Consider the following 49,151-nt stretch of genomic DNA (forward strand, 5'->3'; position numbering starts at 1 on the left):
AGAGAAGCGGCTACGTTTCATGTCCTGGTCCTCTCGATGGGCCAGAACGAACTTCAAACCGGATTAGATCAGAGGGGCAAGGTCAGCATCGACACATTGCCAAATCATGTCGATAGAACCGCAATCTATCGACATATTGTGATTGCAGCAAGGCGATCGCGCAAACGGAGGTTATTGATAGGGGCGGGCTTCCTCTCAAGGGGCGTTTACAGCCCGCTTGCCTTGGTGAGGTTGATCCGAAACCGGTCGCGCCGGCGCTGATAGCGACGGGTCATCTCGGCGGAGGCATGGCCAAGCTGTTTTTGCACATATCGCTCGTCGACCTCGGCCGAGGAAGCGAGGCCGGCGCGCAGCGAATGCCCAGAGAATTTGGTCCCGCGCTCGCCTTCCGACAGATCGCCACGAACGCCGGCAGCCAGCGCGGTGCGCTTGACCAGCCGCGCCACTTCCTGGGAGTTGAGCCGCTCGGCGCCCATGGCCTTGCCTTGGCCAGTGACACGGCGGAACAGCGGTCCGTGCGCGATACGAGCGTGTTTCAACCAGGTCTGCAGGTTGACCACCGGGCAGGTGGCGTCGGAGGAGCCGCGGCCGATCTCGACCTCGCGCCAGCCGGTTTTTCCCCGCAGCGTCACCAGCATGCCTTTGTCAAAACTCTCGATCCAACCCGAAGAATCTTCGGTCTGATCGCGGCCAAGATCGAGGCCGACGATTTCCGAGCGACGCAGGCCACCAGCGAAGCCAAGCAGCAACATGGCGCGATCACGCAGGCCGCGCAGGGTGCCGCGGTCGAGGGTTTCCAGCATGGCGATTAAATCCTCGGGCAGAATGGCTTCCTTCTGTAGGGGAGGGGAGGCGTGGGTGTTGCGGATACCGGCCAGCACGGTGGCGATGTGGCGGTCTTTCCTGTCCAGTGGTTGGCCACGCTGAGCATAATTCCAAGACAGCGAAGAAAGGCGGCGCTCGATCGTCGCCACCGATTTTTTGTCCCGACCAGATCCCGAGGCTTGCGCGGTGATGTAAAGGCCTACGGTCTGAGGATCGGGCGGCAACACCTCGATGTTCTGGCGGCGCGCCCAGGCGCAAAAATGCTTCCAGTCGGCGGCGTAGGCGCGCCGGGTGTTGGCGGAGCTAGCCGCCTCAAGGTAGTCGCGGGCGCGATCGGCGAGTTTTCCCAGATGCGCCGGCAGGCCAAACGTTGGCTCCGAACCGGACGCCGGCAGCGGGGCAGGGGACTTTTCGCTATCCTCGGGATCGTCCGCGGTCTGGCTCATAGCGAGCACGACATCGACAATATAAGGCAGGTCGTCGGCCGACGTCTGCGCCGCGAGTTGATCGACATTGACCCCCGTGCTGCGGGACGATGCGGAGCCCTGCTGAGGGTGATTTCTTGGTTTCTGCTCGACGTTTTGAGCCATACCGCATATAAAGAGGAAAACGAACGATAATGCAACATTATCGTTCGTTATAACACGCTGACAGGCTGTGCGTTTTGGTGCGAAATTGATGGCGAAAAGCGCACAGCCGCTTTACCCTCCAAATCATGATTCGCCTTGATCCCTCGGCCGCCAACTCTTCTGCGCCGCCCTCCGTTCCGGCCTGGGCGATCACAAGCGCCGGCGCGCCGAGCGACGGCGACGCCGCCTTCCGGGCCGGCGCCGCCTTGGGTGTCCTCGACACGCTTGCCCGGGCGCAGCCTGCTTGGACCGGCGTCTGGCGCCAGCGGCTGGCGCTGAAATGCGCCGCCGCCAGCATGCGGCTCGCCGGCCGCGCCGAGGACGAGGCCGCCTTGCGCGACGCGTGGCACCTGCGCCCGGCCGACGCCGATCCCGGTCCCGCCGGCGCCATCTTCGGCGCCTGGCGGCAGCTGGCCGGGCAGCCGCCCGCCGCCACCCCCGACCGGCTCGAAAAGATACTCGACCAGCTGGGTCTCCATTGGGACGTCGAGGCGCTGGCCTCGCTTTGTGAACACATCGACGATCTCGCGCGCTCGGGGCGGCCGGCGCCGTTCGCAGCCGCGGCGATCGCCGCTCACGTCGTCGCCGTGCGCCCTGACTGCGAGCTTTTGGCCTGGTGGCTCGCCGACCTGTCACTGGCGCAAAGCCTGAGCTGGTCGCGATCGCTGCCGCTGTTGATGGCTCAGGCCCTTGGTCCGGCTTTTCGCGATGAGGCCGGCGGCAAGCGCATTCGGCCGGGCGAAAAAGGGTTTGAGCGGGCGGTGTGCCTGGCGCTGCTTCGATCGGCGGCCGACGCGTGCCGGTTGGCCGCCGAGCTGTCGCGTCGCGCGGAGCGGCTCATCGCCGTCGCGCCGACGCTCAGGGCAAAGGGGGCGGGCGATGTGATCCAAAGACTGCTCGACGACGACGCTGTCTCCGGATCGCTAACGACGAAAAGCCTATCGCGCTTTGCGGCGCGACGCCTGTTCGAGCGGCTGCAACAGCTGGATGCCGTGCGCGAGCTTTCCGGCCGCCCCAGCTTCCGGCTTTTTGGACTGTAGGGATGAGCGAAGCGTCTGCCCGCCGCAAGCCGAACGAACAGGCTGTGTTGCTCGACACGGAATTAGACCACCTGCCGCCGGAGCTGCGCTGGCGCGAATGGATGGGCCGGGTCGAAGCGGTAATCTTTGCGGCAAATGAACCGGTGACACGTAATGTCCTCGCGCGGGTGGTGGGAAGAAACTGCAATCTCGAGCTGATCATCGACGACATTCGCGCCGAACTCGCCGGTCGCCCTTACGAGCTGGTCGCGGTCGCCGGCGGCTGGCAGCACCGGACCAAAAAGGTTTTTGGCGACGCCATCCATGCAGCCTTCGGCACGGCAGCGGGCGAGTGGGCAAAAGAACTGTCGCAGGCGGAGGCGCTGGTCTTGATGTGCATTGCCTATTTCCAGCCGATCACCCGTGGCGAGCTGTCAGACTTCTTCGGCAAGGAAGTGTCGCGTGACCTGATCGGCGTGTTGCGCGCGCAAGATCTGATCGCCTCGGGGCCGCGCAGCCCGCAGCCGGGCGCGCCCTATACCTATGTGACGACCAAAAATTTTCTGTCGCAGTTCGGACTCGACACGTTGCGCCAGCTGCCAGATTTCGAGGCGCTCGAAGACGCCGGGCTGGTGTCGAAGGAAAAGCTGCTGGCCGGCGATATACCGGCCGGTCTTGGCCGGGGGGAGGGCGACGGCGAAGAGGGCGAGCCAACGAGAGGCGTCATTGAGGATGAGGTACTGAACTGATTGAAACGGGTTGCTTACGGCAGCTAGCAACTCAGGACCAGGACGACTGGTCATGCGGCAGCCGGTGATCGGGATCGTGAACCGCGACGTGATCGCCTTCGACAAGATTGGCCGGAAAGATCACCAGATTGGTGCCGCCGGCATGACGAAGCGAGGGAAACAGGATGCCGCGAAACCCGGTCGTAATGACCAGGTCCGCAAGCTTCCACGAAGGCGGAACCTTCTTGTCGATGCGAGCGATCTGGCGCCAGGCACAATCCCAGTCCTTCCAGGCACTATCCCAAACATTCGGGTCGAATCCCTGCGAAAGGTCGGCCACCTCGGCAAGTGTGATCTTGTAGGCGGCAAGCGTTGCCGCCGGGGTGATGCTGGCACCCTGCTTGTATTCCTCCAACGCTGTCTGAGGCGCGCGGGACAGGTAAAGCGCTTCGACGCCGGCCCGGTTGAAACGGCCGCCGTCGATCGCCGCGCCTGCACCACTGGTGGGCAGGAAGGCCCATTTGGGCGTCAGATAGCGATGGAAGATCTCGTCCGGCCCGACTCGGGTGATCGTCACCCGCGCGCCCCGTTCTCCAGATCCCGGATGAAGGCCAGGACCGCTTCGACCTGGCCGTCTGCGACGAGTTCGGCAGCCGTGCGATGGCCATAGTCGGCGATTGGTTCATTGCGGTACCAGTAGATCGCCTTGTCGACTTCGCCGGTGAGTTCCGTCGCGGCCGAGATCACCTTCACCATCTCGCGCATCCGGCCCTGCAGGCGCTCCGATGACGGATTGCGAAGCGTGTTGCGATGAACACCGGTCAACTGTGCCAAATTGGCGACCTTCACGCCCAATGCCTGCGACAGGCGCTTCGGCGAGATATAAGGTGTGCGCGGCTCCTGCAAGCTGTCGACAAAGCCTGAGACCGCAGTGGAATGTGCGAGCTGTACGTGGGCCATGGCAAATCTTCGACCTCTCATATGCACAATATATGCACATTGCAATGCATAGCAAGTGAACAGTGGCCTAGCGCCTTCCAGCGACCTGTTTGTTTCCCTTGTCACGGGCTGAGTCGTCGCAGAAGGCCTGAAGGAGGACAGGGCTTCGTCTTCCCCACATATCTACGCAGCTCTTTTTAGGAGATCTACCCCGATGACCGTGACTTCATCTACGTCCGGAAACGCATGCGCAATCTGTTCCCAACGGTTCTGAAGTGCCGCAAATCAGGCCTTCAAAATCAACCCGATTGGCTGCTCCTGGCACGTTCCAGCCGGCCTTTTCACCATTGCGCACGAGAACGAAAATATCGCGCGTCGATCTGTTGTCGCGCAGATAGTCGCCGCAAAGCTGGTTCTCCAGGCGCTCGAAAAGTTCGGGCCGGTCCACTTGTCGGCCAGCTTCAACTCCGCCGGCACGGGTGCATCAAATCCCATCCCGTGGAACCTGATATCGGCCTTCTTGGCATACGCCTACCTGCCCAATGGCGGCGTTGGGGAGCGAGGCTGCCAGGTCCTCAGGTAAGACGCGGGCGGCGGCGGCTGTCGTCGAGGAGATGATCGACGCGCTGGCCGACGATCGATTTTCTGGGGAGGCCCGCGAAGCCATGGTGGACTACGCCACCATGATCGGCGCCATGACCTTGGCCCGAATCGCATCGGGGACGCCCCTATCGGAGGAAATCCTTGAACGTGCAAGGAAGCGCCTGCGTCGCGAGGCGCGCCCCGTCTCGACAGCGCCGTGACCGGACCACTCGCGGCCTGCGGCCTGAACGTCCGTTACGGAACACGGCCGCTCCAGCGAGCGGTGTAGGACGGCCGCTCTCTAACCAGGCCACGTATTACCGAATGTCCAAAGCTGGGAACCAGCCGATGAAGGCAGCTTTCGCGCGCAGATCGTCTAAAGGCTGGCTGTCCGTAAACCGGCCCCAGAACTGTCGGTCGCAACGCGCCTGATCTCGGTCATCGAAGTCATCCCGGTCGCCCACCAAAAGCGGTCACAGCTGGTGGTCAACGCCACGCCGCGTGAGCATTTCTTCCATAATGATCCCAGCATCGGCTTTTTCCTGCCCTGCCTAATGATCAAGTGTTTTGTGAACAGCATCGCACTTTGCTAATATTGCCGTCACTGTGCTCGGCGAGGAAATCCCAGCATGTCGGAGAAGAGTCCGGTCGCGTTGCCGGCGGCGTCGGTGGCAACAGGTTTTCTGGGCGGCAACGCCAACAATGCGTCCGAAGCCCGGCATGAGCGCCGGATCCTGACCGCGCTCTGCTACGACCTGGTCGGATCGACTGACCTTCTTGGCATCCTGGACATTGAAGAGTTCGAGGAACTGATATCAGCCTTCCAGCGGGCGGCGAGACAGGCGGTCGCGTCGTGCTCGGGTGCCGTAGAGGTCGAGGTCGGCGATGGCGGCGTTGCTTTGTTTCCTGCCGAAATAGACGCCAAGGATGCGGCATCGCTGGCGATCCGGGCCGGGCTCGAAATCATCGACGCCTGCAGGCGCGTCGGTTCGAACCAAGGCCGCGCCGATTTGCATGTCCGGGTCGGAATCGCGACATCGATGACCCTGATCCAGAAGGGTGACGCCGAGACGGGTCGTGACAATGTCACCGGCCCTGCCTTCGCGATGGCCACGCGGCTCCAGGCCATCGCGCAGCCGGATACGGTGTTGGTCTCGGACGCGACGCGCAACCTGGCGCGACGGTCACATGTGTTCAGCTTTAGGGGCAGCCATGCGATCAAGGGGTTTGCCGAGCCGGAGCTCGTCTGGCGCGCGCTGAGTCACAAGCGCGAGGTCGACCGCTTCTTCGCCTTCGGGCGGCTGAGCAGTCCGCTCGTCGATCGCGAGGCCGAACTTGCCACGATCGCCGAAGCATGGGACAGCGCCGTTGCAGGAAACGGCGGCGTGGTGGTGATCGAGGGCGAGGCCGGGATCGGCAAGTCGCGCATTCTTCACGAAGTGCGCCGGCGCACGCGTCACCAGCGCGCGAAACTGCTGCTCTTCCAGTGCACGCCCGGCGGCTTGCGGTCGGCGCTGCATCCGCTGCTACAGAACGTACGCGGCGATTTCGCCGGCAACGAAGGACAGCTGAGCGCTGCCGCTGTGGCAGAAGTATTCCGCGATCATGACGTCCGCGATCCTGAAATCATAGACATCTTCTCGTTCCTGCTCGGCGCTGCGGGAGCCGATCCGATGCTTAAGGAAATCGACGCCGAGGCGATGTGCGCGAAAGCCAATTGGGCGGTTCGCAACTCGCTCGAAGCCCTGTGCGCCAGCGGACCGATCGTCCTGGTGGTCGAGGACATCCATTGGATCGACCTGACGTCGAGACAATTATTGGCTGAGCTTGCACAGTCGGCCCGTCACTTCCGGGCGCTTGTCATCGTGACCACGCGCCCTGAATCCGGGAGCTGGCTGGCAGCATCGAATCCAAGGCATATCTCGCTAAAGCCGCTCAACCGCGAGCAAACGCGGCTGGCGATCGCGGCCATGTGGCCGCAAGGCAAGCCTTCAACTTCCTCGGAATTGCTCGACGTGGTGGAACGCGTGACCGGAGGCGTCCCGCTGTTCATCGAAGAAATCTGCCAGTGGATGGCCGAGAACGCGGCCTCGGCAACGGATCAGCTGGCGCAGACCGCGACGCGTAGTCATGCCTCGGTGTTTGAAAGCGTGATCGAGGCCAGGCTCGAAACGCTAGGGCCGGCACACGAAGTCGCGCGCGCCGCGGCCGTCGCGGGCAATCGTTTCAATCAGGAATTGCTGCGCGCGCTGTTGCCGGAGCTCGACGACGAAATCACCGCAAACGCGCTGGATTCACTGAGCGAGGCCGGGTTCCTGATCCGCGTACGGCCTTTTGGCGTTCCGGTCTATGGCGTGCGCCATGCGCTTATCCAGGAGACGATCTACAACGCAACGCTGCGCAAGAGACGGCAGGCCTTGCATCGCCACCTGTTTGCCGCGGTGAGCCGCAACCGAAACCTGGCCGGGTGGCTGAGCACCGCCGAGGTCGCCGAGCACGCCGAGCGCGCAGGCCTTCTGGAGGATGCGATCGCTCAGTTCGTGATCGCAGGCACGGAAAGCTCGTCCCGCTCGGCAATGGCGGAAGCGAGGCAGATACTCGAGCATGCATTGGCGCTCTGCGAGCGCGTTGCGGCAGCCGACACGCGAGACGCGCTGCGGCTATCGGCCATGATCGTGCTCGGTCCCATCCTGACCGCTGTCGAAGGTCCGAACTCGGGGCCCGCCCGCAAATTGTACGAGGACGGCGTGGTGATAGCCCGGCGGCGGCCGGTGGCCGAGCGGGCCAAGTGGTTCCCGATCTACTGGGGCTGGTGGTTCACGGATACCGTCATGGACGGCGAGCGCGCGGAAGTCGTGCTCAGCGATCTCAGGGATGTCGAGGATGCCGAAGTGCAACTCCAGGCCAGGCATTGCGTGTGGGCAATCGACTTCAATCTTGGCCGCCACGACCGCTGCATCGCGGCCGTCGACGCAGGACTTTCGCTCTATGAGCACGGCCAGGGCAAAGCCAATGCTGCGTTGTTCGGCGGGCATGACGCGAGGGTCTGCGGGCTCGCCCACCGCGCCTTGTCGCTTTGGTTCGTCGGAAAGCCGGCAAGCGCGATCCATTCGATGTCGGAAGCTAGGAGCTGGGCGCAGCAAACCGGACATGCCGGCAGCATCGCACATGCCTATCTCAACGAGGCGATGCTGCATTGCTATCGCCGAGATTTTTCGAGGTTACGAAGCGTGATAGCGGATCTGCGCCACTTGACGGAGCGCCATTATATGCCCGCTCTCGCCGCCGCAGCGCAAATCTTCGAAGGCTGGTGCGACGGCAACGCCGGCCAGGTCGAGAGCGGCAGGGAGAAAATGCGGCAAGGCCTTGGCCTCCATGGCGAGTTCCAGACGCCTGAGGACGAACCGGTCTATTGCGGCATGCTGGCAGAGCTTTTGACACGAACTGCCGAGGTCGATGAGGCGCTCGCGCTGCTGGGCTCGGCTGTGGCGCAGGCCGAGGCCGGCGGCAGCCGCTTCTGGCTGGCAGAGCTCTACAGGCGAAGGGCGGAGCTACTTCTTCTCAAGGGCGATACGGAGGTGGACGTAATCGCTGCCCTCCAAAAGAGCATCGCCATAGCCGCGGAGCAAAGTGCCGTGCCTTTCCTCGTCAGTACATACGAGACCCTTCAATCATCAGGCCTGTCGCCTGAACTGTCGTCTCGCTATCGCGATCGGGTCGAACGTGCGAAAACCGCTCTCGAGCCGGGCGCCGCGCTGATCGTCAATCCCGAATCGGCCGTTCGGCACTAGCGCATCCGCGATGCTGGAGCGATATCAACGCCTTGGTCCGCCGCCCGACGAGGCGCTGGCGAGGCTGATGAAGATGCGCGAAGGCCTGGGCATCACGCGGATCGCCGACATTACCGGGCTCGACCAGCTCGGCATCCCGGTCGTGCAGGTGACAAGACCTTTCTCGCTCTCCAACGCGGTCGCGCAAGGCAAGGGCGCCACCCTGGCGCAAGCCGCGGTATCGGCCATGCTGGAATCGGCCGAGAGCTTCTTTGCAGAGCAGGTGGCGAATTTCGAACCAGTGGTCGGCTGCGCCGATCAATTGGGCATCCCGCCAGATCGCTTCGAAATGCATCTCCAGGGGGGCACTGCGCCCGGATGGCGCGGCAGGGAGACGGCGTGGGTAGCCGCAGACAATCTTCTTACCGGCAGCCGCGACCTGGTCCCGTTCGAGCTCGTGCACACCGCCTATGTGTTGCCGTCACTGCCCCATGACGGGATTTTCGCGGCATCGACGAGCGGTTTGGCAGCAGGCTTCGAGGAGCCGGATGCCATCGTTCATGGCATGCTTGAATGCATCGAACGCGACGCGATCGCCACGGCATACCGGACCCACGGGTTTTTCCATCGTCAACGCATCGATCCCGAGACGATCGATGATCCGTCGCTGCGCGATCTCCTGGAAACTTTGGCCGCAAAGAAAGTGCTGGTCGGCCTTTGGCAAGCTTTTTCGCCGTTCGGCATACCGGTGGTGTGGTGCCATCTGCTGGAAGACGAACCGACGGAAACGGTCATTTTGGATCATCCGGCTGATGGTTCGGCTGCCGGTTTCAGTCCCGCCGGCGCGGCGGCGCACGCCATCTACGAAGCGGCCCAGGCCCGTCTGGCGGCGATCTCGGGCGCGCGCGATGACCTGACGCGTGCGTTCTATCCGAAATACCCCGATCGGCAGATGATCGCAGCGCATCGCCGGCTCCTCCGCGATGGCCCGCGCGGCGTGGATTTCCGCGCGCTCGCCGAGCAGAAGTTCAACACGGCGTCGGACGGGCTGTCGGTCCTCTTGGCAATTCTTGAAGAGAGAGGGTTCGATGCGGTTTACCTAATCCGGCTGGGAACGAAACCGTTCGACGCCCTGTCGGTTGTCAGGATTGTCATCCCTGCCTTGCAGCCGCTCTTGCAGGGGTAGGGATTATGCGCCCGAAACTCGTCTTCACTGGCCCTACCGTGTCCCATTCCGACGCGTTGAAGGTCGTCGATGCGGTATGCCTTCCTCCGGCCGTGCAAGGCTCGATCGTTTCGGCCGTGCAGCATTTCGACCCGAGTGCGATCCTTCTCATAGATGGCGGTTTTCAGACCGAGCCGGCGGTTCGGCACAAGGAAATCCTGTGGGCCCTCAGCCGCCGCATTCACGTCGTCGGCGCGGCCAGCATGGGTGCCCTTCGAGCAGCCGAGCTGTTCCCCCATATGCAAGGCGTCGGGCTTATCTACCGATGGTATCGCCGCTTCGCCTTTGCACCCGACGACGCAGTAGCGGTATTGCATGGACCGGCCGAAGTGAATTTCGCTCAATTGACGCATGCGCTGATTGACCTGCGCCGAACCCTTCGCGCTGCTTGCCGGCGCGGCGTGATTTCACCCGAACAGCAGGCGAGGCTCGAGGGTGCGGCAAAGGCCGTCAACTTTCGCGAGCGCACCCTGGCACGGATGGTTCGGGATGCGCACGACGGCAAGGGCGACGTCGAGAAATTGTGCAGGGAGCTCGGCGCGGCTTTCGTCCAGCAAAAAAAGCAAGATGCCCTGCGGGCACTCGAACTTTTGCGGGAGCAAGCATTTGAAAAAGCACACCCCATGCCGGAATTACAGCTAACCTCGGCCTTCTCCAAGGATATGGATGATGCGGGGCTGGCGCTATAGGCCCTGAGTCTCTTGGCGGCCGACGATTTACGTAACGTAAGTGCCGTGATAGCGTGGTAGCGTCAAAGGGGGCCAAGCAATTGGACGCGGTCAATCGTGTCGTTGCGCAAGATCTGTTGCTGGGAACGCGGTTCCTGGTCTACCCGCAGGTCCCTCACCTTTCGGGTTACGGAACGCCCGAAACAGTATGGATTTCTACTCCACCCGATCTGATCCGCTCCGGCCCAGAAGATCACCGCATCTACGTTCGCGATCCGCTCCTCGACAAGGAGCCTTACGACTACCCTTATCTGCCACCGTTTGTCGGCGAAATCTTTCCGCCTGCAGAGGCTGGGTTTGACGGCCATTTCGATCAGCTTTCCCTGACCTCGCGGCAGTTCCTTTCTGCGCACGCTTTCGCCTCGGTCAGCCGCGTGCTGGACATCTGGGAAAGCTACCTCGGCAAACCGATCGTCTGGTATTTTGCCGAGACTTACGAGCGGCTCGAAATCATCCCCTTCGTCGACTGGGAGAATGCGCAATCAGGCTATGGCTATCTGGAGCTCGGCCGAGAGCGCGGCATCGACGGAGGCAACTATCCCTATGCGCTCAACTTCGATGTGATCGCACATGAGGTCGGCCACGCAATCTTGTTTTCGCTGTTCGGGACACCAGCCGGCGGCCTGACTCAAGGCGATTTCGGACCGTTCCACGAGGCCAGCTCGGATCTGGTCTCGCTCTTGTCCTTCCTGAATTTCGACAGCGGCATGGACCGGCTGCTGCGGCACTGCAATGGCAACCTGCTTGTTCTCAATGAATTGAACCGGATTGCCGAGCTGACTGGCGATCGGCAGATCCGCCTCGCCAGCAACGCACGCCGCATGTCGGAGGTGACGTCGGAAATCCATGACAGGTCACGGCCATTCACGGGGGCTGTGTTCGACACGATCGTCGACGTCTACCACACGGCACTGGTGCACGAGGGGTTGGCCGACGAGCGGCTGCTGGGGATCGATATCAAGGATGTCGACCAATCCGACATGCAGCGCATTTCGGATTTCACGTCCCGCGCCTTCCGCGCTCGGCCCTTCATGTTCAAGAGCATGCTGATCAGAGCAAGGGACGAGGTGGCTCTCGCACTTGCTCAGGCATGGCCACGCCTCGATGCGGATGACCTGACCTTCGAGAATGCCGCTGCCACGCTGGTCGACGCTAGCGACCGGGTGGCGCCCGCGCTTGCCGAAAGGCTTGAAGAAAACTTCAGATGGCGAGAGATTCTATGAACTGATCGATTGCAACAAAAGGAGCGAGGAAAATGAGCGACGACTATCACCGACCGACACTGACGTTTCCATCAGGCGCTTACAACGCAACACAGGTCAGGCTTTACGGTATCGCCCCGGGCGGCGGAGATCTTGTTTACCCCAACCATCCAAAAAACCTTGAGAGCGCAGACTTCGCAATATCAGTTCGATCACAATCGGATGATGTAAGTCAAAATGACCAATTTCTACAGCAATTGACGGATTTAAAAGTTACAAAGGAACAATTTCTCAATCTTGTCGCAAATCGAAGAATAAGCGGATTTCCCGATGAGTTTGGCTACGCGACTCAGATTTCCATAGCCGTGCGAAATATCGGATTCATCGTGATTTCCACTGTGGTATCATTCGATGAAGCATATAAGAGCGGAAAGGTGCTGTCCTCTGGAATTATTGTCGGGTATTCATATGAGGGACATTGCTTCGATCTTCCAAAACCGAAGATCATGCTTCTTCCAGTTCTCCCTCAAATGATACCTCTCGACGATTGCGGATATGATAAGAAATTTAATAAACAGGGTGGTCCAGAGAAATATATGCTCTGGCTTGTCGATAAGCTTGACGAATGCGTGGAATTCGAGATGAACCAGGGGTTTATCGAGCAGATCGTCCTCGAGGCGAACCTTCCAGGCAAGCGTTCACCGACGATGTACGCATCCAAGATGACCATGGGACACCGTGGCGGAAAGCTGAACGACTAGTCTCTCATGTTCCCTGTCAAGGTTGAAGGCAAGAAGGCTCGCCTGCTTGGCAGGTTTGCCATGCAGTCGGATCGGCTGAAGCTGCACAGGGCTGGGGTGGAACTCAGGGACGACGGTTGATCAGAATCTCATCCGTGGGTTGGGTGCCGGCCTTACGTTCTTTGTCTCGGGGCTGTCGTCGGTCTAGAGAGCGGGCGTCGGGCGCATCGGCTCGGCCACACAACTGGCGACGGGAGTTCCCCACCTTGGCCCTACCGCCAAGATCGTCGAAGAAATCGACAGCGGTGATTTTTGATGTTTTCACGGTTGTGCACAGGCCAAGTTCCCGGGAGAAAGTAGCGGTATCCGAGCGCAACGCAATGCTTGTCGGTTGTCACCGCCGGCCATTGACACAAACGCGAAAGGATTCATCACATCGACATACGAGAGGCCCTCGGCATCCTTGGCGTGTCCGGCAAACGGCATTTTGCCGTCGCGCCAGTCAACGAGTGTGTCCGCTTTCCGAATGCTACCGCCCGAAACCGGACAGGCAGGAAGCGGCCCCGGAGCGGCCATTTCTGAACTCCCGCACTTTGGCTTTTCCAGCGCTAAACTGGTCGTGGGCGATGAATGGAAACGGCCAGATGTTCCCGGTCTGTCTTCGAAAAGTCGCATAAAAGGGCAGTGTGGAACGACGATCCCTGAGAGCTGTCCGGCAATCGCTTTGGAACCCATTCTTCTAGCTACGAAGCCACATGCTGACGATGCAGTTGAACTCCTGTGGGCGATCGATCATTACCATGTGGGCGGCGTCGGCGAAGATGTGCATATCGGCTTGCGGGGCGCGTTCCAGCAGCTTGATGCCACGCGCCACCGGCACGGTCTCGTCGCAGCGCGACCAAGCTAGGAATAGTTTGGCTTGCATGGTGGGCAAATGCGGAAGGAGATGGTCCTCCTGGATCTGAATATATTCAGTGTCGTCCTTTATCCGGGCAGCCTGCCTGAAGCGCTCCAGTTGACCGGTCTCGCAGGCTAGGCGGTAGTTCTTTCTTAGCAGCTCCACGAACTCCGGCGGATTCTTCGTGCTTAGCCTTGCGTTGGTGCGCAAAAAGTCCTCCTCGGTATTGCATCCCTCGAGCACATTATACGCTGCCGCCGCTGCTGACTTCCAAGCGTGGTCCTCATTTGCGCCGAGACGCGGCGCGGTGGCGCCGCTGCTCACGACGACCACCTTGTCGACCAGTCCCGGGTTTTCAACGGCGAGCATCGCCGCGATGAACCCGCCTTCGGAATGACCGACCAGCGCGCATCGGTTGATCCCGAGCGCTTCGATGAAGGCTGAAACGTGATGACGCCGTTCGAGGCGGGGAACGTGCTTCCCATCTGCCGGCACATCAGAGAGACCGAACCCGACCAGATCAGGCGCCAGCACCCGGAACGCACATGCGAGTGCCGGGATGGTGTTGTGCCAAGTGGACCAGGCATCGATCGCCAGTGACGAGCCGTGCAGAAGGATTACGGCCGGTCCGTTGCCGGCGTCGAAATAGCGCGTACGGATGCCACCCGCCACGACATAATTTTCCTTGACCGTCGCCGAGGGTAGCGGCGAACGGGCGGCGTCTCGTGCGTTAGCCGACGGATTGGTTTTCAAGCTGTTCGATCATCCTGAGCGCGAATTTTGCGGCTTTGCGTACATGCTTTTTTGCAAGCCGCTCGGCGTCCGATGCCTTGCGGTTCACCAGGGCGTCGAGCAGGGCTGCCAGTTCTTCTTGGGATGCCTTGCGCCGCTCTGCATCGGAAAGAGAAATCATCCGCAACTGTGAGGCCCGCATGTGGATGCTGCGAAGCATCCGTTCCGCCTCGGAATTGTTCGCTCCCGCTATCAAAACGTCGTAGAATCGGGATTTTGCGGCAATCATTTCGCGCGGTACACCGACGCGATAAGCGTCCATCAGCTCGTCATACACGCCCCGGCAACGCGTGATATGATCGTCAGTCGCATTCTCGCAAAACAACCTGCATATAAGAGCCTCCAGCGCTTCACGGAGATCAAAAATGTCCTTCGCGACCTTGGGATCGACGACAGAGACGATAAGGCCCCGGTTGAGTAGGTTCGTGACCAGCCCCTCGTTCTCGAGCTCGCGCATCGCTTCCCTGAGCGACGTCCGCGAAACGCCCATGCGCTCGCAAAGTGTGCGCTCCACCAGCCGCTCTCCCGGCGCCAGTTCTCCGACGACGATGGCGTTGCGGATTATATCGGCCACCTGCGTGTACAGCCGCGGCGCAACATGGACTCGCAGGTCATACACGGCGGCTTTGCTCCTTTGAACTGTGCGCGAACGAGTGCAATTTCACAAGCATATCACCTTACCGCAAAGCATTGTCCTCATTCAGTGGCCTGAGGCGTTCAGCGGCCGTGGCTCGTAAGCCCGGTCGATGCATTCAATATGTGCGGGGGTAAGCGCTATGTCCAATGCCGCGACGGCCTCGTCTACATGCTCTGTCGAGGTTGCTCCGAAGATGGGCGCGGCTATGCCGGGGCGCGCCAATGTCCAGGCGAGAGCCACCTGGGCCGGTTTCTTTCCGATATCAGAGGCAACGGCAGCGACGGCTTCGCGCACGGCGTGGTCGCCGTCGCGGTAGTAATATTTCTGCGTATAGTCGTCGCTTTTCGTGCGCGCCGTCTGCTGGTCGGGATCGCGGCGGTCCGCGGCAAGAAAGCCGCGTGCGATCGGGCTGAACGGTATCAGGGCAACATCATCGTGACGGCAGTAGGGAAGCAGTTCCCGCTCGCACTCCCGGTGAACGGGGTTGTATTCGCATTGCATCGAGATGAATGCCGGAAGGTCGCGTGCGGTGGCAGCCGCACGGCATTTTGCGAGTGTCCAGCCGGGCATCGTCGTGACGCCGACATAGAGCGCCTTTCCGGTGCGCACGATGTCTGCCATGGCATCGACCAGTTCGTCGAGGTCGGTATCCTTGTCCCAGACATGAGTCTGGAAGAGATCCACGTAATCGGTTCCAAGGCGGACCAATGAATCATCTATTGCCTTGAACAGGTGCTTTCTGGAGTAGCCGCGGCCATTGCAATGCGCAGCCATCGGGTTTCCCGCCTTCGTGGCGATCACGAAGCTGTCGCGCGGCTGCTGGAGAACGAGTGTCTGGCCGAGAATGCGTTCGCTCTCGCCAGTCGAATAGAAGTCGCAGGTGTCGAAGAAGTTGATGCCGTGGTCGAGGGCGCGCGCAACGATCGGCGCCGACGCCTTTCCATCGAGCACCCAGGCCCGCCATCCCGCGGATCCGAATCCCATCGCGCCGAGGCATAGCCGGGAAACTTTCAAATTGCTCTTGCCGAGCCTGACATAGTTCATTTGTCGATCCGTTGCTTGCGTGGTGATGGTTTGGCGCTCTGCCCAGAGCCGCGCAGCAGCGACAGTGCGAAAGCCGCGGACCTTTCGACATACTCGCGCGTGAGCTTTTCGGCGAGGTCGGCATCGCGCGCGCGCAGCGCATCGAAAATGCCGTGGAGCAAAGCCATCGTATTGCTGCGCCGTTCCGTCGAGGCGACCCGGGTGGTGATGGTGCGCAGATAGGTGACGCGGGCATGCAGGAGAAAGGTCATTTGCCTGGTGATGTCGTTGCCTGCGCCTTGCATGATGATTTCCCACACCGCATCGAGCTTCTCGGCATGCTGCCTGGCAAGCTCGGAGGTGTCGGTTTTGCCCGCTTCCGAAATACGCCAGCCCAATTCGTCCAATTGTTCCTGGCTGGCCCGTTCGACAAACAGGCGCGCCATCGCTGATTCCAAGATTGCGCGCGCCTCATAGATCTGCCGGACTTCCCGTTCCGACAGGCGCGTCACGAACATGCCCTTGCCGGCTATCCGGGTCACAAGCCCTTCGGACTCAAGTTGGCTCAGCGCTTCCCGGATACTTGTGCGGCTTACGCCGGTCTGCTCGGCGAGCTTGCGTTCCACCAGCTTGTCACCCGGCTTGAACACTTCGTTGAGCAACGCCTCGCGCAGCGTGACAACGGTCTGTTCGCGCAATGTCGGCGAACCGGCAATCGACCAGTGAGTCCATTCATGCATCGCGGCGTCCTCTCTCGTCATTCCTTTCGTGACAGCTACGCGTTCGACCCTTTCACCACAAGTAGCCGATTTAAATACGGTTGACCATATGTCTGTCTGTCGGTATACCAAAAATATTGAACTGAACGAGGGTGTCTATAATGGCGCTGATGCGCACCAAAGACGATCTCATAGCCTTTAAGAGAAGCGGCGAGGGTCATCCTCTCGTGCTGGTGCATGGTGTCGGCGCCAATTTGCAAAGCTGGGACGGCGTCAGCCGCGAATTGGAAGGCAGCTTTCAAATTGTACGTTCAGATCTGCGCGGGCATGGCCAGTCCGCACGCATAGATACGGAATATTCCGTCGAGAAATTCGCCGCCGATATCGTTCAGGTGATGGACGACGCCGGCGTGCGCAAGGCCCATCTGGTCGGCTTTTCCCTAGGTGGCTTGATCGCGCAGGAATTGGCCCGCTCCTATCCGGACCGCTTCGAGCGTGTCGTGCTTCTTTCCGCCGTTGCTGGTCGCACTCCGGCCGAACGTGAAAAGGTTGTGGCGCGCCTGCAGATGATCCGCGACGGTGGCATGGATGCAATCGTCGGTGCTGCACACGACCGCTGGTTCACCAAGGAATTTGCCGATCGCCACCCGGATGTGATTGAGCAGAGAATTGCCGAACTCAAGGCTGTCCATGTGGCCTCCTACCTGGAGGCGTATCGCGTGTTCGGCCTCACCGAACTGGTGGATCGGCTTGCCGAAATCAGGCAGCCGACGCTGGTGATGACGGGCGAATTCGATCAGGGGTCGAATGTCCGGATGGCCGAGACGATGCACCGGCTGATCCCCGATGCGGAATTGCGCATTTTGACCGGCCTCAAGCACAGCGTCCTGGTCGAGGCATCCAAGCTGGTGTCCGACCATGTCCGCGAGTTCCTTTTGCGCCCACGCTGAAAATAAAGGGAAGACGAATGAACGAGACGCTATTTGAGCGTGGGCTGGAGCGGCGCAAGGCGACGCTCGGCAGCGAATATGTTGAAAACTCGCTGAGCAAGGCAACCGAGTTTTCCAAGGGTTTTCAGTCGTTTATTACAGAATATTGCTGGGGAGCGGCCTGGGGCGACGACAGGCTCGATGCTAAGACCCGCAGCATGCTGAACATTGTCATGATTGCCGCGCTCAACCGCATGCATGAGTGGGAACTGCATTTTCGCGGCGCCCTTCGCAACGGAGTCACCCGTGATGAGCTGGACGCCCTGATAACCCATCTCACGATCTATTGCGGCGTTCCTGTCGGCGTCGAATGCCATCGCATCGCGAACCGCGTCCTTGCCGAACTGGCAGTCGGCGGAGCGGAAAAATGACCGGGATGCTGATCCGCAAGATCGTCGATTTCGTCGAGGATACGCTTATCGAAGGGGGGCGCGCCGCGCCTGTTCCGCTTCGCATGGCCGCCTGCGCGGCGGTGATCCGCAACCCCTGGGCGGGATCGGCATTCGTCGAGGACCTGCAGCCGCACATCATGGAGCACGCCAAGGCTCTCACGGATGCCCTCGTGCCTCGCCTGGTGGCGGTCATGGGCGGTCCGGACCGGATAGAAGCGTTCGGAAAGTGCGCGGTGACTGGGACGGACGGCGAAGTCGAACATGCGGCCGGCCTGATCCACACGCTGCATTTCGGCAATGTCTTCCGCATCGCCGCCGGTGGCGATTCCTTTCTTCCGTTCACGAACAAGCGTGCCGGCGCCGGCACCGCGCTCACCGTTCCCTTGACCCACAAGGACGCCGAGAGGAAGGGGAGCCGCGCTCATTTTCTGACCTTGGAATTCACCATTCCAGACGCGCCTGCCCATGACGAGATCGTCATCGCCTTGGGCGCCGCGAGCGGTGGGCGACCGCACCATCGCATCGGTGATCGGTTCAACGACATGCGGATCATGGGAGTCGATCAGGCCGGCCGGCCGCTGCCAGCCGAGAGCAAATAACGTGCAAGCCTCCGGGTCCTGGCCCGGAGGCCAATAACGGCAATGCCGATCATATCGGGAACTGAACCAACGGAGGACTTGTCATGGATAGAAGGCAATTTATGGCCGCCGTCAGCGGCTTCGCAATCGTGGCCTCGTTGCCGGCGGTTGCGCTGGCTCAAGATACCCAGCCGGTCACCGGCGGCACGCTCAACGTCGGCTTTATCAGCGACGTTCGCACGCTCGACCCGCTACAGTCGTCGCAATGGACCGAACGGCAGATACTTTTCCTGATATTCGATACGCTTCTCGAGACCGAGGCGGACTTCTCCCTGAAGCCTGCCCTGGCGAAAAGCTGGGAGTTTTCGGACGACGGCAAGCGCGTGATCCTGAAGCTGCAGGAAGGCGTGAAGTTCCATGACGGCACGCCGTTCAACGCCGAGGCCGTGAAATGGAATCTTGATGCGCGTCTCGATCCGAAGGGCAACTCATCGCAGCTCAAGTTGCTGGAAGGCGTCAAGAATGTCGAAGTGCTGGACGAATTCACCGTCGCCATCGACATGAAGGAACCTTACCCGCCCCTGCTGGCGCTGTTTGCCGACCGCGCAGGGCTGATGGCTTCGCCGGCGGCGGCCAAGAAATACGGCAGCGACGTCGGTTCCAATCCTGTCGGGACCGGTCCGTTCGTTTTCGGCGAATGGGTCCGCGGGTCGCGCATCGCGCTCACCAAGAACGACAGCTATTGGCAGAAGGGAATGCCATATCTCGACGGCATTATGTTCCATGACATTCCGACGAACGTCGTCGGCATTCAGCGCATGGCCATCGGTGAACTGGATTTCATAAGCCAGCTTGATCCGCTGGATACGCGCCTTTCCAAGGCCAGCCCGGATATCGAGCTTGTGCCATCGAAGGGTGGCGTCTGGTATTCCTACCAGTGGCGGTGGGACGCCGAGCCATATAATAAGCCGGAACTGCGCCAGGCCATCGCGCATGGCCTCAACCGCGACCGGCTCAACCAGATCATATGGGCCGGACAAGGCAAGATTTCCGACAGCTTCACGCCAGACGGCCTCTGGTGGACTCCGGCCGATCTGGTGCACTACGAATACGATCCGGAAAAGGCGCGCAAGATCCTGGCTGATTCTGGCCTGAAGGGCACCACCATCAAGCTTGCGGCGCCAAGCGGCGATACGCTGCGACGCTTCGCCGAACTTGCCAAGGAAGATCTTGACGCGATCGGCCTCAACATTGAGCTCGAGCCGGTCCCGCAAAGCGACTACTATGCCAAGGCGGTTTCCGGCGAGATACGCTTCACGCCGATGCGCTGGACGCAACGAGCGGATCCCGACGGCCTTATCCACTATCTCTTTTCCAGCAAAGGCACCGCCAACTCCACGGGTTACAAGAATGCCGAAGTGGACAAATGGATCGATGAAGCGCGGGTAATTTCCGATCAGGCGCGCCGCAAGGAATTGTACGAAAAGATCCAGCGACAGATTTCTGCTGATCTGCCTTACATGCCCGTCGGGTTCAGCGTCGAATTCAACGCCATGCGCAACACCGTCAAAGGGTTCTCTCCGATGCCGGATGAAATCCCGCGGTTCCGTTACGTCTGGAAAACGCAGGCCTGATCGTCATGCTTGCTGCGGCGCGGTGCGCCGCGGCTTCTGGCGCGGGTGGAACCTTGGTCCCGCGTGCAACCGGTCTAGAGGAATTTGATCGCCATTGACCGCCGCCTATCAGATATGCACCAACCGCCGACGTAGTGAGACGGGCGCCGGGAGGCGTTTCTTCAATCTCTTCGCAATGAACTGAGGCTGGGATGCTTGCGCTTGTACTTTCCCGCATAGCGATCATGGTTCCGAACATTATCGTTCTGACCTTTCTGCTGTTCACGTCGGTGACGTCCTTTCTGGGGACGCCAGCGGCGATCATGCTTGGGGAGAACGCATCCCCTCAATCGATCGCCGAACTTAACGCGAAGCTAGGCTTCGACCAGCCCATCCTGTCGCGTTACTGGAACTGGATCAGCGCCGCATTGTCGGGCGACCTGGGCCGGTCTTATTCCACCCAACAGCCTGTCGCGCAAATGATCGCGGATGCCCTTCCTCTAACACTCGAGCTGGCATCCTGGGCGATCCTCATCGCATTCCTGGGGGCAACGCTGATCAATTCGGCGACATTCATGAAAAAGCTGGTGGACCGGCTCACCGCCGCCGTCAGCATCGTCGGCATCACCGTACCGAATTTCTTTCTCGGACTGCTGCTGATCTACCTGTTTTCGGTTCAGCTCCGCTGGCTGCCGACGACCGGATGGTCGCCGTGGTCACGGGGCGCCGGGCAGCATCTCATCCACATGATCCTGCCCGTCATCACGCTTACGACCTTCTATTTCAGCTCGTTCACGCTGGTCTACAAAGCCGAATACCAGTCGGTGAAAGACAGCCTTTACATCCAGGCGGCGCGTTCGAAGGGGCTGTCCGAGGCGCGCATTTCCTACCGGCACATACTGCCCAACAGCATATTGCCCTTGATCACCTATGCCGGTCTTTCGCTTGGACAACTTGTCGGCGGCGCGGTCGTCACCGAAACCGTCTTTTCGATGCCAGGCATGGGCCGGCTTCTGGTCGAAGCGATCTCGTCCCGGGATTTTCCTGTCATGCTGTCGGTTGGAATGGTGATCATCGTCGGCGTGATGGTGCTCAACCTCGTGGCGGACGTGACCTACAGCCTCGTCAATCCGCTCGTGCGAACATCGGCTTAGCATCCATGAGAAAACTTCCCTTCCGCTTGGTCCTTGGCCTGACGCTTCTGGCGATCATCACTTTGATCGCGGTATTCGCGCCCTTGATCGCGCCCCTGCACCCGACCGCCACGACGATAAACGTCCTCGGCCCGCCTTCGGCTGAAAATATTCTTGGCACGGATCAACTTGGCCGGGACGTGCTGTCGCGCGTCATCTACGGAACAAGGGTTTCATTGCAGGTGGGTGCTTCGGCGGCGATCGTGGCTGTGCTGATCGGCGCACCCATTGGCCTGATCGCCGGATTTTTCCGTGGCTGGATCGATTTCTTCCTCGTCCAGATCATCGACATTTTCATCGCCTTGCCGGGGCTCGTTCTCGCATTGATCATCACCGCGATGCTCGGGCCATCGGTGGTCAACCTGGCGGTCACGCTGGGTGTTGTCACCGCGCCGACGGTCGCGCGGCTGGTTCGTGGTCAGGTCTTCGTCGTTCGGGAAATGGTCTTCGTGGAAGCTGCGCGCGCCACGGGCGCAAGCTCTTTCTGGATCATCCGCCATCATATCATGCCAAACACGATGCGCGTGGTGTGGGCGCAGTTCGCAATCAATGTGGCCTTCGCGATCTTCACCTCCGCAAGCCTCAGCTTCCTGGGGCTGGGCGTTCCTCCGCCGGCTCCCGACTGGGGCGGCATGGTGCGCGACGGTTCGATGTTCCTGCCTATCCTGCCGCTGCTCAGCCTGGGACCGGGCGCTGCCGTCGCCCTTACCGTTTTCACATTTTATCTTGTCGGGTCGAGCATGAACGAGACCCCGTCCCGCAATGATCGCTGATTGGAACAGGGAAATGACGTCGAACCAGGTCGAGCCGCCGCTGCCGGCATTCATAGAACAACGCCTGCACGAATTTGCGGGCCGGGACGGTGCCGTGAAGGCGCGGCGATGGATGCGGCCGGCGGATGTTTTGATGCGCGTGGAGACCCTTCGTTGCTTCAAGGCTTCCCGCGTCAGTTTTGCCGACATGCTGCTGCGCAGGATCGTTCGGGAACGCTGGCAGATAAGAATGATCTCGGCGGAATGCAGCGATGACGGCGCGGCGAGGTTCATCTACCGGATCGAGGCGGAAGGCCATTCCTTCACCTACATCGCCAGAGCTTACCCATGGGATGGAATCGAAAAAGTCGGACGCCGCTCGGATGGCGCCGCTCGCGACATGTTCGGCGCACTTTTCGTTAATCTTGCCAGTGACCAGCGCATCAAACAGGAATTCGATACATTCGACGTCAAGGCGGAAGGCGAGATGCGGACGGATTCGGATGTGATCGGCTGGACACCCGCAAATCGCAGCAGCCGCCATTTCGACGCGGTTGTCGAAGCGTTGTCCCGCGGCGAACAGCCCGCGCCCGAACTCGGCATCACCTATCTCATGCGAAACGGCGGCTTTCAGAGCAGCGGCCGGAACGGCACGGTTTCTTATCCGGGCATTCCCGAGGGGCACCCGCTGGCGCACCCGTTCTTTGGCGATCTCTTCGCAGTCTATCTGGTGCGGCTGGTCTCCATCGATCTCGTCAATGCCGTGGCGCGGCGGCGTAATCCAGACGCGGCTCAACTCGACATCTCCATCGCGCGCGGGCTTGGCATAGGCAACTCGTCGGGTCAGGGCATGTGCGTCGCCCTCCAGCGCTGGCCGCATTGGGTAGCCACCTGGGTGACTGTGCGCGAGGCAGCACTTGGCTACGCAAAAAGCCTGCGCGTCGATCCGGGCAGCATTTCGATTGTCCGCAGCTCGATAGATAGCGCAATCGTGATCTATGCGCAGACCGACCCGCAGACGCAGGACTATGTGGTGGCCAACGAGACCATCGTCGACAATCTCAAACGGATATCGGCCAGCTTGGGCGAGGGACGGTTTCAGCACTGGGGCGATGTTGCCGCGAATGTCGCGGAAGATATGGATGGCGAGACCAGGGAGCTGTTCCACAGTGTGCTTCTCGATGTGGTGCCGGACTTTTGTGACGCCATCGCGCCCTATTTCCAGATCGGCGCAGCCCGCAAGCGGCAACTGCAGCCAGCAATGACAGTCGCTGAACTGCGCGAGATCCTGCACAGAAACTACGTCTGGGCCCTCACCGCCGACCGTACGCTCGCCGAAACTCACCAGCACTTCTGGTACCATTCGATCGACAATGGCGAACAGAGGCGCGGCGAGAGGGTGATCGATCCGCACGAGCGTTTCGAATCCTTCATCGACCATATAGGACTGACCCAGAGGCTGGCGGCGGTGCTGGTCAGCCGGGGCGACAAGGAGCGCGTCGGCGACGTCGTCCTCGACCACCCGGACCTGCACTACGCCATTTCGCGCGTGCAGTATCTGGATGGCCTGCCCTATGCGGAAATACGCGATCCGCTCGCGCATCGCGATTTCGTCCCCGCCGAGCTCATACGGTTTTTCCTCGCGTCGCTGGGCATCCGTGGCTCGACGCCGCTCAGCATCCGCTATGTGCGGGGGACTTTCTTCCAAGACCAGCCTCTGCCTTCGGAATTCCTCGCGCCTGACACGCCGAAATCCCAGGTTCACAAGCGCGAGAATGAGGTTGCCCTGTGAGCGCGTCCATGTGTGTTGCCTATTCCGAACTGACCCGTGTCCTGCCGTGGTCCCTTAGGGCGCTGGGGTATGCGTTCGGAACTGCTGACCGAGGTGCTCACCTCGTCGCAACAGGTGCGGCGCTCGACCCGGCTATTCTGGATGATATTCGCCAAGCGGGGCCCCGACCCTCCCATGGCTTCCGCTACCGGAAATCGAACGGCCTCACAATGCTGGACGCCGCCGGCATTTCATTTCTTGAAACTGGACCTGCTGCCATCGATGCACTCGCCGCGCATGCAGCCGGCGCCAAATGGGAAGTATGCCGGCTATCGGCGGCGACCGAGCTGTCGCTTATTCCGGCCACGTTGGTCGGTGCGATGGACTACAATCTCTCTTCTATCGGCATCATCGCCAGAGGTGGAACCTTCGACTGGTTGTTGGCTGAATCGGACGCAGGGGGTGTGCTTTATTCGGGCCAGGGCCAGGATGCCCTCGCGGCGCTCCTCGGTGAGGACACAGCGGTTCTGGAATCGATCGACGCGGCCGAGCTGACACCGGGTTGTACGCTTCTCATGGTCAGCGCTCACAGACCTGAACTGAAGCCGTCCGGGCACGTTGCCGTTCGGCCTCGGGAAAAGATTGCCGTGGCGCATCAGAAGGGCGTTCCCGTATCGCGCGAGACGCTGGATACACTGTACGGGCTCGAAATGCTCACTTGGGCTCCAACGTCGGAGCGCTCTCGCTCGCAGGCGGGCTTCACTGTTGCACCGGCGCCAAGCTCATGAGTGAACGGAAATCCGATCCAGTGGTTGAGGTGAACGGCCTCAACGTCGCTTTCGGCAAGCATCAAGTGGTGCATGATGTCGATCTGGCCATCCATGCTGGCGAGACGCTGGCGCTTGTCGGCGAGTCGGGGTCCGGCAAGAGCGTCACCTCCATGACAATCATGGGACTGCTTACCGGCAATACCCATGTGACCGGTTCGGTCATTGTCGATGGCCAGCAAGTGGTGGGCGCGTCGACATCGACATTGCGGCGGGTGCGTGGCGGCATTGCCAGCATGATCTTCCAAGAACCGATGATGAGCCTAAATCCGGTTCTGCAGGTCAGCACCCAGATCAAGGAAATGCTGCGCCAGCATCGGCCCTTGAGTGATGCCGAAGCGCGGAAGGAGGGCATCCGGCTTTTCGACCGCGTTCGCATTCCTGACGCGCGGCGGCGGTTCAATGACTATCCTCACATGTTCTCCGGCGGGATGCGGCAGCGGATCATGATCGCCATCGCATTGGCGTGCTCGCCGAAGCTGCTCATTGCCGATGAGCCGACAACAGCGCTCGACGTGACGATACAGGCGCAAATCCTCGATCTCCTAAACGAGGTCCAGCGCGATACCGGCACCGCGATCCTGTTCATCACGCATGACATGGGCGTAGTGGCCAACATCGCCGACCGCGTCATGGTCATGCACAAGGGCCGTGTGGTGGAGACCGGAGCAGTAAAGGATGTTTTCGGGCGTCCGCGCGAAGACTATACGAGGATGCTGATCGACGCGGTTCCCCGGTTGGGGCAAGGCGTGTCCCGCTCCTACCGCGCGCCTGCCAATGAAGCTGTGCCGAAACCGGTTTTGAGCGTGCGCAATTTGGTGACCCGCTTCGACGTGCGTGGCGGGGCAATGCGCCGTAAGGTGGGGCGTCTCCATGCCGTCGAGGATCTAAGCTTCGACATTATGCCCGGGGAAACGCTGTCGCTGGTTGGCGAGTCCGGCTGCGGCAAGTCGACGACCGGCCGCAGCATCCTGTTTCTCAATCCCCCGGATTCCGGCGAGGTGGTCTTCGACGGACGCATGGTGCGGCGCGACAACAGGTCCGATCTTTCGGATCTCCGGCGCAATGTGCAGATGATCTTCCAGGATCCTTTCAGTTCCCTGGACCCGAAGCAAAATGTCGGTGCAATCCTGGCGGAGCCCCTGCTGTGCCATGGGCTAGCGACCAGGGCCAAGGCTCTGGACAAGGCGAAACATCTGCTGGAGCGTGTCGGCCTCGAAGCATCGATGATCACCCGTCTTCCGCATGAGTTTTCCGGCGGACAGCGCCAGAGAATCTGCATTGCGCGGACCCTGATGCTCGACCCGAAGGTCATCATAGCCGACGAGGCCGTCTCGGCGCTCGATGTTTCGGTCAAGGCCCAGGTGATCGACCTGCTGCTTGAGTTGCAGGAGGAACTGCGGCTGTCCTACCTCTTTATCAGTCACGACATAGCGATTGTCGAACGTGTTAGCCACCGCGTGGCCGTCATGTACCTTGGCGAGATCGTGGAGATCGGGCCCAGCCGCGAGGTGATAGGCAATCCGAAACATCCTTATACTCAGAAGCTGATGTCGGCGGTGCCGGACCCAGAGCCGGCCGCGGACAGGCACCGCTTGATCGGCAAGCCGGTGACGGAATTGCCGTCGCCCGTGCGGCCGCTCGATTTCATCCCGCCGAAGCGGCAGCCTCGTGCGGTCGGACCCGACCACTTCGTGATCGAGTGACAAGCTTTAATCACCGCGTTTCAGATGGACGCCCTTGAACAATCCGAGCAAGGCGCTTCCCGATATCCATGGAGAATTCGATGAACACATATTCTGACCAGTTCCGAATCGGAGAGAAGGCGGCGTCCTTTTTACGCCAGGAGAAAAAACTCCTTATCGATGGCCGGTGGGTGCCGGCCCAGTCAGGGAAGGTTTTCGACACCTACGATCCCGGCACCGGGCGCGTGATCGCGCAGGTTCCGGAAGGCAACGCCGCCGATATCGACACCGCCGTCAAGGCTGCCCGGCGGGCCTTTGAAGACGGCCCATGGAGCCGCATGACGCCTAGTGAGCGTGGGCGCCTCATCTGGAAAATTGCGGATCTGCTTGAACAGAACGCCGACGAGCTGGCCGAGCTTGAGGTTCTCAACAACGGCAAGCCGCTCTCCAATGCGCGGAATTCCGACGTCGTGCTCAGCGTGGACATGTTCCGCTACATGGCCGGCTGGGCGACCAAGATCACAGGGGAAACCATTTCGATCTCAGCGCCGGACAAGTACCATGCCTTCACGGTGCGCGAGCCGGTCGGCGTCGTTGGCCAGATCATTCCGTGGAACGCGCCGCTGCTCATGCTGGCCTGGAAGGTCGCTCCGGCTCTTGCCACCGGCTGCACGATCGTGCTCAAGCCGGCGGAGCAGACGCCCCTAACTGCGCTGCGCTTCGGTGAACTGGTCCAGGAAGCCGGCATCCCCGATGGCGTGGTCAATGTCGTAACCGGGTTTGGACCTACCGCTGGCGCGGCGATCGCTGCGCATCCCCAGATCGACAAGGTTGCCTTTACGGGCTCCAGCGAAGTCGGCCGCATCATCGTCAAGGCCGCCGCGGGCAATCTGAAGAAAGTGTCGCTCGAACTGGGAGGCAAGTCGCCTGTCATCGTCTTTCCCGATGCCGACCTGTCGGTTGCAATCCCCGGCGTCACGCAAGGCATTTTCGCCAATAGCGGCCAGGTCTGCACCGCTGGATCGCGGCTCTTTGCCCATAAGAAAGTGTTCGACCAGATCGTCGACGGCATCGGGCAGCGGGCGGGGGATATGCGTGTCGGCCATGGCCTCAGCGAGGGTGTCCAGATGGGACCGGTCATTTCCCCGGTCCAGTGCGACCGCGTCATGGACTATATCGAGCAGGGCAGGAGCGCCGGTGCAACGGTGGCGTTTGGCGGCACGCGAATCGGTAACGAAGGCAACTTCATCGCCCCGACGGTTCTAACCGATACCCGGCCCGACATGGCGGTGGTGCAGGAGGAGATTTTCGGTCCTGTGCTGTGCGCCATGAGCTTCGATGACGACGATCTGGAACAGATAGCCCGGCAGGCGAATGACAGCATCTTCGGTCTTGCCGGCAGCGTCTGGACGCGGGATCTGAGCGTCGCCCACAAGATGGTACGGCGCATTCGCGCGGGCCGGATCGGCGTCAACGTACACGGCTCGGTGGACGCGGCCATTCCCACCGGAGGCTTCAAGCAATCCGGCTGGGGCCGGGAGAGGGGGCAGGAAGGCCTGAACCTGTATACGGAGACCAAGTCGGTCATCATGTCGCTTTAAAGGACCGCAAAAAAGCCTTTCGGCCATCAGAAGTTCGATCGAACCCATGCCGGCCGTGGCGCGCCATCAACCAGAGCGGCTAAGAGTACCGGTAAACAGCGAGGTTCTGTTGAGCGCTTTGGATCGCCCGCTGTCACGCGTTCTGCGCGACGTGACCAGCCTCATCAATTCCAGCGTCGATCTCGAGACAACGCTGCAGCATCTTGTCGATGCGGCTTGCCAGCACGATGTCTGGTCGATGGCCGCGGTGATGAGCATCGATCAGGCAGACGGCAATGCCGTGGTGGTCACCCGGCACGATCCAAGCCAGTTGGCGAAGTCCTATCGCAACCGCTGGACGCTAGCGACAAGTCCGTCCCTCATCGCGTTGACCCGCAACGACCCGGTCATCATTCGTGATGCTCAGGAGAGCATGGTATTCCCCGGCTACAGGGAAGAGGCAATCCAGCGCGGCTATCGCACGGTCGTGGTTTTGCCATTGGGCTGCCGGGATATGGAAGACCGCGCCATGGTTCTGTCGGTGCAGTCGCGCGATGTGGTCGATTTGTCGGCGGCCGACCTCGCATTCCTGCAGACGATCGTCCATCTGGGCGCCATTGCCGTTGATAAGGCCCACAGGCTGAGGGCTGAGCAGGTAGCGGCGGAGCAACTCCAAAAAGCGCTGGCCGCGCATTCGTCCCTTATGCATCAGGTCCTTTCAGACGGCTCCATCGCATCGGCGGCTTCCATGGTCGAAACCTTCCTGCCGAACGCGACCGTGGTGGTGGATTTGACTGCTAATCTGGTCGTTGCCGGACGCTCGCCGAAACCGGATCTCATCGACGCGTCTCGCTGGCGCGAAGAAATGGACAACGGTATGAACCGCCAGTTTCTTCGCCTTGCCCGCGAAGTCTCGGGGCAGGCCGGACTGGAAATGCGCAAGCTTTACCTGAATTGCGGTGGCCATCACCTCAATCTGCCAGCGGCGGTAGAGCCGTTGGTCGTTGATGGCGAGACGGTAGGGGCGCTGATCGTATTTTCGCTTGAAGCCAATTTCGGCGACCTCGATCATCTTCTTCTCCAAAGTGCCCGATTTGCGCTCAGCGTCCAGCTGATGCGCAGCCATTTGCGGTTCCAGACGGAATCGCAGACGTCCAGCGAATTGGTCATGGAAATCGTCTCCGGCAACTGGCGAAACGTCGATGATTTGACGGCGCGGTCACGCAGGCTTGGCATCGACGTGAATGCCACGGCTAAGCTAGTTGCCGTTGGCCTGCCGGTAGATGTGCTGGAGAAGGGCAAAACCATGGCCGAGTTGCACCGCTCCATCATTCGGCTTGCCGGGCAACTGGCGCCGCAGGCAAGCGCCGCCGCGTTGGGCGACATCATCCTGTGCCGCATCCCCAATGCCCAACGCGACGCTGACGCGGTCGTCAAGACTTTTGTTCGAAAGCTGATTGAAGAAACCCAATGGCTGATCGGCAGCAAACCGATCGTCGTGGCGGGAAAGACGTGCTCGAGCATTCACGACTATCCCCAGGCGTGGCTCGAATGCGAGCGCATGATCCGCCTTGCCGTCCGGTTTGGCCGTGCGGGCCTGCTCGCACCGCAGGATTTCGGTCCTTTTCCGCTGCTGCTTTCGGCGGCTGACAGCAAGGAAGTCCAGTCGTTCGTGGATATCACCATTGGTGCGGTCGTGCGTCACGACGAAAACCACGCAACGAATTATATCAAGACCCTGTCGGTCTTTCTCGAGCATGGCTGCCGCAGCCAGGTTTGCGCGGATGCGATGGAGTTGCATGTCACGACGCTGCGCTACCGCCTGAACCGCATCCAGGAACTGTTCGGCATCGAGATCGATTCACCCGAGCGCCGGTTTTCGCTGGAACTGGCAATACGCCTCAATGAAACCATATCGCGGGAGCAGCCCGTCTGAAGTGGCTCTGCTTCGTGTCCTAGGAGCCTGATTGCTGCCTCTCCTGTGTAGAGCAGGAAGACCCTCTCTCATGTGCCTTTATCCTTCCACTCTCCTGGAGAGACGGAAAGCATGACGGCTGAGAGGGAAAAAGAGCTGAGTACTATCGATCCGGTGGAACTACGGCGAACATTCGGCACCTTCGTCACGGGCATCACGGTGGTGACGACGCGGGACGAAGACGGTTCGCCGCGCGGCATGACCGCGAACTCCTTCACCTCCGTTTCCCTTGAGCCGCCTTTGCTGCTCGTCTGCATCGGCAAGAGCGCCAGCAGTTTTCCGGCGTTCAACACCGCCGAAAGCTTCGCCATCAACGTTCTGCACGATCGCCAGAAGGAAGTAGCGAGCCTCTTCGCTTCCAAGGCGATCTCCAAATTCGAGACGATAGCCCATGCCGTGGTCCACACGGGCTCGCCGGTGCTCACAGACAGCCTTACCTGGTTCGATTGCACGGTGCATGACCGCATCGAGGCGGGCGACCATGTGATCCTGATCGGGCGGGTGCGCGCTTTCGGCACCAGCCCTGCCGCGCCGCTTGGGTTTTGCCGGGGGCGCTATGTGTGCGTGGAAGACCCGATGCCGCCCGGCTGGACGCCCTCCCATCGGATGATCATCGGCTATCTGGTTGAGCATGAAGGCCGCATCCTGCTGCGCGACGATGGAGCGGGAGGCTGGGAACTGCCCACGGCAACGCACCGCAAGCCGGGCGATATGCTCAGCTTCGACGGCGGCGGCGTGGTTGCGCCGCTCACCAGCGATGCGTTCCTCTATTCGGTCTTCGACGTGGCGGACCAGCAGCCCGGTTATGTCGTTTACCGTGGCGCGCTCGCCGGCCGGCTCGACGAAATACCGGATCTCTCGCCGTCGCTAAGATTTTTTGCCCATGAGGAACTGCCCTGGGAAAGCATCCCGATCCGGCAGATACGCTCGACACTGCGCCGTTACCTGCATGAGCGCGCGGACTCACGCTTCGGCATCTATGTCGATTCCAGCGATGGTGGCCGGGTTGCGATGATAGACGGCGCGCCTCGACCCTGGCGGGCGGTGAACGGGTTGGCCGCCGATCAAGAAATCGCGGAAGGATGAGTCGATGAACCTCAGGGTGAAGGTGATCGAAGGGTCGCGTCAGGAACTTTTCATTGCCGGCGAACGCGTCGCCCTGCGGTCGGGACGCTACATACCAAGCTACGTTCCGACCAACGCGACGCCTTGGTACGAGTTTGCCGATACCGGGGCGGATGATGTCGATGCCGCAGTGCAGGCAAGCGCGGCGGCTTCGAGGTCATGCGGGAATTCTCCCGGCTGAAGAATGTCGTCGTCGACTACTCCGGCGTCACGCAGCACCCGTTCGTAATCCGTTTGCGCTGATGCCTCATCTGACAAATCCACTGAATATCCAAAAAGGTCATCGCCATGAAATTTTCCGTTTCCCTGAACATGGAGAGGTTTAGCCCCGACAAGGATATGCGCGAGGTGGCGGCTGAAACGCTGGAACTGGTGCGCATGGCCGATGCCGGCCGCTTCGAGACCGCCTGGACGCCCGAGCATCACACGATCGAATTCACGATCGCCCCCGGCCCGTTCCAACTGCTGGTCTGGTGGGGCGCGCATACCGAACAGATCAGGCTTGGCACCGCCACCATCGTCGCGCCGTACTGGACCCCGATCCGCCTCGCCGGAGAGGCGGCACTTTGCGATCACCTGACGGGAGGGCGCTTGGAATTCGGCATCGCCCGCGGCGCCTACCAGTATGAATTCGACCGTATGGCCGGGGGCATCCCGCAACAGGAAGGCGGGGCCTACATGCAGGAGCTGCTGCCGGCGGTCCAGAAATTATGGGCAGGCGACCACGCCCATGAAGGGAAGTACTACCACTTCCCGCGGGCAACCTCGGTTCCGAAACCCTTGCAGCAGCCCAACCCACCGATCTGGGTCGCGGCGCGCGATCCCAGCACATTCGATTGGGCGGTGCGCAACGGCCACAACATCCTCTCCACACCGTTGTCGCGGCCAGTCGCGGAAGTCGGCATTCTCGGCGATAAGTTCAAGAAAGCGGTTCAGGACCATCCAGAGGTCCCGAAGCCGCGCTTCATGATGCTGCGCCGCACTTGCGTCTATGAGCGGCCTGAGGACTGGGAACTGCCGGTTCGCTACAGCTATCAATATGGTCGCAGCTTCGAGAACCTGTTCCAGAACATCGGCACGGTGAAGAACGGCTTTCCTGAAGCGGTCTCCTACGACACCGTTGGCAACAGTGGCGACTACGATCCGCAATCTATCCGCGCCAATCTGCTTTTTGGCACCCCGGACGAAGTGATCGAGAAGCTGATGGTCTATGAAGCGGCGGGCGTCGATCAGTTCTGCCTGGGCCTTGCCTTCGACCTGCCGTTTGAAGTGCAGAAGAAATCGCTCGCGCTGTTCATCAAGGAAGTGATGCCCGTCTTCGAGATGCGCGAGAAGGAAGCGGCAAGGGAAAAGTCGCGGGTTATCGCCTGATGGGAAGCGTCGCGCCATGATCGTCGAGGAACGCATCTACAAGATAAAGGCCGGCCGTCTGGCCAGGTACATGCAGCTTGTCAGCGAGGAAGGCCTTGCCATCCAGCAGCCAATCCTGGGCAATCTGATCGGCTATTTCCGTACCGACATCGGACCCCTCAACCACGTTGTGCATCTGTGGGGCTACAGCGACCTGAACGACCGCGCCGAGCGCCGTCAACGGCTGGCTGACGATCCAGCGTGGCGGGCGTTTACCGTCAAGCTGACAGAGAACATCGAGACGATGGAAAACCGGATACTGGTCCCGACCGACTTTTCACCACTGCGATAGGTTCAAACCTGGATTCCCAAGTGTCCGACACCGAAAGTATCGAGGATCTGATCCGTGGTCATCACCCAGCCGTAGTTGCGTGCGAATGCGTCGAGCATCGCGCGCCGACTGGGGGCATGATTGGAAGAGACGGCATCCTCCGCGACAATTGTCGGATATCCGAAATGCACGGAGTGACGACTGCTATCTTCGACGCACATTTCGGCCACTGTCCCGACGAAGATCAGGCTGTCCACCACGAGCAGCTTGAGCGTCGCGGCGAGATCCGTGGCATGGAAAGCGCTGAAATAAATCTTATCCAGCACGATATCGCCATGCTGCGGCGCAAGCTCATCGATCACCTCGGCAGCATCGCGCATGCCCTCGACATCGCCGTAGGAACGCATGAAACCCCGCACGCATGCGTGGGTCGGCGTATCGGTCAACTTGATCCAAGCAAGTTTGCCGGCGAGACCGTGATACAGGGGATCGGCAATGTACCGCGTGAAAACCACCGGCTTGCCGTTGCCGCGAAACGCCGTAATGAGCCTGCCGATCGCAGGTATGGTTTCGCGCGCGGATGGCACCTCCATCGGGGCACGTTTGCGCACGAAGTCATTCTGCATATCGACGACTACAAGGGCAGGATTTTTAAGTGAGGCCAGCACGCCGTTTCTCCGCACAGGCGTCCCGTACTATACCTATCCGGGCACCGGAGAGCTTATATCATCGAACCCGCGAGCCGTATGCTTTCCTTCGTAGCATTGGGCTACGCAGGCATCCTGCCGAACGGGGGAAGACGGTTGCCTCAGTTCTATCTTCATTAACCAGGACCGTGGCTCTGGAATGCGGCTGACAATCGCACGCCAGGCCAAGAGTGGAGGACAGGTGTGACGGATCGCATAACGGTCGAGGGCGTGTACAAGATTTTCGGCAGATCGCCGGAATTGGCTTTGGGCATGCTGAAGTCTGGCGCGACAAAGGAAGCTGTGCTCCAGAAGACCGGGCAGGTCGTTGGTTTGAGCGAGGTATCGCTGTCCGTTCCTGCCGGTTCGATCTACATGATCATGGGCCTTTCGGGCTCCGGCAAATCCACGCTCGCGCGATGCATCAATCGCCTCATCGAACCAAATGCCGGTCGCATTCTGATCGACGGCGAGGAAATCACCGGCACCAGCGAAGCGCGCCTGCGTGAAATCCGCCGAACGCGCATTTCCATGGTGTTCCAGCACTTCGGCCTGCTGCCGAACAGGACGGTGATGGAAAATGCCGAGTTCGGCCTGAAACTGCGTGGCGTGCCTGCCGGCGCGCGCAGGAAAAAGGTGATGGAAGTTCTGGAGGTCGTCGGGCTGGCATCGTGGGCCAACCATCTTCCCGGTACGCTGAGCGGCGGCATGCGCCAGCGCGTCGGCTTGGCCCGCGCTCTCGCCACGGATGCCGATGTGCTGATCATGGACGAGGCTTTCAGCGCGCTCGATCCTCTCATCCGCAGCGAAATGCAGGACGAGTTGCTGCGCCTGCACAGGACTTTCCAGAAGACCATCCTGTTCATCACGCATGATTTCCAGGAGGCGTTGAAGCTCGGAAGCCGCGTCGCCATCATGGCAGACGGAATGGTCATGCGCGAGGGAGTTCCCGAAGAAATCGTGACCAAACCCGGGAACGACTACGTCGCGGCGTTCACCCGCGACGTCAACCGGGCGCACCTATTCGATGCCACGTCCGTCATGGTGGAAAGCAGCCCGCTCCGGTTCGATGACCGTGCGGCGGCGAACCTCGATGGCGATGGCGAGCCGATCTTCATCGTGGACGATTCGATGCAGGTCATCGGTGTCGTCGGGCCGCACCAATTGTCGCGCCTCCCCGATGGTTCGGCGGTTCAATCACTGATGAGCAAGGATTATCAGACGGTATGCGGCTCGGAAAAGCTGTCGGTCGTCGCCGGCCTTTGCCACAGAGGTAGGCCGATAGCGGTCGTTGACGAAGACGGCCGGTACATGGGGCGTGTCGATCCTCTCCAAATCCTGTCCCGCATCGGTGCTCCAGCGGCGACGCCCTCGCAATCCCGGAGCGCGGAGGCCTAATCATGCTGGATGTCGATAATCTCTATGTCATCCCCCTGGACCAGTGGATCCAGGTCGGCGTCCGCTGGCTGGCGATGCATTTCCGGCCATTGTTCCAGACCATCAAATGGCCTGTCGAAACTCTTCTGACGGCGATCGACCATGGGCTCCAGGCGATTCCCTTTCCGATCCTGATCGTGATCTTTGCCCTTCTCGCATGGCGAGCCGCCTCGCGTGGCGTGGCGCTCTTCACGCTGATTTCGCTGGTTTTGATCGCCTTCATGGGCTTGTGGGCTGAAGCGATCACCACCTTGTCGCTTATCGCCACGGCAATCGTGGTTTGCGTCATTATTGGCATTCCGATCGGCATCCTGTGCGCGCGCAGCGATCGCGCCTGGACCATTGTGCGGCCGGTCCTCGATGTCATGCAGACGACGCCCAGCTTCGTCTACCTGGTTCCGGTGGTCATGCTCTTCGGTGTCGGAACCGTTCCGGGAGCGGTTGCGGTGATCGTGGCGGCAATCTCGCCGCTGATCCGTTTTACCAATCTTGGAATACGCCTAGTCGACAAGGAAATGGTCGAGGCGGGACGCGCCTTTGGCGCCACCGACACCCAGCTCCTATGGGAGGTCCAGCTTCCGTTGGCGCTGCCCACCATTCTCGGCGGTCTGAACCAGACCGTGCTGATGGCGATGGTCATGTCGGTGATCGTATCGATGATCGGGGCCGAAGGGCTGGGACTTGTCGTCCTTCAGGGACTGGGACGGCTTGATGTCGGCATGGCTGCCGTCGGCGGTATCGCCATCGTCTTGCTCGCCATGATCCTTGATCGCATCACCCAGGGCCTGGCCAACCGGGACAGGGCAAAACCGACGCGAGGCATCCGGGCGGCCATGATGCAGCTACTGCGTCCCGGAAACGAGAAAGCAGGGAGTTTCGAAACGAAGCACCAGCAGGTTTGAAAGCCGTCGCGAAGGCGGAACGTCACGACAAATATTACAACAAAGGGGAAATACATGTTGGCGAATTATCGATACCGCAACGGGCTGACGATGGCCATGGCCATTGCAGCAACCGTGATGGGCGGGCAAAGTTTCGCGCAGGATAAACCCGGCGAAGGCAAGACCATTCGCTTTTCGTCCTCCGACAGTTTGGGCGCTAACTATATTCAGGACCAAATCCTGATGGCGGGCCTTGAGAAGCTCGGTTACGATGTAAAGTTGTCGACCATGAATATGTCGGCGATCCTGCAGGCCATTTCGCAGGACGACCTAGACATGACCGGCGACATCAACTGGCCGCAGGCCGAGCCTGCTATCGCGCAGATCTCGGACACCGTCGAGCTTATCAACGAAGGCACCATCGCGGGTGGCGGCATCAATGGCTACATGATCGACAAGAAGACCGCCGAAGCCAACAATATCACCAATTTCTCGCAGTTGAAGGACCCTAAGATCGCAGCCCTGTTCGACACCGACGGCGATGGAAAAGCCAATCTGGTGAATTGCGATCCGGCCTGGAAGTGCGGTGATGTCGTTGATTTCCAAGTCAAGGAATTCGGGCTGAGCGATACGGTACGCTCAATCCGGGCGAAGTACGAGCCGTTGATCGGCGAGGTCTTCGCACGAGCCGACCGCGGTGAGCCGATCCTCCTCTACACTTGGAGCCCGTCCTGGATCGTCTATCGGCTGAAGCCCGGCAAAGACATAGTGTGGCTGCCGATTCCGTATGACGCTCTCCCCGAGGGAGTGTCGAAACCGAAGACGCATGAGGTCAAGGATGTGGTCGGTTGCGCGGGCAACCAGAATCCCTGCCGGATGGCGGTCGGTCCGTGGAACTGGCGCACGCTTGCCAACAGGGATTTCCTGACCGACAATCCCGCGGTCAAGAGATTTATCGAACAGGCGAAGTGGTCTCTGGACACTTGGAGCAAGTGGGAAGGTGACCTCGGGGCCGGTAGCAAGACCGACGCTGAGATCAAGAAGATCGCCGCCGACTGGGTTGCCGCGAACCAGTCCGAGTTCGATACTTGGGTAAAGAATGCGGCGGCGCCTGGAAAATAATCCGGCGCCACTTCAATTTCAAGACCAATCCTGGCGACCAGATCGAAGTCGGCAATGGCTATTCGTTCGACCGGGAGCCCGGCGACATCGGCACATACAGTGCGCAAGCCTGCGACCGCGGTGGCTTTGGTGCGCGATCGACCTGCACCAAATGGGCAACTTTCGACTGGAACAGCGGCGCGCAGGAGCAAGAAGAGGAGCAGTGATCAACTTTCTATTGACTGGGTGTTGTTTGACTTGTCAGCGGATTGAGCGACAGCACACAAACATTGACATGTGCGACCTTCGCCTCAAGCTGATCTTCCCGTCTCGAATCCGGCGCACCCTTGGTGGAACCTGGAGTGTGCCGGTTTATCGATCTCGCCCTTCTTCAGTATTCAACGCTAGCGATTAGAGAGCCGTCCTTCGCAGCTTCGACTTTTTCCGGATGCCCGCTTAGGACTCGCAGCGGACGGCGGCCCCAAGTACGTCCTCCCATAAGCAGCCAGTCTGCTTTCGTGAAGAGTTTCGGGCGCCAGCAGCTTGACGCCAAGCTGCGCCGGCACGTGCGCGAAGAAATCAGGGAGATCCAGACCAAGCTCGGGCTGACTGTTGTCTATGTTACGCACGACCAGGAAGAGGCGCTGGCGGTTTCAGACCGGATTATCGTCATGAACAGGGCGGTGGTCGCGCAGGACGGTACGCGACGCGCCCCAAATGCAGGCGGCAAGAATACCGGCGCCGAGCATTGCCTTTTTTATCATGTCTAATTCCTCCCTAAGTTATTTGACTTATGAAACCCGGATAGGCTGAAAATACAAGTTGGAAGGGTGGGCGGCTATGTGCCCAAGGCCGGGTTCCCGTGCGCAAGGCGGTAAATCAGCCGACGGGTTTCATGAAAGGCCGTGCGGTCCCGCGTTAGGCGCAAGAGGATCCAAGGACCGCCAGAGCCTTAAAAACAAATTATGAAAGAGAGCGGAGCAGAGAAGGTCAGAGAAGCGCACAAATGCGAGTTTGCGGAGATTACGACGATCTTTAGCCGGATAGCGCAAATGCGCGTACCCAGGGCAGGGCGGAAGTCGCGGGCAGCCTGCGCCACCGCCACGCCCCCTCCTTCACCAGCCTCACTGGCTCAAGCTTGAACTCGCGGCTGAGTTGCTCAAAACTTCAGCCCGTCCCTTCCGGCCCTTCGGACGGCGCTTAGTCGCAAACCGAGATGTCGGCGCGGAGATCAACGCTTCGAGCGTAACCTGCCCACACTAAACAGCGGAGCCGCTCAGCGCGATAAGACCCGCATCGAGGTGATCCGCGATGTGGACGCTGCTTTACTCGAAGGTCGGATAGACGCGTTCTATCAACCATTCCTGTGCCTTGACACCCGCGCGATCGTCGGCGTCGAGGCGCTATGCCGCCTCGCAAGCCCGATGGCGAGATTGTTTCGGCCGCTGTTTTTCACCAGGCAACCTCCGATGTCAGCGTCGCCTCGCATCTGACGGAAGGCATGATGTCGATCGTCGCAGCGGACGCACGCTCCTGGCTGATCAAGGAATTCCGCTGCAGCACGGAATTCAGGTACGAACTGAGGCGAGACGCTAAGGGGTGGAGGGTGGTCGACCCTACAGACTGGCCTTCCGGCTGAGCCTGAAGGTCGCGCTGCGGTTGGCCTGGGAATCACCTATGCGACGGACCTGACGATGCTGCTGAACGCGAATGCCATGAAGGGCAGGCTCACCTACGGAAGGTTCAAATGATGGCGACCTTGGTTCAACCCTACGGTCTACGTCGGGTCTGGGAGGGATTGGCGATTTGACCAACCAACCGAACATAGTCGGTCTCCGGCCGACCGTAGAAGCCGTCCGCACACGCCTTAAGGCCGTCGCGGTCTCGAATTAACACTTCGCCACGTCGAGAGTAGATAAGACCCAGCCCTTCCAGCATTTGCAGCCCAATTGTGACCCCTGGGCGCCTTGTTCCGAGCATGATGGACAAAAATTCGTGGGTTATTGAAAGGGGGTTACCGTGGACCCGATCATCGCACATTAGAAGCCATCGTGCCAAACGCTCCTGAAGATCCGCTCTCGCATTGGCCAGGGCCGTATAGCTGGTCTGTGTGTGAAAACATTGGACATAGCGCAGAAGGAACGGTCGCAACGTGGGGCTGTTCGCGAGAGCCGCCTTGAATGGTTCAGCTCCAATCAGGAAAGCGCTGCCGGGCGACTGGACGTAGCATTCGTGGGGGGCATAGTCAGCCCCCATGACTAGCGCGGCACCAGTCATTCCTTCAAATCCGATAAGCCCCACCTCGGCTTCCTTTGCTGAGGTTGTGGCGACCACCGAAGCGATGCCGTCCTCCAGGAAGTAAACCGTCTCGATGTCGGAATCGGCTTTCTCCAGGTTCATTTTCAAATTGAGGGCACATCGCTCAAAATGTGGCTGCAAAAGCCCCAGGTCACCAGGGTCAAGCCGACGCAGCAATTCATTTTTGTAGGAGTCGTTCTCTGCATTGGTCATGGCTCAATCCCGCTTGGGGCAAGAGCTTTCCAATCTCCTCGCCGTCCGCGCCCGTAGAAACGTGCAGACGATCCAATGACCCTTGGTCCTATTGCGCGATAATGACAGCGGATAGCGAATCGGTGCACCTGGGTAGTCCCCCACCCACTCAATACCGAACACCTGCGCGACGAGTAGAGTTGAAATCGTACAAAACGCTGTTTGGTACGGAACCAACAATTCACGGATTACGTCGTATTGCTTCTACCAATTCTTGAACACTTCATTAAATTTTCATTATGCCACTTCACTGGTTCTCCCCTCCGGTGCCCATCAGGCGCGAGCAGACCGGCCTAACCGACCGCGTCAGCAACGTGGAATCCGCTGCCGAGCATCTTCTCGAATGGACAAAGCGGGGACCTAAGTGGACCGTTGCCGTGCGCGCCTGTCACGCCGCTCTTGCCAATGAAGCGACACCTCAGGAGGCCAGGAGGTGCTTTCGGCTTGCTGCTATGGAGGAGGGGAAGCTCCGAACGGCTCATGAAGGGGCTGACTAGGTCCCTCTATCACTAAGCACCCCTCGGCTGCACCTTGAGGGAGAACTCCGGGGGCAGTTAAGGGATGCTATCGGGTGGCACTTAGGGGGTTCCCTCAGGGGTCAGATCAGGTGCCACTTAAGACATCCCTAAGGAAAACCATCCGGGTAGGGGACCGGGGCTTAGAAGAAACGGCGAGATCGATGCTAGGGGCACGGGTCTTGGGGACTTCGATGTTCGGGGTTTCTCATGGGCCACCGAAGCAGAAGCCAGGGGATCGGCGAGCGTCCAATGGCAGCCGCCTGCACCTCTGATCCCTGGGCAACTGTCAGAAGGACAGCAAAGGCGACGGCCGCAGCACAGTCATTGAGCAAGCTTTCAGACTCTACCAGCAGGCTGAGGCGGGGCTCGACTTTCATCTCCTTGAGGCGGCGATTACAGAAACCGGGTCGGTGGCGGCAATCGAGGGCCAAACAGAGAAGCGCCCAGCCAATTCCAGCCGACTATTAGATGCACCCCGGTGGCGACAATCGCACCGGTCAAAAGCACGCCTGGAAAGGCCAGTGTCAGGCTTAACAGGAGATTTGCGAAACGGCCTCCATTTCGGCTGCGGCGCAGCTTCAAAGAGATCAGGGGAGGTAACAGAAGCGTGAAGATCAAATCCGGATTCAGTGCCAGGTTGATCGGACCCAAAAGCGCCAGGCCGGTTCCTGCGGCCACCAACCCAACGCTGTAAGGCAGTTGCAGGCGCAGCGAAATCATCGCCACGACACATGCGATGAGCAGGATGAGGCCGATCTGACTGGCAGACATTCGTGAGTCGCAGAGGCTGAGCGCCTTACTTATCCCGGCATCATTAGATACATGATCCTCCCGAGAGCGCCAAAGAGCAGCGCGAAGGCGGCGATCGATTGGATAAAGAAGCCGGGGTACCGCTTCAGCGGCGCCGACCTGTAACCGATGAAGTAGGCAATCCTTCCGATTATCCAGAGCAGCCCCAATACAGCCGCCCATGACGCGCTCCAGTAGACCGCGAAAAGCCACATCGACGGCAGGAAGATCGGCAGCCATTCGACCGAGTTTGAATGGGCGCGGATAGTCCGTTCAAGCAGTGGATCGCCGGTCATGGTCGGGGCGAGAAGCCCCGTTCTCTTATGAGTTCTGGCGACTGTCAGCGCCATCGAAAACAACATCAGACTGCAAAGCAGCGTCACAATAGCCACCAAGAAGTACCGTTCCATGATTGCCTCTCTCATCGCGAAACAGGTAGGCAAGCAAAGGTGGTCGCAACTGGCAAGCTGCAATTGCCGTAACAGTCCGCGTAGACCACCTCGCCGTCGCGGATTTCGTATTCCACCCTGTCGAGGGAATGGGTGCCTAGAGCGTCGCGGCGGGTCCCCTATTCCGGCGGATCCTCGGCCAGCGTGGCCTCGGCGATCAGGTTGCTGGTTGTCGTATCCGATCGCGGGAACGAGATGCCTGCGGCCTTGCGGACAGACTGCGGCCGCCATCGCATCCAACGAGATAGTCCGCCCGCAGCGGCCGACCGTCGTTGAGGTCGACATCGACACCTGTGTCGTCGCTATGAGCGTGGCAACCGTCTCTCTCTCTCTCTCTCTCTCTCTCTTCCTGTTGCCGGTGCTTCATGAATCCATTCAGGACCCAATCGAGGAATATCGTCCCGGCGCCGGCGACTGCCAGGACGAACATTCCGCCCGCTATGGCGAGATCCTTTTCGAAATGCAGCAGTTCATTTTGACTGGCAAAGTTGGTGTGGAACAGGGCTGCCGTTGCCAGACAGAACAGTCCGAGCGAAACCGCGCCCAGGCGCGTCAGCAAGCCAAGGCCGACGGAAAGGCCTGCACCCAGCTGCAGCCCTATGGTGGCCACGAGAAGCGGCAGGCTCACGCCGAGTGCCGCCATGGCTTTCGCGGCGCCGGGAAGAGGTCGGAGAATACGTTTGCGGAATCACCACGGAAGCGGTCGACGTGTGTTCGGGTTACCCTAAGACTGATCACTGTAGTGTCAGACGCCCGTTCCCCGCCAACTTACCACTGGTTACGGCCGGCCATGGTGTTCTGGTCAGAGTGGCGTGTCTGGCTGCTGTGGCTTTATTTCCTGCGGGCGGTACCTGCCCGCGTTGCCGCCAGCGTCCAGTATCATTCAGCCCGCATTCGGCATCGCCGCATGCCCGACTGAGGTATAGATAAGATTGCTATAGCTCACTTTTTTCAATATCGTGAGCTATAGCAAGGCGTTCTATAGCTCATGGCATGGAATTGGGAGCAGGCCGACTGGCCGCATTTTACCTACGACAAGATAGCATTGGACCCGCTGGAAAGCGAGTTCCTATTGCGATCGGGCGAGTTCCTCGGCGTCTTTCGTCACGTCGGTTCCGAGGATCGCGATCAGATCCGCATCGAGCTAATCAGCGAAGAGGCCTTGAAGACATCCGCCATCGAAGGGGAATACCTCAACCGCGAGAGCCTGCAATCGTCCTTACGAAAGCAACTTGGGCTTGGAGGTGAAAATAGACGCATTCCTCCAGCGGAGCGAGGCGTCTCCGAAATGATGGCCGACGTGTACTTGCATTTTGCGGAGCCGCTTTCGCATCGCACCCTCTACGCCTGGCACAAGATGGTAATGTCGGGTGAACGGCGCATCGAGACTATCGGCAGTTATCGCCAGCATGCCAATGCGATGAAGATCGTCTCCAATCGGCTGGACAAGCCCAAAGTGCATTTCGAGGCGCCGCCCTCATCGCGCGTGACGGCCGAAATGGACGCCTTCACGATCTGGTTCGATGACACCGCTCCCAAAGGCAAGACGCCGCTTCCCGCGCTGACGCGCGCCGGCATCGCGCACCTCTATTTTGAAAGCATCCACCCGTTCGAAGACGGCAACGGCCGCATAGGACGTGCCCTTTGCGAAAAGGCGCTGGCGCAAAATCTTGGCGAGCCTAGCCTCATCGCACTGGCCTATACGATCGAACGTCACCGTAAGGCCTACTACGACAGCTTGGAAGCCAGTAACAAAGGCAATGCGATTACCGGCTGGCTGCTCTACTTCGCCGCCACGATCCTCGAAGCGCAGCGCGTAACGCTCGCCCGCGTCGAGTTTTCCGTCGCCAAGGCCAAGTTTTACGAGCACCATCGGGGTCAGTTCAACGAGCGCCAGGAAAAAGTCGTCGCCCGAATGTTCCGGGAAGGGATTGACGGCTTCAAAGGCGGCCTCAGCGCGGAAAACTACCTCGCCATCACCCAGACATCGCGCGCGACGGCAACTAGGGACTTACAGGACTTAGTCGCCAAGGGTGCGCTAACAAAAACCGGTGAACTCCGACACACACGTTACACGCTGAATATTCGTGACGATCGCCCGTAAATCCCATCAGGAGGTGGTGGAATGGGTTACGCGCGACAGGAAACCTAAGAAGAAGAAAGGCGGCGCTATTCTCGCGGTCAGGTCACGGCTTAGGCCGGTGGACATCTACTGTTATCTGAAAGCTCGCTTTGGCGAACCGAACGGTTTTCAAGACTTCCTGCGCAAGGATGACAGCGATAACTGAGTACACTGGGACTACAGCCTCAAGGCCGGCGAGACCGACGTGTATATCTTGGGCATGTCGCGCGAGATTCATATCATGGTCGGCGAGGCGCTCACGCACCAGCAGTGGCGGGACCGCCTAAAGGCACTCACACCGGAACAGCGTTCGGAGATTGCTAGAACGGCAGCGGTGGGCCTTGCCCCCGATAAGCCCACCCTTGCGGGCACTGGCGAGCGGCTTCTTATCTTCTGCCTCGCCGGTAGCCAGATCGACAATCGACTTCGCCAACTGGTTCGGGTCGCGCGGGCGCTTGGGATTGCTCATGGTCGTATTGCGCCTAACGTCTTTGCCACATCGCCATCAAAATATACCCGCGCTACGAGGCCGCAGGCTGCGGCGTAGGAATCACATTCGGTTCCATCAGGCAGGGCATCTTGATAAGCCGCCGGCACTTCAAACCGCCAGACATCGACCTTGTGTTGCTGGCCCGGTGAATAGTCCTGCAAGCCGACAATCAAGATTGGGGAGGTGTGGTCGCCTCCGGGCGGCACGAACCGATAGCGCTGATTTGGCATCATCATTCGGCTAGCATATAGGAGTTCGGCATGTCGCGCGACAGTCCGTTGACACCGATTGACGGCGGGTCAAATTTCAAACTGACCCACTACCGACGAGTAGATCAAATACACAATTGCGATAAGACGTTCTACCATTTCCGGTTACGAGGTCCTATGTCTGAAGTGGACTGGCTCAGCCATCTCTTGCAAATCATTACCGTCACCGGCCAGCTTGAGGTCCGTTGCGCCTACGGTGCGCCGTGGCGCGTTGCCTGGAGCAAGGCTGCCGCGAACGAAATTCCCTACCACATCATAGTCAAGGGCCGGGCCATTTTGGAGGATCCGGAGACGAGAGCAGCAAGGGAGCTGGTGAGCGGAGATATTGTGCTGCTGCCTCACGGCGCGGCGCACGTGCTGCACGACGGTAGCGGGCAAACACCAATCCGTACCCACGAACGCTGGGGGTCTGCCGGATGGATGCTGAGCGAGAACGATGGCCAGGAGGGCGAGCAACTCGATCTGTTGTGCGGACGATTTTTCATCGCGCCGCCCCATGATCGGTTGATCCGCAATTACATGCCTGCGAATCTGGTGGCGCGGGCCATGGACAGCCGTGGGGAAGACGGTATCGACTCCGCCTCCAGCCAACTGGCCAGCCTGGTGCGGCTGATGCGAATGGAATCCGTGGGAGACAGAGCGGGAGGACGGGCTATTCTCAACGCCCTTTCTTCGGCCCTGTTCACCTTGGTACTGCGCTCGGCAAGCGAAGCAGAGAAAGCGCCCGAGGGTTTGTTAGCCCTGGCCGGCCATCCGCGATTGGCTCCAGCAATAGCGGCGCTGTTTGCCGATCCAGCGCGGTCCTGGAAGCTGCCTGATTTGGCGGACTTGTGCGGCATGTCTCGGGCAACGTTCATGCGGCACTTTCAAGCCAGGCTTGGTTGCTCCGCTCTCGACCTGCTGACCGATCTTCGCATGAGTCTGGCCGCCAACGAGTTGAAGAAGCCAGCAATCAGCACTGAGGTTGTAGCCGAAACGGTCGGATATCAATCCGTTTCGGCCTTCCGCCGCGTGTTTGCCGAACGGATGGGAATGACGCCGGGAGAATGGCGCCGCCTCGCACAGAAAAGCGAGGCGCGCGCGGGTTAGGATCCATACGCGCATTGATCCTTTTGGGGATCATATTGAGGCAATCAAGTCTCGATATTTGCACTTTTGGCCGTAGATTGAGCTCCGTAATCACTTGATGAGGGAGCCACCCAATGAACTGCATCAGCATCGCCGCCAACGAACCGGCAACCGGCGCAGCCGCCGAAATCAACGCGCGAACCGAGACAAGCGGAAACATTCTCGCACCGCAATCTTCCCATTCGCCCACGCGACCGACGCCGACGAACGCCGTCATCGAAACCATCCTGAGCCGTAGTGCCGCCAAGTACTACGACCCTGCCGCCACGCTGACCGACGATCAGATTAACGACCTGGTGCGGATCGGCACTTCCGCGCCGACATCGTTCCACCTGCAGAACTGGCGGTTTATCGCCGTGCGAACGCCTGAGGCAAAGGCACGGCTGCGTCCGATCGCCTGGAACCAGCCCGCGATCACCGACGCCGCTGTCACTTTCATCATCATCGGCCAGCTTGCCGATGCCAGCACCATCCCTGACCGCCTGGCACCGGTAGTGGAGGCCGGCATCATGCCGCCGCACCTGGTGCCGGAATGGGAAATCCCCGCTCGTGGACTGTATGACGATCAGCCCCAGCGGCAGCGCGACGAAGCGGTACGCTCCGCGACCTTTGGCACCGCGGCGATCATTTACGCTGCCCGCTCGCTGGGTCTGGGCTCGACGCCGATGATCGGTTTCGACGCAGAGGCGGTGCACAGCGAGTTCGGCCTGGCCGAAGACGAAGTGCCGGTCATGCTGTTGACCGTCGGGCCGGAGCGAGCTGGCAACTGGCCGCAGAAGCCGCGCATGCCGGTGGCCGATGTTCTGGACTTCGCGTAATCCTTCATCAAATCAGCAATTTACGGAGAATATGATGGCAAGAACTGCTGTTTTGAGGCCGGAACAGGTGCCGGCTGAATCGAAGCCGACTCTCGAGGCCTTCACCAAGAACATCGGGTTCACCCCGAATATGATGGCGGCCTTCGCGCAGAGCCCTATAGCGTTCAACGCGTGGGCCACCCTGCTCGGCTCCCTGAGCAAAGCGCTGGACGTGAAGACACGCGACAGCATCGGCCTTGCGGTCTCCGAGGTGAACGGCTGCAACTACTGCCTGACCGTTCACAGCTTCACGGCCGAGCATATGGCTAAGTTGCCGGCGGATGACGTCATTCTCGCTCGGAAGGGTCACGCCAACGACCCCAGGCGGGACGCAGCCTTGCAGTTCGCGCGCAAAGTCATCGTGACCCGGGGGCACGTCAGTGACGACGATCTGAAAGCTGTCCGCGAGGTTGGCTACACCGACGCGAACATCATCGAGATCGTCGCGCTGGTGGCCATGTACTCGCTGACGAACTTCTTCAACAACGTGTTTGATCACGACAAGGACTTTCCCGCCGTTACCCCGGCCGGCTCGATCTGAGCTCCGTCCCTGCCGCAACCTCGTGAAGCCGTTGGAACAATCACATGAACATTCTCCATATTGATGCCAGTCCGCGTCAAGAATCGCGTAGCCGCGAGCTTTCGGCGGCGATTGTCGAAATGCTTCTCGAGGTTGCGCCCGGTGCCAATGTCACTCGGCGTGATTTAGGGACTGAACCCTTGCCTCACGCCGAGGCTGACTACGCGGTCACACTGTCGTCGCCGGCCACCTTGGCGGCTCCGTTGAAGGGCGCTCTGGATCTTTCCGAGGCGCTTATCCAGGAAATCGAAGCGGCCGATGTGATCGTCATCGGAACACCGATGCACAACTTCACCATTCCCTCGGTCCTCAAGGCCTGGATCGATCAAATCCTGCGCGTCGGTCGCACGATGAAGTCGACGCCGGCCGGGAAGGTGGGAATGCTCCGGGACCGTCCAGTGTTTATCGGCGTCGCTTCCGGTGGCATCTTTACCGGTGATCGAGCCAACCAGCCGGACTTTCTCACGCCCTATCTGTCGCTGGCACTTAGCTCCATTGGGCTTAAGACCCAGCAATTTATCTCCCTACAGGCCACCGCGTTCCTCGACCGGGATCAGGCGGCACTCGCAAGGGAGAAGGCGCTCGCCGCGCTCGACCTGACGGTCATGGGAGAGTTTCGAGGCGTCCACTGTCGCCCCGCGGTGCTCTCGCGATGTTCCCCTGCTCTGGAGAGCATCGCGCTAGGAGCATTCTGAGCGCGCGCCGCCCGCATCATAACCCTCCGGCCGCCCCCGGACTATTAACATGAGGTCTTTTGATGATTCTACCAACCGGCACGCTTCCTCAACTCGGCGACAGGATCACCGGCAAATCAGCACCGCCCGATAACAACGCCGTCCGCGAATGGATCGGACCAGAGGCGTTCGAGCATTGGGCCGAACTGCGGAACTGGATCAACGAAGACTACCTTGGAGTTTTCGCGCCGGACTGGCTCTACGGTGGCAAGAACCGGGGTTGGTCCCTGCGCTACAAGAAGACCAAAGCGTTCTGCACCTTAGTGCCGGAATACCGGCGGTTTTCGGCTGTCGTGGTCATGGGGGGAGCAGAACGAGAGAAGTTTGAGGAGCGGCGCTATGTCTGGCGCCCGCAATTGGTCAAGCTCTACGATGAAGCCAACACATACATCGACGGAAAATGGCTGACGATTGCCATCGCATCGGCAGATGATCTGCATGATTTAACGAAGCTTCTGACTATGAAGCGCCCGCCAGGTGTCTCGTCGGCATCACACAGCAATTCATCATCAAGGTCGTCGCGAAGGCGTCGAGCCGATAGCTAACTGCGTGAGAGAAAGAAAAGACCTTCCACGCCTGCAATTTACCCCGAACCAACAAATCACTAAGGAGACAATTCCCATGAAAGCGATCGTAGTGACGGACCAGGCTGCAGGAACCGCCGGGATGAAGCTGGTGGAGCGGCCCGAGCCCCAGGCGGCAATAAACGATGTCGTCGTACAAGTTCATGCGGCGGGATTCGTCAACACCGAACTGGAGTGGCCCTCGACCTGGGCCGATCGAGCCTTCCGTGACCGGACCCCGTCGATCCTCGGCCATGAGCTGGCCGGTGTGGTCATTGCGCTCGGCTACGGCACTACGGGGCTGTCAATCGGTCAGCGGGTGTTCGGCCTCGCCGACTGGCATCGCGATGGCACGGTCGCCGAGTATGTCGCCATGGAGGCACGCAACCTCGCGCCACTGCCCGGCGACGTCGACTTCTCGGTGGGTGCGAGCCTGCCGATCTCTGGCCTGACCGCCTGGCAGGGACTGTTCCAGCATGGCCGCCTGAGGGCGGGGCAGAGCGTTCTCGCGCATGGCGCGGCCGGTGCCGTCGGTTCGATGGTGGCGCAGCTTGCAAGGGAGGCCGGAGCCTATGTCGTCGGCACCGGACGCGCCGCCGACCGCCAGAAGGCGCTCGACTTCGGCGCAAATGAATTCGTCGACCTCGGAATTGACACGCTGGAAGACGTCGGCGGTGTCGATCTGGTGTTCGATGTCATCGGCGGCGATGTTCAGAAGCGGTCCGGAACGCTGGTCCGGGCCGGAGGAACGCTTGTGACAGTCGTCGGACCAACGGATATTCGACCTGCAGATGGCCTGGCAGTGGACTTCGTCGTCGAGGCTGATCGAACCCAGCTTGCTGAGATAGTTCAGCGAATCCGGGATGGACGACTGCGGACGAATATCGGCAAGGTATCGAGCCTGGATGATGCCGTCGTCACCTTCAACTCGACCGAGCGACGCACGGGAAAGACGGTTATCCGCGTTCGTCCGTGAATGCTCAGCAATGATGATGGGCACGCGCATCAAGCGTATTCGCAGCGCTCGCCCTGCCATGATTCATCTTGGCAGATTGGTCCCTCACGTGAGTTGCTTGGAGGCTTCCTACAAGATGCGCGGTGATGCAGTCGGTCATGTCGGTGAGAGCGTTTATGCTCTCGCAGAACGGCAGTTTCCCGCAATCAAATGCCAATCGCGGACAGCCTGTCTCGGCCGAAAGCCCGCCGGGCGGCAACGCGTCTGATATCGTATTTTTGAGATCAACTCTGCCGCTTCCTGTTGGCCGAAGTTGCCAATTGGCACCCAACAATCATGCGCCGAGCGCGGCCTTGCGGTCGATTACCGCTCGGTGTGGGAGTTCGTCCACGCCGAGAAGCTCAGTCACAAAAAAAGACGCTGAT

The 49,151-nt window shown here is 60.2% G+C and carries 50 protein-coding genes and 3 pseudogenes; 38 read left to right on the forward strand and 15 right to left on the reverse strand.

The window, feature by feature from the left end; translation table 11 throughout:
* Nucleotides 1-206: 206 nt before the first annotated feature.
* A complete protein-coding gene (locus tag NKH52_RS29760) occupies nt 207-1,415 on the reverse strand; it encodes a site-specific integrase (protein ID WP_352735960.1) in 1,209 nt (402 codons plus the stop codon).
* A gap of 125 nt (nt 1,416-1,540) precedes the next feature.
* On the opposite strand from NKH52_RS29760, the gene NKH52_RS29765 reads away from it, so the two are divergent.
* Nucleotides 1,541-2,494, forward strand: coding sequence for a DUF1403 family protein (locus NKH52_RS29765; RefSeq protein WP_352735961.1), 954 nt, complete (start codon nt 1,541-1,543; stop codon nt 2,492-2,494).
* A 2-nt stretch (nt 2,495-2,496) separates the two neighbouring features.
* Nucleotides 2,497-3,222 carry an SMC-Scp complex subunit ScpB gene (gene scpB, locus NKH52_RS29770; protein WP_352735962.1) on the forward strand — a complete coding sequence of 242 codons (726 nt, stop codon included), beginning with the start codon at nt 2,497-2,499 and terminating at the stop codon, nt 3,220-3,222.
* A 31-nt stretch (nt 3,223-3,253) separates the two neighbouring features.
* Here scpB and NKH52_RS29775 read toward each other — a convergent pair whose 3' ends face one another.
* The 3 genes from NKH52_RS29775 to NKH52_RS29785 form a co-directional block, all read right to left on the reverse strand.
* Nucleotides 3,254-3,778, reverse strand: coding sequence for an RES family NAD+ phosphorylase (locus tag NKH52_RS29775; RefSeq protein ID WP_352735963.1), 525 nt, complete (start codon nt 3,776-3,778; stop codon nt 3,254-3,256).
* Nucleotides 3,775-4,161 carry a hypothetical protein gene (locus NKH52_RS29780; protein WP_352735964.1) on the reverse strand — a complete coding sequence of 129 codons (387 nt, stop codon included), beginning with the start codon at nt 4,159-4,161 and terminating at the stop codon, nt 3,775-3,777. Before NKH52_RS29780 ends, NKH52_RS29775 begins: the two co-directional genes overlap by 4 nt.
* A 205-nt stretch (nt 4,162-4,366) precedes the next feature.
* Nucleotides 4,367-4,588 carry a hypothetical protein gene (locus NKH52_RS29785; protein ID WP_352735965.1) on the reverse strand — a complete coding sequence of 74 codons (222 nt, stop codon included), beginning with the start codon at nt 4,586-4,588 and terminating at the stop codon, nt 4,367-4,369.
* Nucleotides 4,589-4,754: 166 nt separating this feature from the next.
* On the opposite strand from NKH52_RS29785, the gene NKH52_RS29790 reads away from it, so the two are divergent.
* From NKH52_RS29790 to NKH52_RS29815, 6 genes are all read left to right on the forward strand, one after another.
* Entirely contained in the window at nt 4,755-4,943 is a 189-nt protein-coding gene (locus NKH52_RS29790; RefSeq protein WP_352735967.1) for a hypothetical protein, read from the forward strand.
* 408 nt (nt 4,944-5,351) lie between these two features.
* Nucleotides 5,352-8,513 carry an AAA family ATPase gene (locus NKH52_RS29795; RefSeq protein WP_352735968.1) on the forward strand — a complete coding sequence of 1,054 codons (3,162 nt, stop codon included), beginning with the start codon at nt 5,352-5,354 and terminating at the stop codon, nt 8,511-8,513.
* A 10-nt stretch (nt 8,514-8,523) separates the two neighbouring features.
* Nucleotides 8,524-9,678, forward strand: coding sequence for a YcaO-like family protein (locus NKH52_RS29800; RefSeq protein WP_352735969.1), 1,155 nt, complete (start codon nt 8,524-8,526; stop codon nt 9,676-9,678).
* Nucleotides 9,679-9,683: 5 nt separating this feature from the next.
* A complete protein-coding gene (locus NKH52_RS29805) occupies nt 9,684-10,406 on the forward strand; it encodes a TfuA-like protein (RefSeq protein WP_352735970.1) in 723 nt (240 codons plus the stop codon).
* Between the two features lie 80 nt (nt 10,407-10,486).
* A complete protein-coding gene (locus tag NKH52_RS29810; RefSeq protein ID WP_352735971.1) occupies nt 10,487-11,668 on the forward strand; it encodes a gluzincin family metallopeptidase in 1,182 nt (393 codons plus the stop codon).
* 32 nt (nt 11,669-11,700) lie between these two features.
* Complete coding sequence (locus tag NKH52_RS29815) at nt 11,701-12,408, forward strand: hypothetical protein (RefSeq protein ID WP_352735972.1); 708 nt, start codon at nt 11,701-11,703, stop codon at nt 12,406-12,408.
* A gap of 718 nt (nt 12,409-13,126) precedes the next feature.
* Here the strand turns inward: NKH52_RS29815 and NKH52_RS29820 are convergent.
* The 4 genes from NKH52_RS29820 to NKH52_RS29835 all read right to left on the reverse strand — a co-directional run bounded on the left by NKH52_RS29820 (nt 13,127) and on the right by NKH52_RS29835 (nt 16,477).
* Entirely contained in the window at nt 13,127-14,038 is a 912-nt protein-coding gene (locus tag NKH52_RS29820; RefSeq protein ID WP_352735973.1) for an alpha/beta fold hydrolase, read from the reverse strand.
* A complete protein-coding gene (locus tag NKH52_RS29825; protein ID WP_352735974.1) occupies nt 14,016-14,696 on the reverse strand; it encodes a GntR family transcriptional regulator in 681 nt (226 codons plus the stop codon). Before NKH52_RS29825 ends, NKH52_RS29820 begins: the two co-directional genes overlap by 23 nt.
* A gap of 81 nt (nt 14,697-14,777) precedes the next feature.
* Entirely contained in the window at nt 14,778-15,758 is a 981-nt protein-coding gene (locus NKH52_RS29830; protein WP_352735975.1) for an aldo/keto reductase, read from the reverse strand.
* Nucleotides 15,755-16,477: a GntR family transcriptional regulator gene (locus NKH52_RS29835; RefSeq protein WP_352735976.1), complete on the reverse strand. Its 723-nt coding sequence runs from the start codon at nt 16,475-16,477 to the stop codon at nt 15,755-15,757. Before NKH52_RS29835 ends, NKH52_RS29830 begins: the two co-directional genes overlap by 4 nt.
* A 140-nt stretch (nt 16,478-16,617) precedes the next feature.
* On the opposite strand from NKH52_RS29835, the gene NKH52_RS29840 reads away from it, so the two are divergent.
* The 15 genes from NKH52_RS29840 to NKH52_RS29910 all read left to right on the forward strand — a co-directional run bounded on the left by NKH52_RS29840 (nt 16,618) and on the right by NKH52_RS29910 (nt 32,638).
* On the forward strand, nt 16,618-17,406 hold the full coding sequence (locus NKH52_RS29840; RefSeq protein WP_352735977.1) for an alpha/beta fold hydrolase: 789 nt from the start codon (nt 16,618-16,620) through the stop codon (nt 17,404-17,406).
* A gap of 17 nt (nt 17,407-17,423) precedes the next feature.
* Nucleotides 17,424-17,816, forward strand: coding sequence for a carboxymuconolactone decarboxylase family protein (locus tag NKH52_RS29845; protein ID WP_352735978.1), 393 nt, complete (start codon nt 17,424-17,426; stop codon nt 17,814-17,816).
* A complete protein-coding gene (locus NKH52_RS29850) occupies nt 17,813-18,436 on the forward strand; it encodes an amino acid synthesis family protein (RefSeq protein WP_352968257.1) in 624 nt (207 codons plus the stop codon). The genes NKH52_RS29845 and NKH52_RS29850 overlap by 4 nt, the downstream gene beginning before the upstream one ends.
* Nucleotides 18,437-18,519: 83 nt before the next feature.
* Complete coding sequence (locus tag NKH52_RS29855; RefSeq protein ID WP_352735980.1) at nt 18,520-20,049, forward strand: ABC transporter substrate-binding protein; 1,530 nt, start codon at nt 18,520-18,522, stop codon at nt 20,047-20,049.
* Nucleotides 20,050-20,240: 191 nt separating this feature from the next.
* The gene (locus NKH52_RS29860; protein WP_352735981.1) at nt 20,241-21,182 is read left to right on the forward strand and encodes an ABC transporter permease; all 942 of its coding nucleotides are present in this window, start codon (nt 20,241-20,243) and stop codon (nt 21,180-21,182) included.
* A 242-nt stretch (nt 21,183-21,424) separates the two neighbouring features.
* Complete coding sequence (locus NKH52_RS29865) at nt 21,425-21,994, forward strand: ABC transporter permease (RefSeq protein WP_352968259.1); 570 nt, start codon at nt 21,425-21,427, stop codon at nt 21,992-21,994.
* A gap of 13 nt (nt 21,995-22,007) precedes the next feature.
* On the forward strand, nt 22,008-23,765 hold the full coding sequence (locus NKH52_RS29870; protein WP_352735984.1) for a hypothetical protein: 1,758 nt from the start codon (nt 22,008-22,010) through the stop codon (nt 23,763-23,765).
* Between the two features lie 8 nt (nt 23,766-23,773).
* On the forward strand, nt 23,774-24,532 hold the full coding sequence (locus tag NKH52_RS29875; protein ID WP_352735986.1) for a hypothetical protein: 759 nt from the start codon (nt 23,774-23,776) through the stop codon (nt 24,530-24,532).
* Nucleotides 24,529-26,277, forward strand: coding sequence for an ABC transporter ATP-binding protein (locus NKH52_RS29880; protein WP_352735987.1), 1,749 nt, complete (start codon nt 24,529-24,531; stop codon nt 26,275-26,277). Before NKH52_RS29875 ends, NKH52_RS29880 begins: the two co-directional genes overlap by 4 nt.
* An 80-nt stretch (nt 26,278-26,357) precedes the next feature.
* Complete coding sequence (locus tag NKH52_RS29885) at nt 26,358-27,857, forward strand: aldehyde dehydrogenase family protein (RefSeq protein WP_352735988.1); 1,500 nt, start codon at nt 26,358-26,360, stop codon at nt 27,855-27,857.
* Between the two features lie 46 nt (nt 27,858-27,903).
* Nucleotides 27,904-29,772, forward strand: a complete 1,869-nt coding sequence (locus tag NKH52_RS29890; protein ID WP_352735989.1) for a helix-turn-helix domain-containing protein — start codon at nt 27,904-27,906, stop codon at nt 29,770-29,772.
* Between the two features lie 111 nt (nt 29,773-29,883).
* Nucleotides 29,884-30,897 (forward strand): flavin reductase, encoded by a 1,014-nt coding sequence (locus NKH52_RS29895; protein WP_352735990.1) that lies wholly within the window; start codon nt 29,884-29,886, stop codon nt 30,895-30,897.
* 4 nt (nt 30,898-30,901) lie between these two features.
* A complete protein-coding gene (locus tag NKH52_RS29900) occupies nt 30,902-31,117 on the forward strand; it encodes a hypothetical protein (RefSeq protein ID WP_352735991.1) in 216 nt (71 codons plus the stop codon).
* 107 nt (nt 31,118-31,224) lie between these two features.
* Complete coding sequence (locus NKH52_RS29905; RefSeq protein WP_352735992.1) at nt 31,225-32,307, forward strand: LLM class flavin-dependent oxidoreductase; 1,083 nt, start codon at nt 31,225-31,227, stop codon at nt 32,305-32,307.
* A 16-nt stretch (nt 32,308-32,323) separates the two neighbouring features.
* Nucleotides 32,324-32,638: an NIPSNAP family protein gene (locus NKH52_RS29910; RefSeq protein ID WP_352735993.1), complete on the forward strand. Its 315-nt coding sequence runs from the start codon at nt 32,324-32,326 to the stop codon at nt 32,636-32,638.
* 2 nt (nt 32,639-32,640) lie between these two features.
* On the opposite strand, the gene NKH52_RS29915 is transcribed toward NKH52_RS29910, so the two are convergent.
* Nucleotides 32,641-33,285 (reverse strand): cysteine hydrolase family protein, encoded by a 645-nt coding sequence (locus NKH52_RS29915; protein WP_352735994.1) that lies wholly within the window; start codon nt 33,283-33,285, stop codon nt 32,641-32,643.
* Between the two features lie 222 nt (nt 33,286-33,507).
* Between NKH52_RS29915 and NKH52_RS29920 the strand changes: the two genes are divergently transcribed.
* The 6 genes and pseudogenes from NKH52_RS29920 to NKH52_RS29945 all read left to right on the forward strand — a co-directional run bounded on the left by NKH52_RS29920 (nt 33,508) and on the right by NKH52_RS29945 (nt 38,361).
* Complete coding sequence (locus tag NKH52_RS29920) at nt 33,508-34,701, forward strand: quaternary amine ABC transporter ATP-binding protein (protein ID WP_352735995.1); 1,194 nt, start codon at nt 33,508-33,510, stop codon at nt 34,699-34,701.
* A 2-nt stretch (nt 34,702-34,703) separates the two neighbouring features.
* Complete coding sequence (locus tag NKH52_RS29925) at nt 34,704-35,642, forward strand: ABC transporter permease (protein ID WP_352735997.1); 939 nt, start codon at nt 34,704-34,706, stop codon at nt 35,640-35,642.
* A gap of 54 nt (nt 35,643-35,696) precedes the next feature.
* Nucleotides 35,697-36,743, forward strand: coding sequence for a glycine betaine/L-proline ABC transporter substrate-binding protein ProX (proX, locus tag NKH52_RS29930; RefSeq protein ID WP_352735998.1), 1,047 nt, complete (start codon nt 35,697-35,699; stop codon nt 36,741-36,743).
* Nucleotides 36,710-36,949: a hypothetical protein gene (locus NKH52_RS29935; RefSeq protein WP_352735999.1), complete on the forward strand. Its 240-nt coding sequence runs from the start codon at nt 36,710-36,712 to the stop codon at nt 36,947-36,949. Before proX ends, NKH52_RS29935 begins: the two co-directional genes overlap by 34 nt.
* A gap of 315 nt (nt 36,950-37,264) precedes the next feature.
* Nucleotides 37,265-37,432: pseudogene (locus tag NKH52_RS29940) on the forward strand (ABC transporter ATP-binding protein); the annotation flags it as partial.
* Nucleotides 37,433-38,127: 695 nt separating this feature from the next.
* A complete protein-coding gene (locus NKH52_RS29945; RefSeq protein WP_352736000.1) occupies nt 38,128-38,361 on the forward strand; it encodes a hypothetical protein in 234 nt (77 codons plus the stop codon).
* Between the two features lie 131 nt (nt 38,362-38,492).
* Here the strand turns inward: NKH52_RS29945 and NKH52_RS29950 are convergent, their stop codons facing one another.
* On the reverse strand, nt 38,493-39,233 hold the full coding sequence (locus tag NKH52_RS29950) for a Crp/Fnr family transcriptional regulator (RefSeq protein WP_352736001.1): 741 nt from the start codon (nt 39,231-39,233) through the stop codon (nt 38,493-38,495).
* A 278-nt stretch (nt 39,234-39,511) separates the two neighbouring features.
* Between NKH52_RS29950 and NKH52_RS29955 the strand changes: the two genes are divergently transcribed.
* The gene (locus NKH52_RS29955; protein ID WP_352736002.1) at nt 39,512-39,769 is read left to right on the forward strand and encodes a DUF982 domain-containing protein; all 258 of its coding nucleotides are present in this window, start codon (nt 39,512-39,514) and stop codon (nt 39,767-39,769) included.
* Between the two features lie 414 nt (nt 39,770-40,183).
* Here NKH52_RS29955 and NKH52_RS29960 read toward each other — a convergent pair whose 3' ends face one another.
* From NKH52_RS29960 to NKH52_RS29975, 4 genes and pseudogenes are all read right to left on the reverse strand, one after another.
* A complete protein-coding gene (locus NKH52_RS29960; RefSeq protein ID WP_352736003.1) occupies nt 40,184-40,561 on the reverse strand; it encodes a cation:proton antiporter in 378 nt (125 codons plus the stop codon).
* Between the two features lie 29 nt (nt 40,562-40,590).
* On the reverse strand, nt 40,591-40,989 hold the full coding sequence (locus NKH52_RS29965; protein ID WP_352736004.1) for an MAPEG family protein: 399 nt from the start codon (nt 40,987-40,989) through the stop codon (nt 40,591-40,593).
* A gap of 74 nt (nt 40,990-41,063) precedes the next feature.
* Nucleotides 41,064-41,347, reverse strand: a pseudogene (locus tag NKH52_RS29970) (FAD-dependent monooxygenase); the annotation flags it as partial.
* Between the two features lie 51 nt (nt 41,348-41,398).
* Nucleotides 41,399-41,683 (reverse strand): annotated as a pseudogene (locus NKH52_RS29975) (DoxX family protein); the annotation flags it as partial.
* A 333-nt stretch (nt 41,684-42,016) separates the two neighbouring features.
* Between NKH52_RS29975 and NKH52_RS29980 the strand changes: the two are divergent.
* Nucleotides 42,017-43,132, forward strand: coding sequence for a Fic family protein (locus NKH52_RS29980; protein WP_352736005.1), 1,116 nt, complete (start codon nt 42,017-42,019; stop codon nt 43,130-43,132).
* On the forward strand, nt 43,116-43,316 hold the full coding sequence (locus tag NKH52_RS29985) for a hypothetical protein (protein WP_352736006.1): 201 nt from the start codon (nt 43,116-43,118) through the stop codon (nt 43,314-43,316). Before NKH52_RS29980 ends, NKH52_RS29985 begins: the two co-directional genes overlap by 17 nt.
* Nucleotides 43,317-43,615: 299 nt before the next feature.
* Here the strand turns inward: NKH52_RS29985 and NKH52_RS29990 are convergent, their stop codons facing one another.
* On the reverse strand, nt 43,616-43,876 hold the full coding sequence (locus NKH52_RS29990) for a hypothetical protein (RefSeq protein ID WP_352736007.1): 261 nt from the start codon (nt 43,874-43,876) through the stop codon (nt 43,616-43,618).
* A 150-nt stretch (nt 43,877-44,026) separates the two neighbouring features.
* Here NKH52_RS29990 and NKH52_RS29995 point away from each other — a divergent pair, with 150 nt between their 5' ends.
* From NKH52_RS29995 to NKH52_RS30020, 6 genes are all read left to right on the forward strand, one after another.
* Nucleotides 44,027-44,998 (forward strand): AraC family transcriptional regulator, encoded by a 972-nt coding sequence (locus NKH52_RS29995; protein ID WP_352736015.1) that lies wholly within the window; start codon nt 44,027-44,029, stop codon nt 44,996-44,998.
* 113 nt (nt 44,999-45,111) lie between these two features.
* Nucleotides 45,112-45,855, forward strand: a complete 744-nt coding sequence (locus NKH52_RS30000; RefSeq protein WP_352736009.1) for a nitroreductase family protein — start codon at nt 45,112-45,114, stop codon at nt 45,853-45,855.
* Between the two features lie 34 nt (nt 45,856-45,889).
* Nucleotides 45,890-46,435, forward strand: a complete 546-nt coding sequence (locus NKH52_RS30005; protein WP_352736010.1) for a carboxymuconolactone decarboxylase family protein — start codon at nt 45,890-45,892, stop codon at nt 46,433-46,435.
* A gap of 44 nt (nt 46,436-46,479) precedes the next feature.
* Complete coding sequence (locus tag NKH52_RS30010) at nt 46,480-47,169, forward strand: FMN-dependent NADH-azoreductase (RefSeq protein WP_352736012.1); 690 nt, start codon at nt 46,480-46,482, stop codon at nt 47,167-47,169.
* Nucleotides 47,170-47,231: 62 nt separating this feature from the next.
* Nucleotides 47,232-47,753 carry a DUF3788 domain-containing protein gene (locus NKH52_RS30015; protein WP_352736013.1) on the forward strand — a complete coding sequence of 174 codons (522 nt, stop codon included), beginning with the start codon at nt 47,232-47,234 and terminating at the stop codon, nt 47,751-47,753.
* A 76-nt stretch (nt 47,754-47,829) separates the two neighbouring features.
* Nucleotides 47,830-48,747: an NADP-dependent oxidoreductase gene (locus NKH52_RS30020; protein ID WP_352736014.1), complete on the forward strand. Its 918-nt coding sequence runs from the start codon at nt 47,830-47,832 to the stop codon at nt 48,745-48,747.
* Nucleotides 48,748-49,151 lie beyond the last annotated feature (404 nt).

The organism is Mesorhizobium sp. M1066 (genome assembly GCF_040318635.1).
Taxonomy (GTDB): domain Bacteria; phylum Pseudomonadota; class Alphaproteobacteria; order Rhizobiales; family Rhizobiaceae; genus Mesorhizobium.

Excerpts from the sequence above, each read along its gene's own strand:
- NKH52_RS29855 (WP_352735980.1), top strand. The coding sequence starts at position 18,520 with ATGGATAGAAGGCAATTTATGGCCGCCGTCAGCGGCTTCGCAATCGTG.
- NKH52_RS30020 (WP_352736014.1), top strand. The coding sequence starts at position 47,830 with ATGAAAGCGATCGTAGTGACGGACCAGGCTGCAGGAACCGCCGGGATG.
- NKH52_RS29780 (WP_352735964.1), bottom strand. The coding sequence starts at position 4,161 with ATGGCCCACGTACAGCTCGCACATTCCACTGCGGTCTCAGGCTTTGTC.
- NKH52_RS29900 (WP_352735991.1), top strand. The coding sequence starts at position 30,902 with ATGAACCTCAGGGTGAAGGTGATCGAAGGGTCGCGTCAGGAACTTTTC.
- NKH52_RS29955 (WP_352736002.1), top strand. The coding sequence starts at position 39,512 with ATGCCACTTCACTGGTTCTCCCCTCCGGTGCCCATCAGGCGCGAGCAG.
- NKH52_RS29800 (WP_352735969.1), top strand. The coding sequence starts at position 8,524 with ATGCTGGAGCGATATCAACGCCTTGGTCCGCCGCCCGACGAGGCGCTG.
- proX (WP_352735998.1), top strand. The coding sequence starts at position 35,697 with ATGTTGGCGAATTATCGATACCGCAACGGGCTGACGATGGCCATGGCC.
- scpB (WP_352735962.1), top strand. The coding sequence starts at position 2,497 with ATGAGCGAAGCGTCTGCCCGCCGCAAGCCGAACGAACAGGCTGTGTTG.
- NKH52_RS30010 (WP_352736012.1), top strand. The coding sequence starts at position 46,480 with ATGAACATTCTCCATATTGATGCCAGTCCGCGTCAAGAATCGCGTAGC.
- NKH52_RS30005 (WP_352736010.1), top strand. The coding sequence starts at position 45,890 with ATGGCAAGAACTGCTGTTTTGAGGCCGGAACAGGTGCCGGCTGAATCG.
- NKH52_RS29880 (WP_352735987.1), top strand. The coding sequence starts at position 24,529 with ATGAGTGAACGGAAATCCGATCCAGTGGTTGAGGTGAACGGCCTCAAC.
- NKH52_RS29895 (WP_352735990.1), top strand. The coding sequence starts at position 29,884 with ATGACGGCTGAGAGGGAAAAAGAGCTGAGTACTATCGATCCGGTGGAA.
- NKH52_RS30015 (WP_352736013.1), top strand. The coding sequence starts at position 47,232 with ATGATTCTACCAACCGGCACGCTTCCTCAACTCGGCGACAGGATCACC.
- NKH52_RS29860 (WP_352735981.1), top strand. The coding sequence starts at position 20,241 with ATGCTTGCGCTTGTACTTTCCCGCATAGCGATCATGGTTCCGAACATT.
- NKH52_RS29905 (WP_352735992.1), top strand. The coding sequence starts at position 31,225 with ATGAAATTTTCCGTTTCCCTGAACATGGAGAGGTTTAGCCCCGACAAG.
- NKH52_RS29945 (WP_352736000.1), top strand. The coding sequence starts at position 38,128 with ATGCCGCCTCGCAAGCCCGATGGCGAGATTGTTTCGGCCGCTGTTTTT.
- NKH52_RS29990 (WP_352736007.1), bottom strand. The coding sequence starts at position 43,876 with ATGATGATGCCAAATCAGCGCTATCGGTTCGTGCCGCCCGGAGGCGAC.
- NKH52_RS29885 (WP_352735988.1), top strand. The coding sequence starts at position 26,358 with ATGAACACATATTCTGACCAGTTCCGAATCGGAGAGAAGGCGGCGTCC.
- NKH52_RS29925 (WP_352735997.1), top strand. The coding sequence starts at position 34,704 with ATGCTGGATGTCGATAATCTCTATGTCATCCCCCTGGACCAGTGGATC.
- NKH52_RS29890 (WP_352735989.1), top strand. The coding sequence starts at position 27,904 with ATGCCGGCCGTGGCGCGCCATCAACCAGAGCGGCTAAGAGTACCGGTA.
- NKH52_RS29950 (WP_352736001.1), bottom strand. The coding sequence starts at position 39,233 with ATGACCAATGCAGAGAACGACTCCTACAAAAATGAATTGCTGCGTCGG.
- NKH52_RS29910 (WP_352735993.1), top strand. The coding sequence starts at position 32,324 with ATGATCGTCGAGGAACGCATCTACAAGATAAAGGCCGGCCGTCTGGCC.
- NKH52_RS30000 (WP_352736009.1), top strand. The coding sequence starts at position 45,112 with ATGAACTGCATCAGCATCGCCGCCAACGAACCGGCAACCGGCGCAGCC.
- NKH52_RS29845 (WP_352735978.1), top strand. The coding sequence starts at position 17,424 with ATGAACGAGACGCTATTTGAGCGTGGGCTGGAGCGGCGCAAGGCGACG.
- NKH52_RS29875 (WP_352735986.1), top strand. The coding sequence starts at position 23,774 with ATGTGTGTTGCCTATTCCGAACTGACCCGTGTCCTGCCGTGGTCCCTT.
- NKH52_RS29765 (WP_352735961.1), top strand. The coding sequence starts at position 1,541 with ATGATTCGCCTTGATCCCTCGGCCGCCAACTCTTCTGCGCCGCCCTCC.
- NKH52_RS29850 (WP_352968257.1), top strand. The coding sequence starts at position 17,813 with ATGACCGGGATGCTGATCCGCAAGATCGTCGATTTCGTCGAGGATACG.
- NKH52_RS29960 (WP_352736003.1), bottom strand. The coding sequence starts at position 40,561 with ATGTCTGCCAGTCAGATCGGCCTCATCCTGCTCATCGCATGTGTCGTG.
- NKH52_RS29830 (WP_352735975.1), bottom strand. The coding sequence starts at position 15,758 with ATGAACTATGTCAGGCTCGGCAAGAGCAATTTGAAAGTTTCCCGGCTA.
- NKH52_RS29995 (WP_352736015.1), top strand. The coding sequence starts at position 44,027 with ATGTCTGAAGTGGACTGGCTCAGCCATCTCTTGCAAATCATTACCGTC.
- NKH52_RS29980 (WP_352736005.1), top strand. The coding sequence starts at position 42,017 with ATGGCATGGAATTGGGAGCAGGCCGACTGGCCGCATTTTACCTACGAC.
- NKH52_RS29815 (WP_352735972.1), top strand. The coding sequence starts at position 11,701 with ATGAGCGACGACTATCACCGACCGACACTGACGTTTCCATCAGGCGCT.
- NKH52_RS29840 (WP_352735977.1), top strand. The coding sequence starts at position 16,618 with ATGGCGCTGATGCGCACCAAAGACGATCTCATAGCCTTTAAGAGAAGC.
- NKH52_RS29835 (WP_352735976.1), bottom strand. The coding sequence starts at position 16,477 with ATGCATGAATGGACTCACTGGTCGATTGCCGGTTCGCCGACATTGCGC.
- NKH52_RS29870 (WP_352735984.1), top strand. The coding sequence starts at position 22,008 with ATGACGTCGAACCAGGTCGAGCCGCCGCTGCCGGCATTCATAGAACAA.
- NKH52_RS29790 (WP_352735967.1), top strand. The coding sequence starts at position 4,755 with ATGATCGACGCGCTGGCCGACGATCGATTTTCTGGGGAGGCCCGCGAA.
- NKH52_RS29965 (WP_352736004.1), bottom strand. The coding sequence starts at position 40,989 with ATGGAACGGTACTTCTTGGTGGCTATTGTGACGCTGCTTTGCAGTCTG.
- NKH52_RS29795 (WP_352735968.1), top strand. The coding sequence starts at position 5,352 with ATGTCGGAGAAGAGTCCGGTCGCGTTGCCGGCGGCGTCGGTGGCAACA.
- NKH52_RS29805 (WP_352735970.1), top strand. The coding sequence starts at position 9,684 with ATGCGCCCGAAACTCGTCTTCACTGGCCCTACCGTGTCCCATTCCGAC.
- NKH52_RS29760 (WP_352735960.1), bottom strand. The coding sequence starts at position 1,415 with ATGGCTCAAAACGTCGAGCAGAAACCAAGAAATCACCCTCAGCAGGGC.